The following is a 55,531-nucleotide window of genomic DNA, read 5'->3' on the forward strand; positions in this document are numbered from 1 at the left end:
CCGAATTTATGAAGCACGCGGGTCCTATAATCGGGATGCCATTTTCCCTGGAAGGAGCCGCCTTCTTTGTGGAGGCAATTGCCCTGGGGTTCTATCTTTATGGCTGGGATAAACTCCCGGAGAAATTTCATTGGTTTACCGGAATAATAATCGGACTTTCGGGGGTGGCCTCCGGAATCCTGGTGGTTTCGGCCAACGGCTGGATGAATGCGCCTTCGGGTTTTGACTATATCAATGGAGAGTTTACCAATATTGATCCCGTACAGGCTTTTCTAAATCCTGCCTGGTTCACTCAGGCCCTTCACATGACGCTCGCAGCTTTTGTGGCTACCAGCTTTGCGGTGGCCGGAGTACATGCTTACCAGATATACAAGGGGAGAAGGATTGAACTGCACAAAAAGGCTTTTAAGATCGCTATTGTATTTGGGGCTGTGGCGGCCATCCTACAACCAATTAGCGGCGACCTTTCTGCAAAGGACATTGCCAAACGTCAACCTGTGAAACTGGCCGCTATGGAGGCGCATTATGAAACCCAAAAGGGAGCACCTTTGTTCATTGGCGGAATTGTAAACGAGAAAGAGAAGGAGGTGAATTATAAAATAGAAATTCCGGGGGCACTTTCTTTTCTGGCCTTTGGAGATTTTGATGCAGAAGTAAAAGGATTGAATGCTTTTCCACAGGATGAACTCCCTCCTGTAGCCATAGTACATTACGCTTTCCAGATCATGGTAGGACTGGGAACCCTGCTGATGCTTTCCGGCTTGTTCTATTTTTTAAGCACCCGAAAAAAGCATTGGCAAAGCAAAAAGAAATACTGGCTGTTTTTCACCTTTTTGGCACCTCTGGGTTTTATAGCCCTCGAAGCAGGCTGGGTGGTCACTGAAGTAGGACGACAGCCATGGATCATTCATAAGATCATGAGAACCAAAGACGCCGTAACTCCCATGCCGGGAATGGAATTTAGTTTCTATATGTATGTGCTGGTGTATGTCACCCTGGCCATCACTGTTACCTGGCTAATGCGAAGACAGATAAAAGTATTGAATGCTTCAAAATATTAGATATGCTTTACATAGTTCTTTTCTTCACATTTTTTTCCTTCTTTTTGTATGTACTGCTGGGAGGAGCTGATTTTGGTGCAGGGATCATAGAACTTTTTGCTTCTCCAAAAGATAAAGAGACCGCTCGGAATATTTCTTACAGAGTGCTGGGGCCGGTATGGGAAGTCAACCATATATGGCTCATAATTTTGATCGTGATCCTCTGGGTAGCCTTTCCCGGTTATTTCAACGTGATCATGATCTATTTGCACCTGCCTTTTGTACTAATCCTCCTGGGGATCACCCTGCGCGGGGTGGCTTTTATATTTCGGCATTATGATGCGGTGGTGGATAGATCGCAGGTGCTGTATAACTGGATGTTTCGCATCTCCAGCTTTATCACCCCCATTTTCCTCGGAATGTCTTTTGGTGCATTAATAGGAGGAGAGATAATAATTACTGAGGATTATGCCGGGTACAGCTTTTTTGAAATTTTTATAGATCCGTGGCTCAATTACTTCACACTATTGGTAGGCCTTTTCTATGCAACATTATGTGCCTTTATGGCTTCAACTTTACTCATAGGAGAAACTCAAGGCGAAGCTCGGAAAATGTTCAGCAGAAAGTCTGCAAATTACACGCTGTTACTGGTGATCATTGGATTAATTCTCGTCGCTTACGGTTACTTTACGGAAGTTGAATTCATCCTTGACTTCATTACCAACCCTGTATCAATTGGCGCCATTGTATTGTCTGCCATCCTTTTGATCCCGCTGTGGAAGAGTATTCGTAAACAGAACCGAATATGGAGCCGCTGGCTCGCCGGAATACAGGTTGTCCTTGTGTTGTTTGCAGCTATTTATGCTCACTTTCCATATATCATCATTACTTCGGAAAAAGAACTAAGCCTGCTTGAAGGCGTGGCACCAGATGAGGTGATCTCCAACCTCGCGATCATGCTTATTATTGGTGGTGCTGTTATCCTGCCGGGGCTTTTCCATTTGATGAGATCTTTCAACATGATCAAGATCCTTGAAAAGGAAAAAGAGGAGATGAAGCCATAGCAGAAAATCATTGGAAATTAGTACCTTAGAAATTGGTATTAAAATTCAGTAAATGAACAGACGGTCTTTTGGTAAAAATCCTTCCGGGGAACGGCTTGAAAAGATAAAAAGATCGCCCAATTACAGAAACGGTGCATTTCAAAATGTAGAGCCAACTTCGGTCAATCCAAAAGATGTTTCGATGTTCAGGATACTGAAAAAGATGATGTCCCGGCCAGATTCGGTGAAACCCTCCAATGAAGTGCCGCATGTAAGGACTAACCTGGAACAACTTTCTTCCAAATCGCCTGTAATTGTATGGTTTGGCCATTCCTCATATTTTATACATGTTGACAGATTTAATATTCTGGTTGATCCCGTTTTTAGCGGAAATGCTTCCCCCTTTCGTTTCTTCGGAAAAGCCTTTGATGGTGCCGATTCTTATGAAGCTGAAGATTTTCCGAAGATAGATCTGCTGGTGTTAACACATGATCATTATGATCATTTGGATTGGCCGAGCATACGGGAACTGGATCAAAAAGTTGAAAAAATCGTAACTTCTCTTGGAGTAGGTTCGCACCTGGAATATTGGGGTGTGGATCCTGAAAAGATCACTGAACTTGATTGGTGGGAAGGCACCAAATTATCTGAAGAAATAGAAATTAAAGCCACTCCTTCCCGACATTTTTCCGGTAGGGGATTAAAAAGGGTAAAAACCTTATGGTCTTCTTTTGTTATGGAAGTAAAAGGTTTTAAGCTCTTTATGGGTGGTGATTCCGGTTATGACGGTAGTTTTAAAAAGATCGGAGAGAAATTTGGTCCCTTCGACCTCGCGTTCCTTGAATGCGGACAGTACGGGATCTATTGGCCACAGATACATATGTTTCCCGAACAAACCTTGATGGCCGCAAATGATCTCGATGCAGCAGTGCTTTTTCCCGTGCACTGGGGAAAGTTTGTGTTATCTACCCATCCATGGAATGAGTCGATATCAAGGTTGGCTGAAGCAGCAAACCGGGAAAAGAGAAAATTTGTAGCACCAAAAATCGGGGAGCCGTTCTATCTGGGAAAAGAATTTGAACAGGAAACCTGGTGGAATTTTATATGAGTATTATGGAAACTAAAAAAGAACATTGGGACAAGGTATATGAGACCAAGCCCTGCACAGAAGTCAGTTGGTATGAACCTATGCCGGAAACTTCCCTGGCTTGTATTGCCGAGTGTAATTTGGAGAAAGATGCGGCGATCATTGATATAGGTGGTGGAGACAGTTTCCTTGCCGAATTCCTGGTGGCAAGGGAATTTACTGATGTCACTGTAGTGGATATTTCAGAAAAAGCAATTGAGCGTGCAAAGGAAAGACTGGGCGAAAACGCTGAAAAGATCAACTGGATCGTCGCCGATGCAGTGACCTTTAATCCTGAGAAGAAGTATGACCTCTGGCACGATAGGGCCGCTTTCCATTTTTTGACAAAGGAGGAAGATGTGACTCAATATATGGAAACCGTGAAACGAGCTTTGAAACATGGAGGATTTGTCATTTTAGGGACTTTTTCAGAAAAAGGACCCACTCGCTGCAGCGGACTCGAAATAAAACAGTATTCGATAGGGCAGATGCAAAAATTATTTTCTGATGGCTTCATAACCATGAACTGCAAAAATGTAGATCACAAGACACCTTCGGGAGCAACGCAAAATTTCACTTTTTGCACCTTTAAGAAAGAATAAGATTAAAAGCTCATCCACACTCACCATTCAAAAAAGAAAGAAATGAAGAACTTTTGGGACGAACGTTACAGCAGCGATGAATACATCTATGGGGAATTTCCCAATGACTATCTGCAATCAAGACTGTCACAGTTTTATCCGGGAGAGATCCTTTTTGCTGCGGAAGGAGAAGGTAGAAATGCAGTTTATGCCGCGAAGGATGCCTGGAAAGTAGCTGCCTTCGACATAAGCGGTGAAGCCAAAAAGAAGGCAGAAAGACTTGCAAAGAAGAACAAAGTACACATTGATTATAAAGTGGGAAACCTTCCCGAGCTGGGTTATGAAAATGAGGAATTTGATGCGGTGGGCCTTATATATGCTCATTTTCCAATAGAGGTAAGGGCCGAATACCATCGGCTTCTCATCTCTTATTTGCGACCCCATGGTCTGGTCTTTTTTGAAGGCTTCAGTAAAAAGCATAAGGTTTACCAGGAAAAGAATCCAAATGTGGGAGGCCCAAAAGATGAAGAGCTTCTATACTCGATGGAGGAGATCAAGCGGGACTTTGGAGGTCTTCATTTCATTGAACTTTACGAGGCAGAAGTAGACCTGCGTGAGGGGGAACATCATAATGGACTTGGAGCAGTAATTCGTTTTGTTGCACAGAAAAAATAAAAAGAAAGCCTGCAAGGTTATTCTGCAGGCTATCTTAGATTGTAAGGGCAACAGTTCTTTTATTGCAGCTTCTTGAGGAATTGTTTAAAATCTTTCGTGTCAAAATCTCCCATCCCGAGATGAGTGAGAGCCAGGTTCCCATCAGAGTCGATCACATAAGTGGTAGGAATACTGTTGGAGGAGTACATTTGAGGAATAGGCCCCGCCACCTGGTAGATCTCAAAGTCAAATCCTTTATTCTTTCTGAAATTTTTAGCTTTTTCAAAGTCCTGATCTAAAGAAAGCATGATGAACTCCACATTGTCATCTTTTACTTCCCGGTAAAGATTGTTAATGCCCGGCATCTCCGCAATACAGGGAGGACACCAGGTAGCCCAGAAATTCAGGAAAATGACCTTCCCCTCAAACTGCTTCATATTTACTCTCTCCTCTCTGGAATTTATCAGGTTGAGGTCCAGTACCGCAGCTTTTGAAGGCATAGCGGCAGCTATTTCTGCTTTTTCTTCAGTGTCAGGGTTCATGAGTCCGGTAGCCAGGATACCTCTTTGCAAAAAACCGAATACCTCGGCGTGAAGTCCGGTGGCAAAAAGGCCCATAAAAACAGCTCCTATAATTCCGTATTCGATTAAATTCTTCTTCAGTTTCTTATTCATAGTAAAAGTTTTAGATTGAGGTTTAAAGTTCAATACTCAGGTATCCTTTCTTTTGAAGTTCAAAATTGTGAAGGATACCATTTTCTACCACCCTCAAGGTTTCAGGAAGACCTGATCTTTTTACATTAAATTTCTTCAGAGAAAATCCACAGGCATTAATGATGACACCTGCTTTTTCAGCTTTTTGAAGAAAGCCGTTCATCATCTCCTTATTGGTGAGGTCCTGTACAGCCTTACCACATACTACAACCTGGAATTCCCCGAATTTTTCCCCGTCTTGTGCAGCAAGTTCTTCTGCTGCTAAAAGAATTGGTTTTAATTGAGGCACGCTACGGGTTAGAACCACGTAATTTATATGATCTGCATGTTCTTCGTGGTCAGTCTGTGCCTGTAAAAGATTGGTAAAAAGGCTGAGGATAACTGCGAAACTTGCTAAAAGAATATTTTTCATTTGTTATTGTTTTTTGGATTGTTAAAATCATTGATAATAAAAAAGGTCAGGCCACCCAGGATCGCGATATTCTTAAAAAGCGGACCTAAGGTGGTGATCTGTCCTACCTGTACAGTCAAGGTAATGGGGATCAATACTGCCGCAAGAATTATGGCGGCCCATTTGGTTTTGAAGCCTATAAGTAGTCCGAGTCCTGCAATAAACATTACAACACCCGAGGCGAGTACCAGGATCTCTGGTTCTCCAAAGAAATAAGCGATCCCTTTGAACCTGGCCTGTTCAATACGCTGCACGGTTTGCTCCACTTTTACTATGTGGCTGAAACTGGCAACTAAAAAGATCCCGCTTAACATCATTCGGAATACCTGTATTGAACGACGGTTCACTAAAATTTTAGTGGTCATTAAAATAAAATAAGAGGATTAATGAATTTGGCCTTCCGCAGAACACAAGCGTAACTGCAGAGATCGGCCCTGATTAATTTATATACGGAAGTCTATCAGACTTTGGGAGGCGGATAGAATTTTTCCCTGGGGGTAGAAAAAATTCCGGGAGTCTGATAATTGTATTTGCGGAAGTTATCTTCTTGCAATACCCAAACCCATTCTGCGATCTTATGATCAAAAACTGTATGGCACAGATAGTCAAATTCAAAAATCTGATGAGCAGAGGCAGTTGCAATTTTTTCTGCCGTATTACTTATCACAGACTTTTTATGACACAATTTATTCACCAGGGTCACTTCTGATGAATTCTGGAATACACTAAATAATCGGGCATCTATAGTTATCATTTTTCCGAGGAAAATGACAACAAGAAGAATTGCTATGTGGCTTTTAATTTGCACGAAGAGAACAAATATAATTAGGAGCATTTAAAGCTTGTGTTACAAATGTTACATAGACGGTGTTTAAATATGGAATTCTTTAGTGTAAACGGGATTTTCTATATTTAGGTCAAATAAATACCTGGGGATTTTACAGCTTTTTGAGTGTAACTCTTGTTACTGCGGTAAGTGTATGAAAAATGTATTTTTGTGCTCGAAAATTTTAAGGATTGAGTAAGTATTTAGAAATAATCAAGAATTCTTTTTCGGGGTATTTTAATTATCTTGTTGAAGAGATAACAAATCCCGGCTGGACCAATTATTTCTATTTGCTGGTAGGTTTGTCCCTTCTGGTTTGGTTGCTTGAAATAATTATTCCGTGGCGAAAAGATCAAAAGATCTTTAGAAAAGGATTCTGGTTGGACAGCTTTTATATTCTGTTCAATTTTTTCCTTTTTTCGCTCATTGGATATAATGCGCTTTCGAATGTTGGAGTAGAGTTATTTTCTGATTTCCTGGCCATGTTCGGAATGAATAATATTGTTGCCATTGAGGTCAGTCATTTCCCGGTTTGGGTGCAATTGCTCATCATGTTTGTGGTGGCCGATTTCATTCAGTGGAATGTGCACCGGCAGTTGCATAAACGCAGTTGGTTGTGGGAATTCCATAAGGTGCATCATTCGGTAAAAGAGATGGGCTTTGCCGCCCAGTTTAGGTTCCATTTTATGGAAACCATTATTTATAAATCTATACAGTATATTCCGCTGGCCATGATAGGCTTTGGAATAGAAGAGTTTTTTGTGGTGCATATGCTGAGTGTTTTGATCGGCCATATAAATCACGCCAATGTGGGCTGGAGCTACGGAAAGCTTGGATATATTTTTAATAATCCGAAAATGCATATCTGGCATCACTCCAGAGCTCTTCCGGAAGAATTTCCATACGGAATGAATTTCGGAATAAGTTTAAGCCTGTGGGATTACCTTTTTGGAACTGCCTGTATTCCGCAGAAGAGAGGAGATATAGAACTGGGGTTTGAAGGTGATGAGCAGTTCCCCGAAGATTTTAAAGGTCACCTCTGGGTGCCTTTTCAGAAGAACAAAGAATTGATCAAACAGAGAATAAAAAATTAATAGTATGAAAATAAAACAATTCAATGATAAGCCGCTGGCACATTATTCTTACGCGATACTGAGTGAAGGCAAAATGGCTGTGGTAGATCCCGGCCGAAATCCTTTGCAATATTACCGGTACGCTGAAGAGCATAATGCAAAGATCGTAGCTGTTTTTGAGACGCACCCGCATGCCGATTTTGTGAGCAGTCACTGCCAGATCCATGAACAAACAGGAGCGACCATTTATGTGAGCAAATTACTGGGCGCCGATTATGAGCACCAGTCATTTGATGACGGAGACAGTGTTGAGATGGGTGCAGTTACTTTTAAGGCGATCAATACTCCGGGACATTCTCCGGACAGTATCACAGTGGTGGCAGAAGACGGTAAGAAAACAGCACTTTTCACAGGTGACACTTTGTTTATTGGTGATGTGGGCCGACCAGACCTTCGGGAAAAGGTGGGCAACATGAAAGCTAAAAGAGTTGAGCTTGCAAAAGAAATGTACCACACCATACAGAATAAGTTCAACGGCTTGCCTGATGATGCCATCGTATACCCGGCTCACGGAGCGGGATCTCTCTGCGGAAAGAATATGAGCACCGATTCTTCCAGTACCCTCGGAAATGAACGGAAATACAACTGGGCATTCCGGGAACAAACGGAGGAGAAATTTGTGGAGACTATACTGAAAGATCAGCCTTTCATTCCGCATTATTTCGGTTTTAATGTGGATGTCAACAAAGAAGGAGCAGAAAATGTGCAGAAGACCAAAGCAGCTGTAAAACTGCATTTAATGGTGGGAAGTGTTGAAAATGGAACTACTGTTATTGATTCCAGAGATGGAGATAAATACAAAAAAGGCCATCTTCCCAACTCTATCAATATTATGGCCAGGGGAGAGGATGACAAATATGAGACCTGGCTTGGAGCTATTGTAAAACCCAATGAACCTTTCTTTCTGGTTGTAGACAGTATTACAGATGTTAGAGAGTTATTGGAAAGAACAGCAAAAATAGGCTACGAAAAACAGCTGAAAGGAGTACTCACTCTTTCTGATACAGTTTCACGTAAATCAGATAAGTTCGACCTGAAAGATTTCAAGAAACACCGTGAGAATTACACGATCGTGGATATTAGAAACGATAGTGAAGTGGTGGAAGGAAAAGTGTTTGAGGATGCCGTTACCATTCCGCTGAACGAACTGCGTGAAAAGGCAGGAGAAATACCGGCTGAGAAACCAATAGTTGTGCATTGCGCAGCCGGTTACCGTTCGGCAGCCGGAAGCAGTATATTAGAAAACAAGTTTCCTGAAACTCCTATTTATGATATGAGTGACGATATTAAGAAGTTTAGATAGATCCAATGAAATTCAACACCCACATTCCGTTACGTACCCGGTACTATTTTTTACGGGAGCTGGTGCAGTACAGAACCTGCCTTCGAGCGGGGAACTATGTTCATGCATGGTTTCACCTGGAGCGGGCCCATGTGCTGGGACAGGCTTATCCGCTGGAACATACCTATGCACACCTTTTAATGTTGAAATTCGGATTTATTATTCGTGATTTCAAGGAGGTGTTGGGACAGATACCCAGGTTACTTGTTGGAGGGGTAAAATCATTTGTGGGCAAGATCCCGGTGGGAAATACCGGAGGTGCTAACGTGCCTCCCCTGAGGCCGATGCCCATTCCACCCGATCTTCAGGAGATCTTGAGGAGAGGATGAACAAAAAAGGTTGCCATTGAGGCAACCTTTTTTGTTTTAGATAATCTTCAGAAAAACCACTCAATAATTTTTTATATTTACAAAAAAGCGGTAAAAAACTCCATATATGGATCAAAAATATAAAGTTATCGTAAATGGAGATATGGAATTCTCCTTTTCAAGAGAACAAATATCTGCACTTGATACACAAAAAAAATCTTCCGATTCTTTTCATATTCTAAAGGACCACGTATCATATTCCGCCGGATTTCGAAAAAAGGATTTTTTAAATAAAACTTATACTGTCAAGATCAACTCCAACACCTATGAGGTGAAAATATCCAATGAACTGGACCTGTTGATCGAAGAGATGGGGCTTAGCCTGGCTGCAGCCAACGTCATCAAGGATATTAAAGCTCCAATGCCCGGGTTGATCCTGGATGTGAATGTTGAAGCCGGAAGTGAGGTGAAGGAGGGAGATTACCTTTTAGTCCTGGAAGCTATGAAAATGGAAAACACCTTAACGGCTCCACGGGATGGGGTAGTTAAATCGATCAGCGTAAAAAAGGGCGACACCGTAGATAAGAACGAGTTATTGATAGAAATGGAATAGAACCAAAAAGAGGTTCATTATTGCCATTTTTGAAGATACACTTTCCAAAAAATTATTAGATGAAAAAGATATTGGTTGCTAACCGGGGTGAGATTGCACTGCGGGTCATGAAAACTGCACAGAAAATGGGTATTAAAACGGTAGCTGTCTATTCTACTGTTGACCGTAATGCTCCGCACGTGAAATTTGCCGATGAAGCAGTTTTGATCGGGGAGGCACCTTCCAATCAGTCTTACCTGAAAGGGGATAAGATCATTGAGGTCGCCAAAGAGCTGGGAGTTGACGGGATTCATCCCGGCTACGGATTCCTGAGCGAAAACGCCGATTTCGCCGAAAAAGTGGAAAAGAACGGCCTCACCTGGATAGGCCCGGGTTCAAAAGCTATCAGGATCATGGGAAGTAAACTGGCGGCCAAGGATGCAGTGAAGGATTATGATATTCCCATGGTGCCGGGGATAGATGAGGCCATTACCGATCCTGAAAAAGCAAAGAAGATAGCAGCTGAAATAGGTTTCCCAATCCTCATCAAAGCCTCTGCCGGAGGTGGCGGAAAAGGAATGCGAATAGTCGAAAAAGAAAAGGAACTGGAGGACCAGATGAAGCGTGCGATCAGCGAAGCTGAATCTGCGTTTGGAGACGGTTCTGTTTTCATTGAAAAATATATAGGTTCCCCAAGGCACATAGAGATACAGGTGCTTTCAGACAAACATGGCAATTATTTACATCTTTTTGAGAGGGAGTGCAGCATTCAGCGGCGCCACCAAAAGGTAGTGGAAGAAGCACCCTCAGCCATACTTACTGAGGAGCTGAGAAAAAAGATGGGAGAAGCCGCGGTAAAAGTGGCGAAAGCCTGTGATTATGTGGGTGCCGGGACGGTAGAATTCCTGATGGATGAGCACCGGAATTTCTATTTTTTGGAAATGAATACCCGCCTGCAGGTAGAGCACCCGGTGACCGAACTGATTACCGGAATCGACCTCGTGGAACAACAAATAAGAATCGCCGAAGGAGAGAAACTGCAATTTTCACAGGATGATCTCAAGATCACCGGACATGCGGTGGAGCTGAGGGTGTATGCCGAAGATCCGCTGGCCGATTTTATGCCGAGTGTTGGAACTTTAGAAAGATATCGTGGCCCATCAGGGCCGGGCATCCGGTTGGATGACGGCTTTGAGGAAGGAATGGAAGTGCCCATCTATTACGATCCTATGTTAGCTAAACTTGTGACATACGGAAAGACACGGGAAGAAGCAATTCAGTTAATGATCAATGCTATTGATGATTATGAGGTGAAGGGTGTAAGCACAACCCTTCCCTTCGGAAAATTTGTTTTTGAACATGAAGCCTTCCGCAGCGGAAACTTTGACACCCATTTTGTAAAGAAGTACTATTCCGTAGAAAAACTGCAGGATCAGACCCGTCGCGAAGCAGAACTTGCTGCACTTGTGGCCCTGAAGCAGTACCTGCAGGATCAGCAACAACTTAGATTGCCCAACCAATAAATTAACTTCAGAAGAATAAACATGAGCCAAAATAAAGAGAAGTTACAGGAAAAAATATCTGAAGCCCTCAAAGGAGGTGGTGAAAAACGAATCGCAAAACAGCACGAAAAGAAAAAGCTGACCGCCCGGGAGCGGGTAGATTACCTTTTGGATGAGGGATCTTTTGAAGAGATAGGGATCCTTGTTACCCACCGTACTACTGACTTCGGAATGGCAGATCAACAGTATTTTGGAGACGGCGTCGTCACCGGCTACGGGACCATCAATGACCGACTCGTTTACGTATTTGCCCAGGATTTTACCGTTTTTGGAGGCTCACTTTCTGAAACCCATGCCGAAAAGATCTGTAAAGTAATGGATCACGCCATGAAAGTAGGAGCACCTATAATTGGATTGAATGACTCCGGGGGAGCGAGAATACAGGAAGGGGTTCGTTCTTTGGGAGGATATGCTGATATCTTTTACCGGAATGTGCAGGCTTCAGGGGTAATTCCGCAGATCTCGGCAATTATGGGACCATGTGCCGGGGGAGCAGTTTATTCTCCTGCCATGACCGATTTTACGCTGATGGTGCAGGACACCAGTTATATGTTTGTTACCGGTCCAAACGTGGTGAAGACGGTAACCAATGAGGAAGTTACTTCAGAAGAGTTGGGAGGAGCCAGCACGCACTCGACTAAATCTGGGGTTACCCATCTTACCGCAGCCAATGACCTTGCCTGCCTTGAAGAGATCAAGACATTGCTCAGTTATTTGCCTCAGAACAACAAGGAAACTGCGAACAAACGAGATTATAGTTTGGGAGATGAAATGCGCGATGAGCTCGAAGATATCGTACCGGCAAGTTCCAGTAAACCTTATGACATGCATGAGGTGATCACAGGAATTATCGATGAAGACAGCTTTTTTGAGATCCATAAAGACTATGCTGATAATATTATTGTAGGTTTTGCCAGGCTTGGTGGCAGGAGCATTGGAATTGTCGCAAACCAGCCTATGAGCCTTGCAGGGGTTCTGGATGTGGATTCTTCAAAAAAGGCCGCCCGTTTTACCCGTTTTTGCGACTGCTTCAATATTCCGTTGCTGGTATTGGTGGATGTGCCGGGATTCCTTCCGGGGACCGATCAGGAATGGAACGGGATCATCCTTAACGGAGCTAAATTGTTATACGCACTGAGTGAAGCTACAGTCCCACGGGTGACAGTGATCACGCGGAAAGCCTATGGAGGAGCTTATGACGTAATGAACTCGAAACACATTGGAGCTGATCTCAACTTCGCCTGGCCAACAGCTGAAATTGCTGTAATGGGAGCAAAGGGAGCCAGTGAGATCATTTTTCGGAAAGAGATCCAGGCGGCAGAAGATCCAGAGGTAAAACTTTCTGAAAAGGAAGCAGAGTATGCCGAGAAGTTTGCCAATCCGTTCAAAGCTGCCCAGCGCGGATTCATTGATGAGGTCATTCAGCCGCGGGAGACCCGCAGAAAACTTTTAAAAGCCTTCAGTATGCTGGAGAATAAACAAGTGCTTCGAATTGACAGAAAGCATGGTAATATTCCGCTGTAGTTCAGCTTCTAACTAATTCTATTCTCTTAAACGATAGTATCATCTGAATTCTTGATCATACTAAACAGGATCTTTTGGTCCTGTTAAGGTATCTTTGCAGAAAAATAATTGCTATGGAAATTCTTCTGCAGCCGTGGCCCTGGTATGTTTCGGGTCCGTTGATCGCGCTGGTAATGTTCCTGCTTCTCATGATGGGAAAACGCTTCGGAATGTCTTCTAACCTGGAGACCATGTGCGCCATTTGCGGGGCCGGAAAAAAAAGTGATTACTTTAATTTTGATTGGAGGGCCAACAGATGGAATCTCCTCGTGATCCTGGGTGCTGCCTTTGGCGGATTCATAGGAGCGCATTTCTTGTCGGAAAGTGAGGCGGTGGCTATTTCTTCTGAAACTGTTGAAAGCCTCGAAAATTTAGGCTTTGAAAGTGCGGGAGAAGCATACCTTCCTGAAAGACTGTTTAGTCTTGGTGCTCTGACAGAGCCCGGATCCCTTTTTCTTCTCTTAATGGGTGGTTTACTAATAGGATTTGGAGCACGATATGCCGGGGGATGTACTTCTGGTCATGCTATCTCCGGATTGAGCAATCTTCAGTTACCTTCCCTCATCGCGGTGGTTGGGTTTTTTATTGGTGGGCTGGTGATGGTGCACCTTATATTTCCTTTAATATTTTAATATGAGAGTACTCGGATATTTACTGATTGGAACTTTCTTCGGGATCGTGATGTACAAATCTGAAGCGGCATCCTGGTTCAGGATCTATGAAATGTTTCAATTCGATTCTTTTCACATGTATGGAATCATAGGTTCTGCTTTATTGGCTGGAATAGTCGGAGTGCAGTTCATCAAAAGAAAGAAGGTAAGATCCTTTTTTGGAGATCCCATAAAAATAGCCTCAAAAGAAAGAGGCTTTAAAAAGTACTTTTTCGGAGGAATTATTTTCGGCCTTGGCTGGGCTTTGGCGGGGGCATGTCCCGGGCCTATCTACACGCTGATAGGCGCGGGATATGTTTCGATTTGGGTGGTATTATTGGGAGCTGTGCTGGGGGCATTTCTTTATGGATTGCTTCGGAAGAAGCTTCCGCATTAAGAATGAGCACAAAGGCCGGATTTTACAGGAGTTTCCACAGAGAGTTCATAAATTTTCCCTTTTCTCCAGTCATCTCCCATTAAGAGTTGATTTTCCAGTTTTTCCTTTAGGAGGGAATTTACTTCTTCACAAGATGATGCAACAGAAAGGCACTGGATGGTATCTTCTTCAGAAATGGAAAAGAAAATAGTAATGGTAGCTCCTTCTTTTAAGTCATAATCTCCGGTTTCTAATAATTTTTCAATTTCAGAAGAAATGGAGTTCATGTCTTCAAATTTTTCGATTGGGCGGGCATACATTGCAATACTCATAGAAATTGCAAAGACTATTGACAACAGTTTTAAACGTTTCATAGCATTAAAATTTAAGTTAATACTCCTTGATTGTGATTGATGAATTAAAAGAAGCTGTTTAATTAACCTCTTTATATAATAGACTGTTTGATTAGCAATATGTTACAGTCTTTAGAAACATTTAACTGAAGAAATATTCTTCCGAAGAAAACAGGCTCTAAAAATGCCCTTTTTGGCAGGTATTCTAGTGAGGATCTGAGTTGGCCGAGGAAGAAAGATAAAAGGAAGGAAGGGAAATGTGATATTTTACAACTACCAACCTAATAACGATCACGGTCAGGGTGGTGACCACGTAAATAATATTGGTACTTACTTCCAGTTCATGTAGCAGTACAAAAGCTAACCCACCAATGATACATGCGGTTGCATAGATCTCCTTTCTAAAGATCACCGGGATCTCATTACAAAGTATATCCCTGATAACTCCGCCGAAAGTTCCGGTCATGGCTCCCAATGCAATAGAGATAATTGGATTAAGATTATTTTGGACACCCATTTCCACCCCGGTAATTGTAAATACCCCCAGGCCGATGGTGTCAAACAGAAAAAGGGATCGTTTTAAATGATCGAGCTTGTATCTAAAGATGATGGCAAAGATTGTTACCACTCCTATTAAGTAGATGTAAATTATGTTCTCCATCCAGGTTACGGGAGTACTTCCAATCAATACATCACGCATGGTTCCCCCGCCAATTGCAGTGACGAAAGCTATTATGAAGATCCCAAACAGGTCCAGCCGGCGATTCATCGCAGAGAGGGCTCCGGAAATTGCGAAGGCAATAGTTCCCAGCAGGTCCAAAATGTTGAACAGGGAGAGTTCGATCATTTTTCAAAGGTAGAAGTAAAAGTGAACCTGCAAAAATATCAGCTGAAGATTAAAAGCTATTCCTTACACCGGCATAGTAAATGAATATTCTAAAATTGTAAGTTTTTAATTTAAGTTACTACTTTTACAATACGAAAACGATATAAAAATGAGCGATAAAACTGAACGAGTTAAGTGTCTTATAATAGGCTCCGGACCAGCCGGATATACAGCAGCAATCTATGCTGCCCGTGCCGATATGAAACCAGTAATGTACACCGGTCTTGAACCCGGTGGACAATTGACCACCACTACCGAAGTTGATAACTTCCCGGGCTATCCCGAAGGAGTGGACGGTCCTGCCATGATGATCGATCTTCAAAAGCAAGCCGAGAGATTTGGAACGCAGGTAAGAATAGGAATGGTAACCGAAGTGGAATTCAGTAAGGAAGTAGGAGGAATTCATAAAGCCTGTGTAGATAACTCTACCTGGATCGAAGCTGAAACTGTGATCATATCTACAGGGGCTACTGCAAAATACCTGGGTCTTCCAAGTGAGCAGCGTCTTAGGGGCGGTGGAGTTTCGGCCTGTGCTGTTTGCGACGGATTCTTCTATAAAGGTCAGGACGTGGCAATAGTAGGTGGAGGTGATACCGCTGCTGAAGAGGCTACCTACCTGGCAAATATTTGTACAAAGGTGACCATGCTGGTGCGCAGGGATGAACTGCGTGCATCAAAAGCCATGCAACACCGGGTAATGAACACCAAGAATATTGACCTTCGATTTAATACTGAAGTAGATGAGGTACTGGGAGAGCAGGTAGTTGAGGGCTTAAGGATGGTGAATAATCAAACCGGAGAAAAAGAAGAGATCGAGATCACCGGACTTTTCATCGCGATTGGTCATAAGCCAAACACAGAGATCTTTAAAGGGCAGATAGATATGGACAGCACCGGGTATATTGTAACCCAGGGCAAGTCAACTAAGACCAACATTCCCGGAGTATTCGCTTCAGGAGATGTCCAGGATAAAGAATACAGGCAGGCGATAACTGCAGCCGGAACCGGTTGTATGGCAGCGTTGGATGCTGAACGTTACCTGGCGGCAGTTGAAACTAAAGAAGAAGTTACAGCCAAATAAGTAGTCTGATCTACTAAAAGAACAAAAAAGGCTGTCATAGACAGCCTTTTTTTATCACTTGGTTTAAACCGTGAGATTTTTATTTAGATGCTTCTTCCTGATAATCCGCAATATCTTCAAAATGAACGTGGATAAGAGAAGTTCGTTCAAGATTGATCTTACATGGTGATGCCTTGGCAGTAAAAACAGAGCCGTCTTTGCGCTTGAATTTTGTAAGTACATCCAAATTGTCTGCCTCTTTCATTTCTTTCAGCACATCTAAAGAATGCTCTAATTCACACGTGGTATGAAGGTCAAAGATCTGTAAGCTCAGCATTTCTTCCCGGGAGTAACCAAATTCTTCAAGTACCTTTTCATTAACATCAAGAATATTGAAGTACATATCATGAATAATGGCAGGGCGGAATGATTTGTGGAAAATTTTTTGGTAAAGTTCTTTGGATTGGACCAACTGCTGATGTTCATCACCAGTATTGAATAGACTCATTATATCCTTTTTTTTTATAAAACTTCGTCAAAGATATAGGATTGATGAAACTTTAAGGTAATACATTGTTAAGAAAATCACCGTGCTGATTATAGGGTATTAAAAAAGGCTGTTTTCAACAGCCTTTTTCTTACTCGGGTTTTTTGGTCTTGCAAGGTGTTGCAGGTTTTTCTGCCACCTCCTCAACCTTCACTTTTACCTGATCTTCCTTTTGAGGTTCTGCCTGGTGTTGACTAAGCATAAAGGAGAAAAGGGTAGCTACTAAAACTTCATAAAGCACACTCATAATATTCTCTTTTTAAAAGGTCGATGTGTCAACCTCTTGTTCTCTTTGTCTTTTTCCATCTTCGACCCTGATCCCTTTTTTGTTGATCTTGACGTTGATCTCGTCCCCATTAACATCCAGGCGGGCGTTGAATTCATCGTCTTCTGAAGTGTCCCAATCATCATCAGAGCTGTCCTCCCATGGATCTTCTTCCTCTGCAGGGCAATCCAAACATTGGGTTCCATCTTGCGTGATCAACAGGTACTGCTCTTCGTCACCATTCTCAAGGATATCATTGTACCAATCAGAATTTCTGTGGAAGCTATAAGTATTGTCAGCTGCATAGAGCACTGAACCTACCGGAAGGAATAAAGTGACCTGTACTTCCTGGTCGCGGTATTTATTCACCGGATCTGTGGTAAGCTGACCTCCCAGGTGTAGTTCATTTCCTGAAAAACTAGTTGTATAATTGATCTTTTCAGCCCTTGCACGCGCTTCTTCATAGTTCTTACCTTCCGCAGTCTTAAGGATCTCCATTCTTCCTACAGAATCTGCTGTAGATTTTACGATCAACCGAATATCCTGAGACCACAATACCTTTCGGTCATTATCGTCATAGGAGTAGTTAAAACTCCCGCTGCGGTATGGGGTTGAATTAAGGCTTGGGTTTCCTTTCATGCTTACATAAAGGGTATCATTCGACCTTACCGGAAGAGTTTCAGTAATTACTACTTCCCCGTCAAAAGCTCTTTCTGTAGCCTGTTTTATTCCGAAGAAAATAAGACCCAAAACAGAGATTATCCAAAGTCCCAGCAGAACCAGTTTTGCGGTACGTCCGATAGATTTCAACTTTTTCACCAGGATCTTTAATCCCAGAATAAAAAGGAAGAAGAACGGGATCCCCACGGCAAAAAATGCCAGCAGTGATATGATCCAGATATTATCTGATCCCGGGCCTACCAGGTCTACATAGTCTGTCCACGGAGCTTCAATAATTCCGAAGGTTCCAATAGAGAAGAGTCCTATAAATAAAGCGATCAGGGTACTTCCGGCGATTAGAAGCAAGAGTACTCCTATGAACTTTACGAACAGGCTCAATAAGAACATTACCCCGTCACCAACTGCAGTGGCCGCTGAACTGGCTCCGGACTTTGCTTTATAGCCATACTTCTGGTAATCTATGTCTTTTACCTTTCCTGAAACATCATCAAATCCCTCGCGTATCTTGCGCTCGATATTGCTGATGGTAACCGGCTCCCCCCGCATGGCAAGTTTATCGGCAGTTGTTTTGGCTTCGGGTACAAAGATCCACAGAGCGATATAGATAAGAATGAAAGCTCCGGTTGAAAAGATCGTCAACAGGATCCAGGCGAGACGCAACCATACAGCGCTTATGCCCAGGTAATGACCCAAACCGGAAGATACACCTCCAACATAAGAATTCTCAGTGTCGCGAAACAGCTTTTTACCTGTTGAACCGGTATATGCAGGTTCATCTTCAAAGATCTCCTCATCGAGCATGTAATCTTCGGGCTGTCCCATTACGGCGATCACCTCTTCAACTTCACGAACGCTGATCACCTGGCGCTCATTCTTGATTTTTTCTCCAAATAATTCAGCAATACGGGCCTCAATATCATGAATGATCTCATCGCGGCCGTTTGTATTGGTCAAAGATCGTTTTATTGCTTCCAGATAATGTTGCAACTTGGCATAAGCATCTTCATCAATATGAAAGAATATGCCGGCAAGGTTTATATTTACTGTCTTATTCATGATTTTTAGATTTTTGGGTGGTTACAATAGTTACTGCTGTTTGCAGTTCATCCCAGGTGTGGGTCAACTCTTTTAGAAATATTTTGCCGGTCTCGGTGAGTCCGTAATATTTTCTTGGTGGCCCACTGGTGGATTCTTCCCAGCGATAGTTGAGCAGTCCTGCATTTTTTAATCGGGTAAGCAGAGGATAAATAGTTCCTTCCACTACCAGCAACTTCGCGCCCTTGAGGGTATCAAGAATTTCGGCTACATACGCGTCATTGTCCTTCAATACCGAAAGAATGCAGTACTCGAGAACCCCTTTTCGCATTTGAGCCTTTGTGTTTTCAATCTTCATAGCGTTTGGTTTTGAGTGTTGTTAAACTGTTCATTTTTTGATTGATTTGATCCGGATGATGAGGCCGGAGTGAGAAAATTGATGGTTAATGGATATTTATATAATTCGCCTTCTCCTGCTTTTATGGTAGCAGAAATAACAGCGTAGATGTCAAGTGCAACAAGGGCAAGGATAAAGAAGCCCATTACTAAGGCATAAATGATCATAGGCATAGCCTCTCGCGGACTTCCTACCTGCATGAAATGATCATTAAAGTAGAAGGGTTCATCTATGCTAAGATTTAGTCCTATCAGAATAACTCCGGCAACTCCCAGTACTAGGAGGAAGACGAAATAAAGAAAAAGACTGATCTGAAAATTCAATGCCTGTTTCCCGTGCTCATTCACGAAAGGATCATTTTTCTTAGCCGTCCAGAATATAAGAGGAAGTATAAAATTCCCGAACGGTAGAAAGACACATGAAAAAGTAGACAGGTGAATAAAAGCTGCTACTGTTTTGTCTGGATTTGTTACTTCTGTGGTCATTTTTTGATTGTTTTGATGATTTAGTTGTTGCTGATAAAAAGGTGTGTTAGCTATTTTTTATCAGGCTTGAATACCGTTTGTTTATTAGCTGATGAAACATAATAAAGGAATTCAATTCCATTTTCTAATACAAATATATATCTTAAAGATGGTATTATGCAAAGCAAAGTACTATATTTTTTTATTTTAAGATAAAATTTAACATTTCTGAGTCTTACTTATTTTGAATACTTTTAATGAAAATCAACAGCTACATGAAACTTACCACCGGTAAACTCAATTCTTTTTTAATGTTCAAGTTGCCCAGTGCCTGGCTTTGTGGGGTAAGGGTTAAAGCCATAGATGGAACCCATTGCGTAACAGGGGTAAAGCATTCATGGATCAACCAGAACCCTTTTAATTCCCTTTATTTTGCCGTACAGGCAATGGCAGCAGAACTTAGTACCGGTGCTTTAGTGATGGCGGGAATTCAGGAAAGTGGAGCAAAGATTTCTATGTTGGTGGCCCAGAACCGAGCCCGATTCACCAAAAAAGCTACAGGAAAGATCACTTTTACCTGTAAGGACGGGAACCTGATCAATGATAAAATTAAAGCCGCTGTAGAATCTGGAGAAGGACAGACTTTCTGGATGACATCCACCGGGGTAAATGAGCAGGGGCAAGAGGTGGCTACTTTTGAATTTGAATGGACCATTAAACTAAAAGCTCAAAAGAATAAATAGGATAACTTAAAGCATACAACAATGAACGCACACGAAATTGACTACGAGATCTTTGGAGAAGAAATGCAATATGTGGAACTGGAACTGGATCCACAGGAAGCGGTGATTGCCGAAGCCGGTAATTTTATGATGATGGATAACGGCATTAAGATGGACACCATCTTTGGGGACGGAAGTAAACAAACTGAAGGATTCCTGGGTAAGGTCCTGGGAGCCGGGAAACGGCTTCTTACGGGGGAAAGCCTTTTTATGACCATTTTTTCAAATGAAGGAAGTGGCAAGAAAAAGATCAGTTTTGCTTCTCCTTACCCTGGAAAGGTAATAGCGTTGGATCTTTCCGAGTACCGTGGAAAATTCATCTGTCAGAAAGATGCATTCTTATGTGCCGCAAAAGGAGTGTCAATTGGAGTTGAATTCAGCCGTAAGCTGGGTCGTGGTTTTTTTGGGGGAGAAGGTTTTATAATGCAGAAACTGGAAGGTGACGGAATGGCATTTGTACATTCGGGAGGAACAACAGCTAAAAAAGTATTGGCTCCGGGGGAAAAACTGAAGGTAGATACAGGCTGCATTATCGGGTTTACACAGGATGTTGATTACAATATTGAATTTATAGGAGGTATTAAAAACAGCCTTTTTGGAGGAGAAGGTCTGTTCTACGCAACCCTTACCGGTCCAGGTACGGTTTTTATCCAGTCGCTGCCATTTAGCAGACTCGCCAGCAGGGTATTTGCAGCAGCTCCGCAGGGTGGAGGTAAGGACAAAGGCGAAGGAAGTATCTTAGGAGGTTTGGGTGATATGTTGAGTGGGGATAACAGATTTTAACACTGTTAAATCTGCTTCTTCTTCTGGATTGAATCAAGTTTTTTCATTATTTTTAAACAGTTTAATCCAAACATGAAAGCCTATAGAAAAAGTTCTACCCATTCTAACCAAGGTTACTAATAAATCAATAATGAACTATGGCGAGAGCAATGTTTGAGTACACCAAAACCGTGCTTGATAAAGTAAGTTTTGATGTCACGCTGTTCTGCAAAGAAGTAAAAAAGGCCCTTCAACGATTACTACCCTACGAGATCGAAGAATTAAAGCTGTACATTTTTACTTTGATCAGGCAGAACCCTCAACTTAACCAATGTTTAATTTATCTTAATCCTTAAAATAGAAAAGGCGGCTTGAAAAAGCCGCCTTTTTTTAGTTTCTGTTTTGAGGTAGGGGACTAATTATTTTCACATTCTGAAAAGCAATAGCTCCTTTTATTACTCCGGAAATTGTGGAACGCAGAGCTTCAATGATCTGCATTTTTAGTTCACTTTTGTTGTAGATAAGGCTTACCTCCCGTGCCGGAGATGGTTCATTAAACATTTTGAGGTTCCTTTGCTCCGTGTCTTTGATGTCTAAAGTGTGCAAATAAGGTAAAAGTGTCATTCCCAAACCTTCATTTGCCAGTTTGATCATGGTTTCAAAACTTCCGCTTTCCAGCTGAAAGCGTTCATCTTCTGAATTTCTTGTTGCTTTACAAAGGTTTAATATTCCATCTTTGAAACAATGACCGTCTTCCAACAGTAAAATATCGGAAAGATCAAGATCGTCTGCTTCCAACTTACCTTTTGAAGATAGTCGGTGGCCCTGGGGGATGTATCCTACAAAGGGTTCATAATATAAGACCTGCTCTTTAATATTTGGTATTTCAAGAGGAGTGGCTGCAATTGCGGCATCCAGGTGCCCGTCCTGTAACTTTTCAATGATCGCTTCAGTATGAAGCTCTTCAATCTTCAGTTTTACCTTTGGATATTTCTTGATAAACGTATTGAGGAACATTGGTAGTAAAGTGGGCATGATTGTGGGGATCACCCCAAGGCGGAAAAGTCCCCCAACAAAGCCTTTTTGCTGGTCTACTATATCTTTGATCCTGTCACTTTCATTTACGATATTTCTTGCCTGCTGAACGATCTTTTTTCCTGTTTCTGTAAGCTCTATAGGCTTTTTACTCCTGTCAAAGATCAATACGTCCAGTTCGTCTTCCAGTTTCTGGATCTGCATACTCAAAGTAGGTTGAGTAACAAAGACTTTTTGAGCAGCTTTGGTAAAGTTTTGATGCTCTGCAACTGCTAAAACGTAGTGCAATTGGGTAATGGTCATAACTGAGGGAATTTATTTAAGGCAAAAGTATTTATTTTTTCTATAGTAATAACAAAAAAAAGCCTGCTTATCTATTAAGCAGGCTTTTACTTGTGACAGAAAACTATCTCTATCTATTAATGATACTGTTCAAAGTCTCACTTGGACGCATAGCGCGGGATACTTTTTCCTCTTCAGGATGGTAGTAACCTCCAATGTCTACAGGAGATCCCTGGGCATCCAATAGCTCTTCAAGGATCTTGTCTTCATTATCCTTTAGATCTTTTGCCACTTTTGAGAAATGTGATTTTAGTTCTTCATCCTCATTTTGCTCAGCAAGGGCTTCGGCCCAATATAGTGCAAGATAATAATGACTTCCGCGGTTATCCAACTCATTCACCTTACGCGAAGGAGATTTATTTGTTTCAAGGAATTCCTCTGTTGCTTTGTCTAAAGCATCTGCCAGGACAAGGGCTTTTTTGTTTCCGTATTTTTCACCCAGGTGTTCCAGGGAAACTGCCAGTGCTAAAAATTCCCCGAGGGAATCCCAGCGTAAATGTCCTTCTTCCACGAACTGCTGCACGTGTTTTGGGGCCGAACCACCGGCTCCGGTTTCAAACAATCCACCTCCGTTCATAAGTGGAACAATAGATAACATTTTCGCACTGGTACCAAGTTCCAGAATAGGGAAGAGGTCTGTCAGGTAATCTCTCAATACGTTTCCGGTTACAGAAATGGTATCTTCTCCTTTTTTCAAACGTTCCAGGGTAAATTGGGTCGCTTCTTCTGGAGACATGATCCTGATATCAAGTCCTTCAGTATCTTCATCTTTTAGATACTCATTTACTTTCTTAATGAGTTCTGAATCGTGGGCGCGGTTTTTATCTAACCAGAAAATTGCTGGGGATCCGGTTGCTTTGGCCCGTTTTACTGCGAGTTTAACCCAATCTCTGATTGGAGCATCTTTAACCTGGCACATTCTCCAGATATCTCCTTTTTCAACCTTGTGCTCGATCAATACGTCCCCTTCAGAAGTAATTACCTGCACTACTCCGTCTTCCTGAATTTCAAAGGTCTTGTCGTGAGAACCATATTCTTCAGCTTTTTGTGCCATTAATCCCACGTTAGGAACCGTTCCCATTGTAGTTGGATCAAAAGCACCATGCTTCTTGCAAAATTCTATAGTCTTTTCATAAACTCCTGCATAACTGCTGTCCGGAATAATAGCCTTGGCATCCTGAGGTTTGCCTTCTGCATTCCACATTTTTCCTGAAGTTCTAATCATTGCAGGCATAGAAGCGTCAATGATCACATCACTTGGCACGTGAAGGTTTGTAATTCCTTTATCGGAATTCACCATTGCGATATCCGGCCCATCAGCAAGATCAGCTTTAATTGCTGTCTCGATCTCTTCTCTTTTGTCTGCCGGAAGGGATTTGATGGCGCTCAACACATCTCCCAATCCGCTATTGGCATCTGCGCCGGCTTTCTCAAGTTCTTCGGAATATTTTTCAAATACATCACTAAAAAAGGCTTTTACAGCATGACCGAAGATAATAGGGTCTGATACCTTCATCATGGTTGCCTTAAGGTGTACAGAGAAAAGAACACCTTTATCTTTAGCATCTTTCACCTGTTCTTCAAGGAATTCTACCAGTGCTTTTTTACTCATGAAAGTACCGTCGATGATCTCGCCTTTAAGCAGGTGAAAACTCTCTTTAAGTACTGTTGTGTCTCCGGCAGTATTTCTCAGCTGGATCTTTACATCAGTATCCTTCGCCAGGGTCACCGATTTTTCATTGGAATAGAAGTCATTTTTTCCCATGGTTGCTACATGGGTTTTAGAATCAGAGTTCCATTTTCCCATGGAATGCGGATGCTTTCTTGCATAATTCTTGACCGCTTTTGGAGCACGTCTGTCTGAGTTTCCTTCCCGAAGCACAGGGTTTACAGCACTTCCTTTTACTTTATCATATTTTGACTTGATCTCTTTTTCTTCGGCTGTCTTAGGTTCATCAGGATAATTTGGAAGGGAATAACCTTTTTTCTGAAGTTCTTCTATTGCGGCTTTTAACTGAGGAATGGAAGCACTAATGTTGGGAAGCTTAATAATATTGGCTTCCGGGGTCTTTGCGAGGTCACCAAGTTCGGCCAGGTCATCAGAGACTTTTTGGTTAGCAGTAAGTTTTTCAGGGAATTGGGCCAGTATACGGCCTGCAAGAGAAATATCCCGGGTTTCAAGTTCCACATTGGCGGGATTAGTAAATGACTGTACGATGGGCAGGAGGGAATAAGTGGCCAGGGCCGGAGCTTCATCGGTTTTGGTATAGATAATCTTGGTGTTTCGTGTCATATAGTGGATTTTAATTTTTTTGAAAGTTCGTGCAATTTACCATTTTTAAAGCTTTTATCATAACAGGGCTGTGGCAGGTTGGAGTCGGGGTAAGGGAATACAAAAAAAGCCATTTCACTATAAGAATAATGAAATGGCTTCTGATGAAATAACTTTTTCTTGCTGGACTTTTACATCCTTACTAAGACTTTTCATCATCTTAAAGCAAGTTGCTACTTCATCGGGAACAATTTACATGTCCCAAAAGAGTGTTTGTAAATTGTTCCAAAGGGTTTTTACCGAATTAAACCAACTATGTTCTTTTAAGAACATATTGTTGTTCAAAATGATAAAACCATATGTAAAGAACTTTGCTCTACATGAATTTAAAGAAAGATTCCTTGCGACATCTTTTACCTTTAAAATTCATACTTCAATATACGAACTTAATAGCACGTATGCAAATGGAATTCAGGTAATTAGAGTGAAATTTTTCCTAAAATTTTGAAATAAAAAAAGCCTCAAAACTGAGGCTTTTTATTAAAGAATATCTGGGAATCAGATTATCTTCTTCTTTCTTTGATACGGGCTTTTTTACCTGTAAGTTCTCTAAAGTAGTAAATTCTAGCTCTACGTACTTTACCACGCTTGTTGACTTCAATTTTTTGAAGAGCAGGAAGGTTCAATGGGAAGATACGTTCAACTCCAACTGTACCACTCATTTTACGGATTGTAAAAGTTTGAGAAGCACCTGTCCCTCTTTTTTGGATTACAACACCACGAAAGAACTGAGTACGGGTTTTAGCACCCTCTGTAATTTCATAATACACAGTGATGGTATCCCCGGCTGCAAATTCAGGGAATTCCTTTTTTGTAACAAACTCGTCCTGTACAAATTTAACTAACGATTCCATGTTTGATATGGTTTAAAAATAAAGTCTAAAGCAACATTCACGGTTTTCGCCAGAGGTTGATCTAGAAACGAGTGCAAAATTATAAATTTTTTTTGATCTGTGTACTCTAAAATGAGGTTTTTATTCATCCTCATTCTCAAGCAGATCGGGGCGCAATCTTTTGGTGCGCTCGTATGCTTTTTCTTCCCGCCATTCTTCGATCTTCGGAAAATTGCCGGAAGTGAGAATTTCAGGTACTTTCCAGCCTTTGTATTCGGCTGGGCGCGTGTAAATAGGCGGAGCTAACAAATTGTCCTGAAAGGAATCGGTGAGGGCAGAGGTCTCATTTCCCAAAACTCCGGGTAACAACCTGATCACTGCGTCACAGAGCACAGCTGCGCCAAGCTCCCCTCCCGAAAGCACATAGTCTCCCACAGAGATCTCCCTGGTAACAAAATGTTCCCGCACCCGTTGATCAACCCCTTTGTAATGCCCGCAAAGAATGATCAGATTCTTTTTAAGGGATAGTTCATTGGCAGTTCCCTGCTTAAGCGTCATTCCATCGGGGGTCATGTAGATCACTTCGTCATAATCCCTTTCGGCCTTAAGTGCAGAGATGCATTTATCTATAGGTTCGATCATCATCACCATTCCGGCGCCACCGCCAAACTGGTAATCATCCACCTGTTTGTAATTATCAGTTACGTAATCCCTAAGGTTGTGAAGATGGATCTCAACCAGTCCTTTTTCGATGGCCCGTTTTAAAATAGAGGCCTCGAACGGACTTTTAAGAATATCCGGAACTACTGTAATAATGTCAATTCGCATGGTGGAGAAATATAAGTATTAGGAGTGGCAAAAGTACCACTCCTTTAACTATAGTCCAATTATTAGCTTTCGAAAAGGTCTATTTAGCGAGCTTAAGCTGCTTGTTCTTTTCGTCCTGTAAAAGTCTGCCCAACCTTTGTTCTTTTTCCAAAGATTTGGCGCGGTAAGCCTCAAATTCTTTTTCCAACTCTTCGAGATTCTTTCTGGCTTCCTGGGTATGGATGTCGCTCTTTTTAAAACGGTAAACAAACAATGCAAGGGCAAGCACCAACACTCCAACGATTCCCCACATGATGGATTGATAAGATGCTTTGCTGAAAGGCATACCTAAAAAGGTAATTGAATCCTTTTCTGAAGTTACCTCGTTTAGCTTTGCTTCAAAGATGTCAAGATCAGCTTTTAATTTTCCGATCTTTTCTTTTTGAGCCTGAGCTGCTTCTTTTCCGCTTGCGATCTCTGCCTTTAGTTCGGCAATTCTTTTTGAGGTAAGATCCTGGAGTTTTGATAACTCATCTGAATCTACCACTTTATACCCCTTAAAATTGTTGGAGTTGGTGATAAGTTCAGAAAACTTTTCGTCAATGGTAGTTTCCGCAGAAACCTGCGCAAAAGCCATAGAGGTCATAAATAGAATGAGGAGCGTAGAGAATAAAGTTTTTTTCATAGTTTTTCTTTTTTTTTCACTTCCAAAACGGGTACCGGCAGATGTTATTGTAAAGCTTTTTCATTTTTTTTTCAGCACCTAACTTGCTGTTTTTCTGCACCCGAACTTTTAGCGAGTGCAAAACTACTAATAAAAAACCCACCTCGTGAGGTGGGTTTGAAATAATTTTTTTGATCTACTAATAGTAGGTGTATCTCCTTACTTTTGCAAGGTATTTTGCCAGTCTGATCACCTGATGGCTGTATCCATATTCATTGTCGTACCATACATAAAGGACGACGTTTTTCCCATCTTCGGTTACAATAGTGGCATTACTGTCATAAATGGAAGGTTGGGCCGAACCAACAATGTCTGAAGACACCAGTTCATTATCCAGGGAATATTTGATCTGTTCAACAAGATCTCCTTCTAAAGCATATTTTTTGATGATCTCGTTGATACCTTCTTTAGAAGTTGGGTTTTCCAATTCCAGGTTAAGAATGGCCAGAGAACCATTAGGAACCGGAACCCTGATCGCGTTGGAAGTAAGTTTGCCTTCAAAAATTGGAAGTGCTTTAGAAACTGCTTTTCCTGCACCGGTTTCAGTGATCACCATATTGAGGGCAGCTGCACGGCCTCGTCGATATTTCTTGTGCATATTATCAACCAGATTCTGGTCATTGGTATAGGCATGGATGGTTTCCAGGTGCCCGTGAACTACTCCCAAAGAATCCTGAACCGCTTTTAGGACAGGAGTAATGGCGTTGGTAGTACAGGAAGCAGCAGAAAAAATGGAAAGTTCATCCGGATTGTATTCCAGGTGGTTCACCCCGTGTACAATATTTGGAATCCCTTTTCCGGGGGCGGTGAGCAACACTTTGCTTGCACCTTTGGAAGTGAGGTGTCTTTTTAATGCTTCCTCATCTCTAAATGCTCCGGTGTTGTCAATGATGAGTGCATCTTTAATCCCATATTCAGTATAATCTATTTCTTCCGGATTATCGGCAGAGATCATATGAACAGTAGTACCATTGATCACCAGGCACTGCTTTTCAATATTTATTGCTACGGTTCCTGAAAAATCTCCGTGAACAGAGTCATTCTTCAACAGGGAAGCTCTTTTTTCAAGCACCGTCTGGTCTATTTTACCACGTGTCACCACGGCTCTAAGTCTCAATTGACTTCCTTTCCCCGTTCTGGTCATAAGCTCTCTCGCTAACAGACGACCAATCCTTCCGAAGCCATAAAGAACAACATCCTTTGGAGTAACTTCATCACACTGCTTAGCTTCTTTCAGTTTGTCAGATACAAATGCGGTGGCATTGGCATATTTTTGATCTTCCAGGTGATACTCATAGGTGAGTTTTCCAATATCCAGCTTAGCCGGAGGGAAATCCAACGTTTTAATAGCCTCTGCGATCTCTACGGAATCAAAAATTGAAATTGGTTTTTGAACAAATTCCCCTGCGTATTCGTGCAGATCAAGAATGTCACTCACGTTGCGATCAATAAGCTGGTTTCTAAACAGTACCAGTTCTATGGATTTATCATACCAAAGGTCACTGATAGTTTTGATAAACTGCACCGCCGCACGACGCCTGTCTGCCTGAAAGGCTAATTCTTTTTCGTAAACTTCGTTTGAGTTCATTTTTACAAAGTGTGTTGTTTGTTATAAATCGCTGCAAAAATATATATTTCAAACGTTTTCGTAAAAGTATTTGAACAAAAAAAACCTGCCCTTGAAAAAGGGCAGGAATGAGCTTTAAAAATAGCTTTTTTCAGGAGTTTACCTCCATACATATTTTTGCTTTTCTCCATTGGGGTTCACGAATGTGACGCTGATTGGGTCAGAAGCATCTCTTCTGGAGAGGATACGCTGAACATCGTTTATATTTCGCACGGGAACATTGTCTATTTCGGTAATTATTGTTCCGTACAATTGTTCAGACTGCATTTGAGGAGTCAATCCGCGGGTGATCTTCACTCCGTTCTCAACCTTACTTTTCTTCAGTTCTTCAGCTGTGGCGTTGGAAACTTCCAGGCCTATTTCTTTGATCTGGTAAACTTCATATTTAGTTAGGCGTACGTTAAGGGTCTTTTCATTTCCATTTCTAAGTACCTTTACTTTGACTACATCATCGGGACGCTTAGACCCTATGTACCCTGAAAGATCTGAAAACTTCCTTATCTCCACATTATCTATCTGGTTGATGATATCTCCGGATTTAATACCGGCTTTTTCGGCGCCACTACCTGCTTCTACCTCGCTCACATAAACTCCTTCTGAAACATCTACTTCCATTTCTGCAGGTAATTTACCCGCCTGTAAACCTCTAATACCAAGAATTCCCTGTTGCACATCCCCAAATTCGAGAATGTCCTCCACGATCTTACGGGCATTGTTGGAGGGCACTGCAAAGGCATAACCAACATAGCTTCCGGTTTGAGAAGTAATGGCAGTATTGATACCTATGAGTTCTCCATGTATATTCACAAGAGCACCACCGCTATTCCCGGGATTGATAGCCGCATCTGTCTGAATAAAGGAAGAGACATTGGCGTCCATACCAAGGTCACGTGATTTGGCACTGATAATTCCGGCCGTAACAGTAGAGGTAAGGTTAAAAGGGTTACCTACAGCGAGTACCCATTCCCCGATCTGAGCATTATTAGAATTTCCGAAAGGCAGGTAATCGAGATCTTCTGCATCAATTTTCAATAAAGCAATATCGGTCTTGGGATCAGACCCGATGACTTTTGCCATGTAATTTTGATTGTTGTTCAGGGTCACCTGTAACTTATTGGCATTCTGAATTACGTGGTTATTGGTTACGATATATCCGTCCGGCGAAATGATCACTCCGGAACCTGTCCCTTGCAAAGCCATACCGGTTCTGGAGGAAAAAGGATTCCTGGTAACTGCCATGTTCTTCACGTGCACTACGGCATGGACAGATTTATTGGCGGCCTCGGTAAAATCGGCCATAGAAGATTCCGCCATTCTTTTATTAAAGTTGACAGGAGTGTATTCGGGAATCCCGCTGGTGTCTTCCACTATGATAAGTTCTTCATCAAAAAAGATCAAATAACTTCCCAAAGAAAGAAAACCACCAAGCATAGAAACCATGACTAAACTGACTATTTTTTTCATTTTTCTAATGAGTGAGTTTATGGTTAAACATTTGATTCTATTGTTGTCGTATATATTCTGTTCCTATTTACAACATCTTAACGGCTCATCATTTCTGGCTTTTATTGTATCTTTGGTCCCTTAAAATTTAGCTGATGGAGCTTTCATTTTACAAATATCAGGGAACCGGAAATGACTTTGTAATGGTAGATAACCGTTCACAGGTATTATCCAAAAACAATACCAATCTCATCAAGCAGCTATGTGACCGAAAATTTGGCATAGGTGCTGACGGACTTATTCTTCTGGAAAATTCTGAGGTGCCAACTGATGATTTTAAAATGGTCTATTTTAACGCAGATGGCAGGGAAAGTAGTATGTGCGGTAACGGTGGAAGATGTATTGTTGCTTTTGCCCATTTTCTTGACATTATAAATGAAAAAGCTGTCTTTACAGCTATAGACGGAGTGCATGAAGCAGTACTGCAAAATGAATTAGTTGGTCTCAAAATGTCAGATGTTGAAAGAATAGAAGAGAAACCTGAAGCGGTATTTCTCAATACCGGGTCTCCTCATCACGTTATTTTTACAAAAGATGTAGATGGAACAGATGTGGAGAAGGAGGGAGCAGCTATTAGAAATTCGGAGAACTATAAAAGCATTAACGGGACCAACGTCAATTTTGTAGAATATCTGGATGAAGCTACTTTTAAAGTGCGCACCTTTGAAAGAGGAGTGGAGGCAGAAACCCTTTCCTGTGGTACGGGAGTAACTGCTGTAGCCCTGGCTGCCTATGCTACCGGTAAGGCTTCAGAAAAAACGATTCACCTTCAAACACCGGGGGGGCAATTGGCTGTTTCCTTTGAGCCTGGGGAGAACGGATTCCAAAATATCTGGCTTACAGGACCTGCAAAAATGGTATTTAAAGGCAGTATTTCATGTTAACACTAAAGGGAGAGAAAGTATATCTGCGAGCGCTTGAGCCAGATGACCTTGATTTTCTATACTCTGTCGAGAATGATGAGGAATTCTGGGAAGTAAGCTGCAACAGTACGCCTTATTCCCGTTTTGTTTTAGGACAGTATCTTGAGAACGCTCATAAAGACCTTTATGAGGTAAAACAATTACGGCTGGTGATCTGTGAAGCAGGTGACGATTCCCCTGCAGGATTTATTGACCTTTTTGATTTTGATCCCAAACATCGGCGCGCGGCCTTGGGAATAATTGTGATCAATAAAAACAGCAGGAAAAAAGGTTTTGGTTTTGAAGCCCTACAGTTGATGTGTAAATATTCCTTTACTCATTTGGGCCTCCATCAGGTATATGCCCACGTAGGAGCTGATAACACCTCAAGTAAATTACTTTTTGAAAAAGCGGGTTTTGTTTGTACCGGACAAAAAAAAGATTGGATCCGCGTGAATGGAACTTATAAAGATGAGCTCATCTATCAATTGATCGACAAAAATGTACATTAAAAAAATATTAGTTGCCATTGCCCTTTTGGGAATAGTTGGATTGGCGATCTTCTCATATTATATATACGACGTGATCTTTCTTCCGAATACTACATTTTCAGAAGAAAAAGCGGAAGTATTAATTCCGACAGATGCCACCTATCCTGAAGTGAGGCAGTTGTTGGAGCCTTTGCTGGACGACTTAAAGGAGTTCGACCTGGTAGCGGGTAAGAAAGGGTATACCACCAATGTCAAGGCGGGCCGGTATATTCTGAAAAAAGGGATGAGCAATAATGAGATCATCAACACCTTAAGAAGTCGAAACGTTCCGGTGTGGGTAACCTTCAATAACCAGGAACGCTTAGAAGATCTGGCCGGCAGGATCGCCGTTCAAATCGAGGCAGACAGTACACAGCTTCTGGAAACTATGAAAGATTCGACATTTTTGGTTGCTAATGATCTTAACGAAAGGACAGCTTTGGAAATGTATATTCCCAATAAATATGAATTCTTCTGGAATACTTCCGCGGAAGAATTCAGGGACCGCATGCAGCGGGAGAGTACACGCTTTTGGAACGAGACCCGCCTTAAAAAAGCTGAAGAAATAGGCCTTACTCCTTCCGAAGTTATGGTGCTGGCATCTATAGTACAGAAGGAAACAGCAAAAGTAGATGAAAGAAAACGTGTTGCCGGCGTCTACATGAACCGTCTTAAAAGAGGAATGAAACTCGATGCCGATCCTACAGTAATTTATGCTCTTAAGGATCGCTTGCAGAACTTTGACACCATCATTAAAAGAGTGCTATATAAGGACCTCACCTTGGATTCTCCTTATAATACCTATTTGTATAAAGATCTACCTCCCGGGCCAATTACTATGCCCGATATCTCTTCAATTGACGCAGTACTCAACTATGAGGACCACGACTATCTTTACTTTGTAGCTGATGTCCAGAATTTCGGATATCACAAATTCGCCAAAACGCTTTCCCAGCACAATGCAAATAAAAGGGAATATGTGAAGTGGATAAATAAACAAAAGATCAACAGGTAATTTTCTTCTTCTTTATTAAGTTTTTGTTATAAAGTCAATTAGGTATACGAATTGGCTGTTTGGCACGTTCTATGCGTATTATACGTCAGTAGTATTAAAAAGGCATTAAGAATCATTTAACAGGCTGATGGTCAGATTTTTAAAAAATGTCTTACATTTGTCGGCCGATTTGAGAGAAATGTTAAAGTGATTCTCAAACATAAACAACCAAAGGATGAAGAAGAAAATTGCAAAATTTTCAGTATTACCGGTTTTAGGAGCTTCCGTTTTCTTTTATAGCTTTTCAGCTAAAAGAGCAACAGAAATGCGTGAAGCCCTGGCAGCTGAATTTTCAACTACAGGACAGGAATTGTTATTCACAGTTCCAGAGGCTCCCCCAACAACATTTGTAGATCCGGACACCAGATTCTATCCTGAATTGGGAAAATCTTATGTGGCTTTTAAAGAAGCACTGGGATTCAAAGAATCAGGCGGAGACTACAGCGTAGTCAATGAATTCGGTTACCTCGGAAAATATCAGTTCGGAAAAGGTACGCTTAAGATGATTGGGATAAGGGATGTAAATACCTTCCTTAATACCCCCGATCTTCAGGAAGCTGCTTTTTATGCGAACGCCTCAAGAAACAAGTGGATCCTTCGCAGGGATATTGACCGTTTCCAGGACAAGGTGATCAATGGGATCAAAATAACTGAATCTGGAATACTGGCTGCTGCACACCTGGCAGGAGCGGGTAACGTAAAGAAATTTTTGAGAAGTGGCGGAGCCAATAGCTTTAGCGATGGCTTTGGAACTTCAATTAAGCATTACTTTAAGAAGTTCGAAGGATATGATACTTCGTTCATTGTCCCGGAGCGGACAGCGAAGGTTAAAAGTCCTTCTGCAATATAAATATAGTGGGCCTCTTGTGAAGGTCCACTTTTGTTTTAGCCCATTCTGAAATGGGTTTTGTGACAATGTATTCTGTGGCCAACGTAATATCACAGGCAATACATACCCGGGTTGCCGGATGCAGGTTCTGTACGAGATCTTCCAACATCTTATTGTTCCGGTAGGGAGTTTCAATGAACAATTGCGCCTGACCCTTTTCCAGAGACAGTCTTTCCAGATTCCTGATCTCGCTTTTACGGGCAGCCTTGTCAATGGGCAGGTATCCGTTAAAGGCAAAGCTTTGACCATTCATTCCCGAGCTCATCATCGCCAATAAAATTGAGGATGGACCTACCATGGGAACGACTTTAATATTTTCCTGGTGGGCAATACGTACAACATCAGCTCCCGGATCAGCTACCCCGGGACATCCCGCTTCGCTGAGTAAACCCACATCTTCTCCATTTTTACAGGGTGTCAAAAAAGTGGGAATTTCAGCAGGATCTGTATGTTTGTTCAGAACGAATAATTTGAGGGAAGGCTGTGATTTGGTCGGGACTAATTTTTTTATAGCCTTGCGGGCCGTCTTTTCATTTTCTACAATGAAAGTATCAATACGCTCAATTTGTTTTTGGACAGATGCCGGTAAAACATCCAGAGGATCATTGTCCCCCAAAGTGGTAGGCAAGAGGTAGAGTTTTCCGGAATTTGCAAAAGAGTTGTTCAAACTATAGTTTTTTGGCAATTACCTCACAAGCTTCGTCTAGCATCTGGAAAACCTTGTGGAAACCATCTTTTCCGCCGTGGTAAGGATCGGGCACTTCTACATTCTCACCGGGAAAAACTTCATTGAGTATTAAAGAAACTTTCTGTTTATCCTCTTCATTGCGCGCCAAATCGATTACATCATAGTAGTTGGACATATCCATAACGTAGATCCTATCAAACCTGTCAAAATCCTCTACGCTGAATTGCCTTCCTTCCTGAGATGTAATGTCCAGGTTATTTTCCCGTGCTATGGAAACAGAACGTTCGTCGGGCGAATGGCCAATATGATAATCACTGGTCGCAGCCGAGTCAACATAAACTTTGTTTGGATCTACTTTTGATTTAAGGATGCCTTCGGCCAGGGGAGACCTGCAGATATTTCCCAGACACACCATCAAAACCCTGGTTTTCATAAAAGTATTTTATAGAGTAAGCTTCTTGTTGATGTCTTCAACAAATTTATTGAATTGTTTATCTGTAGAAGCAAGATTGTCTACCGTTTTACAAGCATGCAATACAGTGGCGTGGTCCCTTTTTCCGATTTGAGAGCCAATGCTGGCCAAAGAAGCCTTGGTGAATTTTTTAGCAAAGAACATAGCCAATTGTCTGGCCTGAACGATATGTCTTTTTCGCGTTTTTGACTGAAGTGTCTCCACATCCATCTGGAAATATTCACTAACAATCTTTTGGATGTAGTCAATTGAGACTTCCCGCTTGGTGTTTTTTACGTAATTATCTACGATCTTTTTGGCAAGCTCAAGAGTGATATCCTTCTTATTAAAGGAGGAGTGGGCGATCAATGAGATTATAGCACCTTCCAGTTCACGGATGTTCGTTTTGATATTGTTGGCAAGGAATTCCACGATCTCCTCCGGCATGTCAACTCCATCACGGTACAATTTGTTCTTAATGATCGAGATGCGGGTTTCCGTATCTGGATGTTGAAGTTCGGCAGAAAGTCCCCATTTGAATCTGGACAACAGGCGTTGTTCAATATCCTGCATATCAACAGGTGCCTTGTCACTGGTTAAGATAACTTGCTTCCGGTTCTGGTGCAGGTGATTGAAAATATGGAAGAAAACGTCCTGAGTACCTGCTTTGCCAGAAAGCAACTGAATGTCATCCACTATCAGCACATCGATGATCTGGTAAAAATGAATAAAATCATTGCGATTATTCTTCTTTACAGATTCTATATACTGTTGGGTGAATTTTTCTGCGGAAATATACAGAACCGTCTTTTCTGGATACTTGTCTTTTATTTCGATCCCGATAGAATGCGCCAGATGTGTTTTTCCCAATCCAACCCCTCCAAAAATGAGCAGCGGGTTGAAAGAAGTTTCTCCCGGTTTATTGGCAACTGCTAATCCCGCGGAACGGGCCAGCCTGTTAGAATCTCCTTCAAGGAAATTCTCAAAGTTGTAACTGGGGTTAAGTTGGGATTCGATCTTTACGTTTCTGATCCCGGGTATTATAAACGGATTTTTAAGCTCCGGATTTTTGTTCTTGATTGGTACGTCAACTTCCTGTGAGGCCATGTTAGATCTATTGGTACTGGGGATCTTTTCGGTAAAAGGTTGCTTGTTGCCGTAGGTGTTTTCCATCCTAATCACATAGACCAGTTTTGCCTGTTCTCCAAGGACTCTGTTTAACGAAACCTTAAGAAGTTTTACATAATGCTCCTCCAACCATTCGTAGAAAAATTTAGAGGGAACCTGAATACTAAGTGCCTTATCAGAAAGTTTAACTGCCTTTATAGGTTCAAACCAGGTTTTATATGCCTGGGGGGTAATGTTATCTTTAATGAAAGCTAGACAGCTGTTCCAAACTGATTGCGCAGTTTCTGACATTCCTGATTCTAAATTTTTAATGCGGTTGTTGGTTGTAATTTCCATAAGAAAAAGAGAAAACCTTCTTTCTCTTGGGGGTTAATTGGTGCAACAAATATGTGAACAAAATATGTAAAAAAAAAACGATCTACCTCTTGAATTTTAACAAAAATTTTAGCATACTTGGTTGCTGTGTTGAAAGTACAAAACCGATTTAAATAATCCCACAAAAAATTCATGAAAAGCCATAATTCCTATGTTAAAGTTCGATATGCGGAGACTGATCAAATGGGCGTGGTCTATCATGGCAACTATGCGCAATACCTCGAGATTGCCCGTATAGACTGGCTTGAGGCACTGGGGATCTCCTACAGAAAAATGGAAGAGGAGGGGGTGATGTTACCGGTTTATGAACTTAACCTTCGTTTTAAACGATCGGCAAAGTTCGATGATCAACTTCGGATCGAGACCACCCTAAAGGAAAAACCGGGAGTCAGGATCTCATTTACCTATCAGATCTTTAACCAGGAGGAGGAATTACTTACCGAAGCTGAGACTACCCTTATATTTATGGACATGGAAAAGAATAAACCCATGAAATGTCCGCAGTATATCCTGGAAAAACTCGGTTATTGATCCTCGAGTTCGGTAATTTCTACTTTATAGGTAGCGTCAAATTTTTCGTAAATTCTTTCGGCTTCTTTTTTTCGGACAGAAATAATGATCCTGCAATCAAGTTCAAGGATCTGGTCAATTACCGTTAAGTTATTTTCCTTGATCACCCGCATGACCTTATTCATTTCGGGGTAATCAAATTTTATCTGGTACCTCACATCTATGGTGCGGGTTACAATGTAGGAAGCTTCAAGGGCCATTTGAGCTGCCGTTTTGTAGGCATTAATAAGTCCGCCGACTCCAAGTTTCACCCCGCCAAAATATCTTACCACCACGATCAGGATGTTCGTAACATCAAAAGACTGGATCTGACCATAAATAGGCATTCCGGCAGAATTGGAAGGTTCGCCGTCATCATTCGCACGGTAATGCGGTTCCTCTTTTCCCAGTTGCCAGGCGTAACACCAATGCCTGGCCGAGTGATGTTTTTTCCTGAGATCTTCCAGGTGTTCCTTGATTTCATCTTCGGAAGTGACCGGAAAAGCATATGCAAAGAACTTGCTGTTCCTGTCTTTGAAAAGCACTTCTTCTGAAGCTTTTGTAATGGTTTTATAGGTATCTTTTAATTCATCCATTCTTCTGAAGTTGCGATCAAAATAATACTTACTACTGCCAGTCCAATACCTATCCAGTTCTTTTTCAGCATGCGTTCTCTAAACAAAAGAATTCCGAGGAAAGTAGAGATCATCACAATAGCGACATTGTTTAGAGGGAAAATTGTAGAACTTTCCACTCCGCCGCTTCTAAGAGCGAGAACCAGAAAATAGATCGAGCCGAAGTTGGGGATTCCCAGAGCGATACCGCCGAGAAGATTTTTAAACTGCAACCGTAGCTTTCCCTGTACCCCTTGAAAAATGAGAATTCCTGTTCCTATTATTCCGGCAATTCCGAAAATGGTCGAAGAGAAAACAGCCACATCGGTTTCGGCTACGTAAGTAGTTTCAAGATATTTTAAGGTAGTGTCAATGATCCCGCTTCCGAAGAATACCAGCAGCGGAAAAATAAGATTCCGTTTTCTGATCTTGATACCTTCTCTTTTTTTGATCGAAGTGAGATAGACGGCCACCAGCGCACATACAATTCCGGTCACTTTAATGAACCCGGTACTCTCGTTATACAAAAAGATCCCGAACAAGACCGGAATGGCCACCGACATTTTTGTGGCTACAGATACGACGGAGAGTCCGCTGCGTTGGGTGGTAATGGCTGCGAGGTAGAAGACGGCGATGAACATGAATCCTAAAATAACTGTTCCGGGGAACCAGGATTCGGTTGGTATTCTTTGAAAGTCGAACAGCTGATCGTCGACGAGCAGACCGGCGGAAAATGCGAAAAAATAATTGAAAATGATCGCCTGCAGCGTATTGATGCCGAAGCGGTTGTAGAGCTTGAAGATCACGAAGATCACGCTCGAAGAAAGGACGCTGAGGAGTAAAAAGATCAAAATAACTCCTTTTTGACCGAGAAGAGATCTGTCACATCTTGTGTGGCAGGATCAATATTCCAGGTGTGAATGTTCAATTCGGCTGCGGCCCTGGTATTTTCGGGTGTGTCGTCTATAAAAAGTGTTTCTTCGGGATTAAGCCGGTGCTTCTTTAAAACAAATTCAAAAATGGAATGTTCCGGTTTCCGAAGGTTGATCTCCTGGGAAAGATAGAAGGCATCAAAACAATTCCTGAAGTCTTCAAAAAAAGGAATATTGTCCTTTACCCAATCAATATGTATGTCGTTGGTGTTGCTGAGCAGAATGAGAAAATACTTCCCTTCTTTTTTCAGTTGCTGTAAAAATTTAAGCCGGTGTTCAGGAAAATGCAGCAAAATGGCATTCCAAGAATCCTTGAAATTCTCGGAAGTGAGCTGAGGATAAGTCTGGCACCAGGAGTCGATAAATTCTTCAGAACTGATAAGGCCTTTCTCGTATTTCTGATTTTTGAGATGCATCTCTTCGGAAAGATCAGAGATTTCCATACGCTCCAGTTCGCGCCTCGTCGCTGCCTTGTCCAGGTCGAGAAAAACATCTCCAAAGTCAAAAATGAGGGTTTTAATCATGTTTATAGATCTTTAATAGGTCTGAAGCAATTTTTTCTTCTGCCATGAGCTTACCTGAAAAATGAGGTGCAGGAATCCCTTTTTTGAAACTGATGTTTCCGGTAAAAATACGGGCCTCATCCCAGAGTTGATCGTCGATGAATGTCTGTAGGGTTTGATTCCCCCCTTCAATGATCACAGATTGTATTTCGTGCCGGTAAAGTACTTCCATTATTTGCTGCGGAAGCTTGGAACTAAAATCAAGCTTCTCAAAAATGACATTTTTGGCACCTCTTTCTTTCGACTCTTTTTCTGTAAGCACCAGCGTTTTTATACTGTTATCAAAAAGGTGAGAATTCTCCGGAATTCTTAATTGCCGGTCCAGCACCACGCGCACTGGATCTGCTCCTGTCCATAAACGGGTGTTCAGCTTAGGATTGTCAGCTATAGCAGTATTGGTTCCGACTAATATAGCCTGTTCTTCTGAACGCCATTTATGCACCCGTTGTTTGGAATATTCATTGGTGATCCACACGGGCCGGCGTTTACCGTCAGGAGTTTCTCCGGGACTCAAAAAACCGTCTGCACTTTGTGCCCATTTCAGGATCACATAAGGGCGTTGTTTGGTGTGATAGGTGAAAAACCTTCTGTTTAGTTCCTGGCTTTCCTTTTCCAAAACACCCACAATCACTTCACAACCGGCATCCATTAATTTTTTGATTCCTTTTCCGGCAACTTCCGAAAAGGGATCTACAGTTCCAATAACTACTTTTTTGATGCCGCTATCAATAATTAAGTTGCTGCACGGTGGTGTCTTTCCGTAGTGGCTGCAGGGCTCCAGACTCACGTAAATCGTTGCCTTTTTTAGAAGGTCTTGATCTCTTACTGAGTTAACGGCATTTACTTCTGCATGCGGTTCTCCTGCTTTTTGGTGCCAGCCCTCTCCAATTATACGATCTTTATGAACGATTACACATCCCACCATAGGGTTGGGGTAGGTGCGCCCAAGGCCGTTTTGAGCCAGCTGAATACAGCGATTTATGTATTTTTCGTGTATCTTCACGCCACAAAAATAGTATTTAATAGACAGAATGAGCAGCTATGTGATACGGGAAATTGAACCCGAAGATAACCCACAGGTAAAAAAGGTTATCCAGAGTGTGCTGGTGGAGATGGGAGTGCCTAAAGTAGGTACTGCCTACGAGGATAAATCTCTGGATGATATGTACGCCACTTATGACCATCCCCGAATGACTTATTTTGTGGTTGAGGAAGATGAAAAAATAATCGGTAGTGCCGGAATAGCGCCTCTGCAGGGAGGTGATCCTTCAGTTTGTGAGCTTCAAAAAATGTATTTTTTACCTGAGGCCCGTGGCAGGGGAGTGGGTGCTGAAATGATGCAGAAGTGCCTTAATTACGCCAAAATTGAAGGCTATAAACAATGCTATCTGGAGACTCTTCCTTACATGGTAAATGCCCGCAAATTGTACGCCCGCACCGGTTTCGAGGAACTTGATGGACCTATGGGTGACACAGGCCATTACAATTGTACCATGTGGATGATCAAAGATCTGTAAACAGCTTTATTCATGTTGCTGAAAGATTTTAAACAGAAATTTATTGCTGAACTCAAGGGAGATTATCCGAAGGAGGAGGTAAATTCTTTTTTCAACATACTTACCGAAGCTTTTTTAGGACTTTCCCGATTGGATCTTGCCTTGCAACCTGCCAGGGATCTTTCGGAAGCAGAATTGAAAAAATTTGAAGATTCCTTATCGCGTTTGCAACAACATGAACCCGTGCAATACATCACCGGGAAAAAAGAGTTCTTCGGACTTCAATTTAGGGTGAATCCCCATGTTTTGATTCCGAGGCCTGAGACTGAAGAACTGGTTCAACGGATCCTGGATGATCTTCATGAAAAGAAGGATCAGGAGCTTCGCATACTTGATGTTGGTACGGGCAGCGGGTGTATCGCCATCTCCCTTGCTAAGAATCTTCCGCAGGCAAAAGTAACCGCTATGGATATTTCTGAAGGAGCATTACAAACCGCGCAGGAGAATGCAGAGCTTAATTCTGTTAAGGTAAAATTTCTGAAGAAGGATGTTTTGCAGCTGAAGGAACTGGAGGATCAATATGATATTATAGTTTCTAATCCGCCTTACGTAAGGGAACTGGAGAAAAAGGAAATGCAACGGAATGTGCTGGAATTTGAACCAAAAACGGCTCTTTATGTGGATGATGATTCGCCACTCATCTTTTATCAAAAAATAAGTGAGCTGGCTGCCAGAAACTTACTTCCGGGTGGAGCAGTTTATTTTGAGATCAATCAATATCTTGCCACTGAAACGGAAAGAATTTTAGCCGAAAAAGATTTTCGTACCCGCTTAAAAAAAGATATTTTCGGTGTTTACCGAATGCTAAAAGGAGAGAAATGAAGATCGAATATTTGAAATTATATAGCTCAAACCTTGAGAAGCAAAAAGAATTCTATGGGGATTTGCTGGGGTTAGCAATTAAAAGCAAATCTGAGAAATCTTTTCAGGTTCAAATTGGGTATTCGGTTCTCGAGTTTGAAGAAAAGGAGCGGGCTACTAATTACCACATCGCATTTCATATTCCTGCACGGCAGGAGGAGCAGGCATTAGAATGGCTGCTTCAGCGAACGATGATCCTTAAAGATGGAGATGACAGTATTGTGGATTTTCCCGGATGGAAAGCTAAGTCGGTATATTTCTATGATGCAGATAAAAACATTGTGGAATTTATTTCGCGAAGACACTATTTTCAGGAGGAGAGCAATCTTTTTTCAGAAAAAAGTATAGTCGGCATTAGTGAAATAGGCCTGGCTACAGATGATGTGGAAGAAAAGTTCAGATTTTTGAACTCTAACTGCGGACTGCAAAAATTCACCGGAGATTACGAACGTTTTTGCGCCACCGGGGATGACGAAGGCCTGTTTATCGTGATCAATAAAAATATGAAAGACTGGATACCCACCGGAGATAAAGCTTTTGCTTCTCCTTTTAAAATAATGTTTTCAGTAGAACAGGCCTCTTACCAGGTCGGGTTCCAAAATGACAGATTAGAACTTCTATGAAGCCTGAAGAAAAAATAAGATCCCTGCGGGAAGAACTGCACCACCACAACCATCTATACTACGTGTTGGACAAACCGGAAATTACTGATTATGAGTTTGACCAGAAATTAAAGGAACTTGAAAAACTTGAAAAAGAACATCCGGAGTTTTATGATGAAAACTCCCCAACATTACGAGTGGGTGGCGCAGTCACAAAGAACTTCGCGACTATGGTTCACGAACACAGAATGTATTCTCTTGATAATTCCTATTCCAAAGAAGACCTGGAGAACTGGGAGAAAAGGATCAGGAAGCAAGTGGACGGCGAGGTAAATTATACCTGTGAGTTGAAGTATGACGGGGCCTCCATAAGTCTTACCTACGAAAAAGGGGAATTTAAGCAGGCTGTTACCCGCGGCGACGGATTCAAGGGAGACGACGTGACCAATAATGTGCGCACCATACGATCTGTACCCCTAAAACTGCAGGGCGATTATCCTGAAAAATTTGAAATTGGAGGAGAGATCGTTCTTCCCTATGAGGGATTTGCACATCTTAACGCAGCCAGAGTTGAAGCAGGGGAGGAGCCTTATGCAAATCCGCGGAATACTGCTTCGGGAAGCCTTAAGCTTCAGGATAGTGCCGAAGTAGCGAGAAGACCCCTTGATTGCCTTTTATACGGACTTAAAGGAAGCAAAATCGGAATAAAAACCCAGTATGAAAGTCTCGAAAAAGCCCGCTCCTGGGGATTCAAAGTTCCTGAAGAGGCTATTTTGGCCAAAGACCTGGATGAGGTTCTTAAGTATATTAATTACTGGGATGTTCACAGGCACGACCTCCCATATGAGACCGATGGGGTAGTTGTAAAGGTGAATGATCTGCATCAACAGGATGAACTTGGATATACATCTAAGTCACCGCGCTGGGCTATGGCCTATAAGTTCCAGGCCGAGCAGGTATCAACAAAGTTGAACAAGATCACTTACCAGGTAGGAAGAACCGGTGCAATCACTCCGGTAGCTAATCTGGAGCCTGTTCAATTAGGGGGAACAACTGTAAAAAGAGCTTCGTTGCACAATGCTGATCAGATAGAAAAGCTGGATATCAGGGAAGGGGATACGGTGTACGTTGAAAAAGGAGGAGAGATCATTCCGAAGATCGTCGGGGTGGATTTCACCAAGCGGGATCCAAAATCTGAACCTACAAAATATATTACTCATTGCCCGGAGTGTAATACAGAGTTGGTACGTAACGAAGGGGAAGCCCAGCATTACTGTCCAAACACGAACGGCTGTCCGCCACAGGTGATTGGGCGCATTCAGCATTTTATTTCCAGAAAGGCCATGGATATAGAAGGTTTAGGTGGCGAAACTGTGGCCTTACTGGTGAATGAAGGACTGATAGGAAATTATGCAGACCTTTATGAGCTAAAGAAGGAGCAGATCCTGCCACTGGAACGAATGGCCGAAAAATCTGCCGACAATCTCATTACCGGAATAGAAAACTCCAAGGAAATTCCTTTTGAAAGAGTTTTGTTTGCCTTGGGAATCCGGTATGTTGGAGAAACCGTTGCCAAAAAACTTGCCAAGGAATTTAAAAGTATTGATGCCCTGGAGAAAGCTTCAAAAGAAGAGCTTGAACGGGTAGATGAAATTGGGGAACGAATTGCCGAAAGTGTGGTAGAATTCTTTGCATCTAAGGAGAATGTCGAAAATGTTGAGCGTCTAAAGGAGTACGGACTACAGTTATCTATTTCTGCGGAAAAACTCGCCAACCAAACCAATAAACTGGAAGGGCAAACTTTTGTGGTCTCGGGAGTGTTCACTATGTCACGAAACGACCTGAAGAAGATGATCGAAGATAACGGCGGAAAAGTTTCCGGATCTATTTCTTCAAAAACAAGTTACGTGGTGGCAGGCGAAAATATGGGACCCAGTAAACATGCTAAAGCAGAAAGCCTTGGAATCCCGATCATAAGTGAAGATGAGTTCCTGAAAATGCTAAAATAAACAGCATTTATAGATGCTGCAGTTTCCTCAAAAGGCCTATGCTTCCAGAGTTAAAATGTAGGTTACAAAAGACAGGATAAGAATACTGATCATCAACATGCTTTTTTCCTGAATGGACAGGCGCGCGTAAGCCCTTGCAATACGCTTTTTCATGGGAATGTGGTTGTTTGGGGTAAATATCAGAGAGCTATGATCAGTAGGGATGTCTAACTTCTCTTCCGGATTTGGAAATAGAAAGGCAATATCTTTTCCTTTTAATTGCTTTCCTTTTTCAGATAATTTCAATTTATCTCCCGCTAAAGATATAAGGTCGTGCTTCAAAAGCTCGTTCAGTTTAGCAGGAAGGTCTTTTTCCTCTAAAATCTTGGTCTCATCACCTTCTTCAATACGGTCCAGGAGATACTTTATATCTTTCATAATGCGGGTCGAATCATTTCAATGAGTGAAATAACCGGCACAAATATCTGATCTTAAAGCTTAAGGTTAAATGATTTATGTCATGAAATAAGGAAAGGATATACTTGATCTTTCCGTCAGGGAATTTTCGCGCATAATTATTCAAATTCTTCTTAATTAAAAGTTAATTTCTAGCAAATTAAATTATATTTACGAGCGAAATGTGTCGTTGAGCGATGAAACCCTACTTTTTGTCGAATATGGATTTTAGTGAAGAATTTATTAAGGTTTTACATCTGGTCTCTGCGGAAACCAGTGCAGATCAGGCTTTTACTCCTAAGTCAGAAGTTGAAGGGAAAAGACTTGAAGTTGTCCGGGTCGTCAGTATTGAAGACTTCGAAAAACGGTTGAAAAAGGAACGTCCGGATGTGGTTCTTCTTGACCACACTTCTCAGTTTAAATTAACTTCAGAAGTTATTGAGGTTCTCCAAAATAAGGAGTGGGAAATCCCCCTTATTTTACTCATAGATACGGCATCTGAAAATGAAGCTTTGGAGCTACTTTCCAAAGGAGTGGATGAGTATGTTTTTCTGGACAGGCCTGCCCGATTGCCCGTATGCATTAGGAAGATCATCAAGAAATACTATTTTAAGAGGGAAAGGGAGCAACTGGAGCATAAACTGGAACAGAATGACCGGAAATTCAGGAGCCTTATAGAAAATGGGGCAGATGGGATTGTCATTTTAAATCCTGACGGCTGTAACTCCTATATATCACCCTCTGTAAAAAAGATCCTGGGATATTCCGAAGAAGAAGCAAAAGAACTGAACTTCTATTCCCTTGTCCATCCTAAGGAGCAACAGATCGTCGAGGAAGCTTTCCGCGCCTGTTTTGAGATGAGCGGATTGCCGTTGACGGGACTTCCAATTCGGGTGAAAAGTATATGGGAAAATTATCATTGGTTGGAAATAACTTTCACCAATCTTCTTGACGATCCTGCTATCAACGGTGTGGTTGTGAATTTCAGGGATATCTCAAGATATAAGAAGGCTGAACTAGCCATTCGTGAAAATGAAGAAAAGTATCGATCCTTTTTCCTTCACAGCATGGAGGGCATCCTCTTAACAGTTACCGATGGCCAAATTCTGGCAGCAAATCCTGCAGCCTGCAGAATGTTTGATATGACCGAAAGTGAGATCTGCCGTGCCGGAAGATTTGGTATTGTTGACCCGGATGATGAGCGTGTTGCAAGAGCTGTAAAGGAACGACAGGACAAAGGGCATGTCAAGGCAGAGATCACCTTTATGCGAAAGGATGGAAGCAAATTTCCCGGTGAGGTAACATCTTCGGTCTTCATTAATGCTTCGGGTGAGAAAAGAACCTCAATGATCATTCGCGATCTTTCCGAAAAGAAAAAGGCAGAGGATGAAAAGGAGGCGGTACTACAGGAGTTGCGTGAAAAGAGTTCCAAGTTACTTACCGCACAACGCATTGCCAGGTTAGGTTACTGGGAACAACATCTCGAATTTGGAAAACTTTTTTGGACAGAGGAAGTTTACAGAATTTGGGGTAGAAACCAAAGCAACTTTACTCCAACTTTGGAGGAGGTTGTAAAGACCGTCCATCCAGATGATTTGAAGAAATTTGTCTCTTCGAATTCTGCAGCCATGGCCGGACTTAGAAATCTGGATCTGGAACACCGCATCATATTACCTGATGGAACTATAAAATGGGTACATGAAAGAGGGGCTCTTTCAATTACTGAAGCCGGGATTAGAGTGTTTGAAGGTACTGTTCAGGATATTACCGAAGACAAACTGAACCGACAAAAGTTGATCACCAGTGAAGCCAGGATCCGCGGAATTTTAAAATCCCAAACAAATTATCTTATCCGGGTGGATCTGGATGGGAAGTACTCTTATTGCAATGATAAATTCTGTCAGGATTTTGACTGGATCTTTGAAGACCGGGAATTAATTGGTAAAGAAGCCATTCTTTCTGTAAAGGAAGCATCACGCCCCCGCATCAAAGAAATATTTTTAAAGTGCATCTCTCAACCCAATTCAGTCTTCCAGGTAGAGATCGAAAAAATGGAAAGTGAAGGAGGTGAAAAATATACCTATTGGGATTTTGTATGCCTTACAGATGGCGAAGGAAATCCAATAGAGATCCAGGGAGTAGGTATAGATATTACAGACAGGGTGGAAGTTGAGCAATCTCTTGTTGAAAGTAATAAGCGTTATGAACTGGTGACAAAAGCAACTTCAGACGCTATTTATGACTGGGACATCGCCTCTGGCACGATACTTTGGAGTGACAGTTACAATTCCCTGTTTGGCTACCCGGTAAATGAAACTCCACTCACGATTGATTGCTGGGTGTCTAATGTTCATCCCGAAGATGCCCCAGTGGTAGACGATCTTCATAGAGTACTTAAAAGTGAGGCTGTTTCGTGGGAAGCAGAGTATAGGTACTTAAAAGCAGATGGGAATTACTCTCATGTGCTGGAAAAGGGAACTATTATCAGGAATGATGAAGGTGAAGCCGTAAGAATGGTGGGAGCGGTTCAGGACATTACCGACAGGAAAGAAGCAATGCAAAAACTGGTGCGTAGTGAAGCCCGCCATAGAGGCATTCTGCAGTCTCAGACAAGTTATGTAATTCGGGTGGACCTGGAGGGGAATTATTCATACTGCAATGAGAAATTTTATCAGGATTTTGGATGGATGTATGACGATCATAAAGTGATTGGTAAGAATTCTCTCGATTCCATAAAAGAATACCACCATGAACGTTTGATGGAAGCAACCGAAAAATGCCTTTCCAACCCCGGAAAGGCCTTTCAGGTAGAGCTGGACAAACCCGGAAAAGATGATACTGTAAAATGTACTTTATGGGATATGGTCTTCCTTGTGGATAGTTCCGGAGAGAATGGAGAGATCCAGTGCGTGGGTATTGATATTTCAGATAGGGTGAAGGCTGAAAAAGAGAACCGTTTTCAGGCTAATTTATTGGATAAGATCGGGCAGGCTGCAATTGCAACCGATGCCAACGGAAAGATCACCTACTGGAACAATGCCGCTACAGAAATATATGGCTGGAGCAGGGAAGAAGTGCTGGGAAAAAATATTCTAAGAGTAACCCCGGCCCGAGATACCCGTCAAAAAGGGGAAAATATTATGCAGGTTCTGAAGCAAGGGAAGATCTGGTCTGGTGAATTCATGGTGCAAAGAAAAGACGGGACAGAGTTTCCGGCCCTGGTGACCAATTCCCCCTTTTACGATGAGACCGGAAAATTGCAAGGAATCATAGGGATATCTTCAGATATAACAGACCGAAAAAATGCCGATAATAAGCTGCTGGAACTGAATAAAAACCTTAGGAACTACACTTCAGAACTGGTTGCGGCCAACAAAGGGCTGGAACAATTTTCTTACATTGTCTCGCATAATTTGAGAGCGCCGGTGGCAAACATTTTGGGCCTTGGTGAATTAATTACTACCGAAGATTATCCTGAGGAATTGAAGAAGAAGTTGCTGCAGGAAGTTTTTTCCAATATAGAAAGACTGGATTCTGTAATTACCGACCTGAACGACATTCTTCAGGTAAAGGTTGATATGAGCGAGAAGAAGGAGGATATTGATCTTAAGGAACTCATAAAGACCATAAGTTCTGGTATAGACCAGGTAATAAAAAAGGAGAAGGTTGAGATCATTACTGATTTCTCTGAAGTTCCTGAATTTAATACTACCAAATCTTACCTTCATAGTATCTTTTCCAATCTTATATTTAACAGTATAAAATACAGAAGGCCTGGTGTTAATCCTGTAATTAACATCAAAAGCCGAAAAGAGAATAGTAAGATCTTTATTGAATTCACAGATAATGGAATGGGGATAGATCTGGGTAAAAAAGGAAAACAGATCTTCGGCCTTTATAAAAGATTCCACAATCATGTGGAAGGCAAGGGAATGGGATTATTCATGGTGAAAACCCAGGTGGAGATCATGGGTGGCAAGATTAATGTGTATAGTGAAGTGAATGAGGGAACACGCTTTGTTCTGGAATTTAAAAAAGAAAAGACAATTGTTACCAGAGAAGATGAAGAAAAAACGGCAGTATCTGTTGGTTGATGATGACACCACCAGCAATTTAATTTGTGAACTGAATATCAAAAAAATTGATCCGGAGGCGGAAATTCGATCCTTCAACGTTCCCGAGGAGGCACTTTCCTGTGTAAAAGACGTTTGTGTTCCAAATAAAGAGGCACTTTGTATCCTCTTTCTCGATATCAATATGCCGTCAATGACAGGCTGGGAATTTCTGGATGAGTTTAAGAGATTTTGCCCCGAAATACGCAGCAAATTTGTCGTTTATATTCTTACTTCGTCCATTGAAGATTTCACCACCGAAAAAAAGAAGTATTCCTGTGTAAGAGATTTTCTCACCAAACCCCTTATGCGCGGAAAGCTGGAAAAGGTCATTGAAGATGTCTCGGAGCTAATGCCTGAGAAGACCGAAGTTTAGAATCTTAGACCAGAATAGTCGTTCCTTCGCTACCGGAATTTCCATTGTTATCAAAGAAGAAGTCTATTCTTCCCAATCGTAGTCCGGCCCAGCCAACCTGATTGATCAGCATATTTTTGCCTTCCCTGTTTTTGGTGACGGTGGGTTTGTCCAGAAAAGTGTGGGTGTGACCACCAATTATCAGGTCAATATTTTCAGTAAGGGAGGCCAGTTTCATATCGCTGATCTTATCATCCTGGTAGCTGTAACCTAAATGTGAAAGGCAAATAATTAGATCGCAGTTCTCCTCTTTCTTGAGTTTGGCTGAAATTTCCCTGGAGATCTCTACAGGGTCCAGGTATTTTGTTTCCCTGTAATTCTTTTTTCCTACCAGACCTTCCAGTTCGATTCCGATCCCAAAAACACCAATGCGTATACCGTCCTTAATAAATACTTTGAAGGGTTTGGTATGGCCGTTCATCATGGTGTTGCTGAAATCATAGTTCGCGATTACAAACGGAAAGTTAGCATGCGGAAGCTGCGCATACAAACCGTCAATGCCATTGTCAAAATCATGATTTCCCATAGTGGCCGCATCATAACCCAGCTTACTCATCAATTTAAATTCAAGTTCCCCTCCATAAAAGTTGAAATAAGGAGTGCCCTGAAAAATATCGCCGGCATCTAATAGCAGAGTGTTAGGATTTTCCTGCCTTATTCTTTTGATCAACTCATACCTTCTGGCTATTCCTCCCTGATTTGGGAATTCAGCATGGTCCGGTCCAAAAGGTTCGATGTGACTGTGCACATCATTGGTGTGCAGAATGGTTATTTTCTTCTGCTTTTTTTCTTCGGAAAAAGACATTAATCCAAAGCTTCCAAGTCCGGCAACGGCTGTTGCCGCCGCAGTATTCTTTAAAAAGTTCCTTCTGTTCATTTGATTCTTATAAATCTTTCATCTTCCACCGGTGCGATCGTATCGTGCCGACTGAAGTAATCCAGGAGTATATTTCTGATCTTATAGTCAATGTAGGTGCTATCCAGGGCTTCAGAAAAGAAGACCATATTATCCCCACCATGGAAAAGGTAATCATTGGTAGCTACATAGTAAATGCCATCATCCTTTATGGGTGTGCCCTGTACCAGTGCTTTTTTAATGCTGTTGTCTTCCCCAATGACTAGTTCGATGCCTGACACAGGATGAGCTGTACCCGAATCTATTAGGAATCTGATCATTTTTCGCAGGCTTTGTCCCGTCATTTCTGCAACTATCACTTCATTTTCAAAAGGCATTAACTGGTAAGCCGAGCGGGTGGTAACGTCTCCCTGATTGATAGACGATCTGATTCCCCCATGGTTAAGGAGTACTATATCTATGGAATGGCCGGTCCTTTTTTGAAAGATCGGATTTGAAAGCTCCATCACAGCATCTGCCATCATATTACCAAGTGCGGTATTCAGTTCCCCATCTGTTTTTTTTAGATCACTGACAGAGTACGATAGTACTGCGTTCATTTCTTCGTCTATATGTTGCTTGTAAGGCTCAATAAAAGCAGAAATCGAATCATTTGCCGGAATGGAATCTGTAATGGAGATCTCTTTTCCCTCTATTCGATCCAGTGTGGTAATTGAGGTTTCCTTGCAGGAACTGAAGAAAAGAAATAGAGGAAAAAGCAGTAAAGAATATTTCATTTTTAGAAGGGATTCAGAAGTGCAAAAATAAAGGTTTATTAGTATTAGATCACCAAACCTCTGGAAAAATGGTGAAGTTGAATTTTCCTACTTTTTTGATTTTAAGAGAAATGATAAAAAAAATTGTTTTAATTTCCCGTCAAATTTGAGGTGTTCTTTTTTAAATATTCTTTATCCTGATAACATAAACCTTTGAAAACAAGTCAAAAAGTATTTATCCTTTTTTTACTTTTAGGCGGACTCTTTATTGCAGGCTCCCTCTTTGATTTACGACTTGTCACCTTAATTTCTAATTATCTCATCATCCCGGTGCTTATACTGTATTACCGGTATAAATCCAAAAAATGGTTCATTGCCATGGTAATTGCTCTTTTGCTGTTTTACGTTAGGGATACGTTGCTGCTCTATGGATTTCCTAATTATCCGAATCTTATAATGATCAGTTTTGGGTGTGCTTTGTCGATTGTCTACATGTTTGCCATTGTTGGTTTTCAACGATCAAAAATACATTTTGTGGAGTTGATCTCTGTCCTGATAATGTATGGATTTCTGGGATTTCTGTTTTTCTCGATTGGGGAGTTGGTTCCGCAGGTAATGCCTTCCTATAAAGGTCCTACATATTTGTACCTTTTCCTGCTTACCTTCCTGCTGGCAATAACTTTTACCAGTTATCTTCTTAAATCGCACTACGCTTCACTATGGCTAATGTTAGCCTCGGCCTCGCTGCTGGTTTCAGAACTTTCTTTGTTCTTTAAAATGTATATAGTTTCTGATTTTAGTGTCAATGTCTTCTACCCACTTTTTCACGTAATTGCGTATTACGCCCTGGTGGAACACGCAATCAACAGAAGGAGATCACAGCGAATACCATTTTTTTGATTTCGTACTGGAAACCTACAATTTTTTAGAGGTTTAAATTTTTGTAATCAAATCTTTATATATTGCACATTATTTTTCGGAAGAAAATGAAACAAAAGTATTTTTTCGCTTTTTTGGTGGTCCTCGCTATGCTGGTAAATATTACCGGTATTTTTTTTGAGGATTTTTGGCTGAAAAAATCCGGAGAAGTTGTTTTCCTCCTTCCGCTACTGGGTTATTATTATGATCGCCTTCCTCTAAAAAACTTCAATTTCAAGGCTTTTTTACTTTGTGCATTTCTGGCCGGGGTGCTGTCGTTCTTTGACCAGACCTGGTATATGACTCAAATAGTTCTCGGGCTATGGCTCGGCGGCTATATATTTTTGGTAAGGGAAGCTATTCGCCACACAGAATATGAACGCGGCAGTAAGTTCACTACCTTATATTTCTTCATGGTGGTCGCTGTGTACCTATACCTACTCTCACTTCATATTCTTGAAATTGAAAGAAGGCTGGGAGATAACTTTGAATTAGCACTGTATATTATCTACTACCTTAATATCATGATCTTTGCCATCACGGCACTGGTATATTATCTCAATTCGTTCTCTAAAAAAGCCGTTTTTTTCATTTGCCTGACCCTTGCATTCATCTTTTCTGATGTGCTTCGGGATATGGAGGTATTTTATTTTAGGGACCTAAGTGTAGAAATAGTAGGAACCCTTATAAAGTTTGCTGCCCTAAAACTGGTTTTTCTATTCTTTGTGACTCCCGAGAAGAAACTGCGCCTCCTGCACCTCGTGTAAAAACTCTTTACTTTCCCCGTAATTTGTATTTCTATATTACCTAATTTTGCCCCGTGAAACTATTGGATCTAAAGATCGCTGCCGCTCAAAGGAAGAGAATTCCAGGAGTTGTAAATCCTGATCTCTCTACGGGAAAGGGCACACGTAAACTTGGAATTATTCTGGATTCAGAAGACTCCGAATTAAGGGACTGCTTCCTGAATTTGAAAGCGGAGATGGGAATTGGAGACCTGGATTTTCACATAGTTACCTGTAAGGACAAAACAGCCAAAAATGACATTTTTCATGGTCCTGTCTTTACAAAGAAGGATATTAGTTGGAGTGGTAAAATCAAAAACGGAGAGGTCGATCTGTTTCTGGAGAACCAGTACCACCTGGTGATCTGTTTTGCAGAAGATGATAATAAACTTGCTCTATTGCTCGTTTCCCTTTGTGCTGCAGCTTTAAAAGTGGGGAGAGCCTCGATGGAGGAAGGGGTGGAAGATAGTGTTTTTGATCTCAGTATTTCTGCATCTTCTGCTGAGCCCCAAATTTTTATTGAAGAATTGAAGAAGTACCTTAAAATCATAAAAAAACAAGTAGGATGAATAAATTCGTTGGAACAGGTGTAGCGCTGGTGACCCCTTTTAAAGATGATCTTTCAGTAGATGTTGAAGGTCTGAAAAAACTGGTGAATTTCCAGGTGGATAATGGTATCGATTATATGGTGGTGCTGGGAACAACAGGAGAAAGCGTGACCCTTACCTCCGAAGAGAAAAAGCAGGTGATCGATGTGGTGGTTGCTGAGAACAATGGCAGATTGCCTCTTGTTTTGGGTGTAGGTGGAAATAACACTGCAAAAGTAACTGACGAACTTAAAAATACAGACCTGTCAGCTTTTGATGCTGTGCTTTCGGTATCTCCTTATTACAATAAACCGTCACAGGAAGGAATTTATCAGCATTATAAAGCGGTTGCAGAAGCTTCTCCAAAACCGGTCATACTATACAATGTTCCGGGTAGAACAGGATCAAACGTGCTGCCTACTACCGTTAAACGGCTGGCTGAGGATTTTGAAAATATCATTGGAATAAAAGAGGCTGCCGGAGATATGGTGCAGGCCATGAAACTTATTAGCCTGGTGCCAAAAGATTTCCTTGTCATTTCGGGAGATGATATGATCACTTTGCCAATGGTACTGGCAGGTGGACATGGAGTGATCTCTGTTATTGCGCAAGGTTTCCCTGCGGAATTTTCAAAAATGGTAAACCTAGGTTTGGAACGAAAAGTTGATGAAGCGTATGAGTTGCATTACAAAGTAGCTCCCTCGATAGATCTTATTTTTGCCGAAGGGAATCCGGTGGGAATAAAGGCACTTTTGGAAAAGAAAGACATTTGCAGGAATAGCCTGAGGTTACCTCTGGTGAAGTCCACCCAGGGACTCACAGATCAGATCAACTTGTTTGTGGATAATTTCTAGGAGCTTTTTAAAGTCTTAGCCCCTGAAACCTATAGAAATTGGGTGAATTCCAACTGAAACTAAAGTTTTTATAATAAGGCAGAAAAGAGTATTTTTGCCAGATGTTAAAATTAAGAATGAAGAAAATATTCCTTTTACTGAGCGTATTTATAGTTGCAACTTCCTGCAGCGAGTATCAAAAAGTACTTAAAAGCAAAGATACCGGGTTGAAATATACCACTGCAGAGAAATTATATGACGAGGCAAAAGCAGGAGAAGGTAATACCAACAGGAAGTTTAAAAAAGCATTGAGGATCTTTGAACAAATAGTTCCTGATCTTCGCGGAAAGCCACAGGGACAAAAGGTAATGTTCATGTATGCTGACACTTATTACGAATTAGAAGATTATTTTATTGCCGGCTATCAGTTCGAGCGTTTTGTGGAAAGTTATCCGCAGAGTGAAAAACTGGAGGAAGCAGCATTTAAGAGTGCCAAGAGTTATTATTTCCTGTCGCCTCCTTATGCCCTCGACCAGACAGAGACGCAAAAAGGTATTGAGAAACTTCAGGGCTTTATCAACCGTTTTCCTGAGAGTGAAAAGCTGGACGAAGCGAATGATCTGGTTACCGAACTGAGAGTAAAACTTGAGAAGAAAGCTTACGAAATTGCAAAACAATATCACCATACCAGGAATTATAAAGCTGCAATAACAGCCTTCAATAATTTCATTTCTGAGTACCCGGGTTCACCTTTTAGGGAACTGGCCTTTTATTACAGGTTTGATTCGGCTTACCAGTATGGGATTAATAGTTATGCGTATGCGATGCCTGAGCGTTTGAAGGCAGCAAGAAAATTTTACGAAGATTACAAGCGATATTATCCTGAAGGAAAATTTATTTCTGAAACCGAAGCTGCGCTTTCAGATATTGAGCAAAAAGAAAAGAGTTTATAACTAAGAGAGATTAATAATGATTGATTTAAAGAAGACTGACGCGCCTGTTAACACCACAACTTTAGACAAGAATCTTGTGGATGCGCCAACGAATAACATTTACGAGGCGATCTCTATTATTTCAAAAAGAGCAACACAGATCAACTCTGAGATCAAAAAGGAATTGTTGGAGAAGCTTGATGAATTCGCTACTTACAACGATAGCCTTGATGAGATCTTTGAGAACAAAGAACAGATCGAGGTTTCAAAATTCTACGAAAAACTGCCTAAGCCTCACGCTTTAGCTGTTCAGGAGTGGTTGGAAGAAAAGATCTACTACCGCAACACCAAAAGCGAGGAATAAAATATGTCTGTATTAAGCGGCAAGAAAATTCTACTCGGCGTTACCGCTGGTATTGCCGCTTATAAAACAGCTTTTTTGGTCCGGCTATTCATAAAGGCCGGGGCAGAGGTAAAGGTCATCATGACACCTGCTGCCAGAGAATTTGTTACTCCCCTAACGCTTTCCACACTTTCCAAAAATCAAGTGATCTTTTCCTTTACCCAGGAAGAAGATAAGGGAGGAATGTGGAATAATCACGTGGATCTGGGTCTTTGGGCTGATTTCATGCTGATAGCCCCCGTTACAGCGAATACCCTTTCAAAAATGGCCACCGGCAATAGTGATAACTTTTTGCTGGCCACCTACCTTTCTGCTAAATGTCCGGTATATTTTGCGCCGGCTATGGATCTTGATATGTTCAGGCATCCTTCCACTAAAAACAGCATTGAGACCTTAACTTCC

At 41.6% G+C, this 55,531-nt stretch carries 63 protein-coding genes (2 of these 63 running past the window's edge); 35 read left to right on the forward strand and 28 right to left on the reverse strand.

From position 1 onward, the window contains the following. The 5 genes in view from ACNORC_RS08130 to ACNORC_RS08150 are tightly spaced (at most 52 nt apart) and all read left to right on the forward strand, a layout consistent with a single transcriptional unit that may run on beyond the window. A protein-coding gene (locus tag ACNORC_RS08130) for a cytochrome ubiquinol oxidase subunit I (protein ID WP_418335125.1) crosses the window boundary here: on the forward strand, positions 1–1,061 show its 3' portion. The gene continues 241 nt to the left of window position 1, outside the view; the window shows 1,061 of its 1,302 coding nt (coding positions 242–1,302); the start codon falls outside the window, past its left edge; the stop codon is at positions 1,059–1,061. A gap of 2 nt (positions 1,062–1,063) precedes the next feature. Continuing rightward, positions 1,064–2,104: a cytochrome d ubiquinol oxidase subunit II gene (locus tag ACNORC_RS08135; protein WP_418335126.1), complete on the forward strand. Its 1,041-nt coding sequence runs from the start codon at positions 1,064–1,066 to the stop codon at positions 2,102–2,104. 52 nt (positions 2,105–2,156) lie between these two features. After that, positions 2,157–3,191 (forward strand): MBL fold metallo-hydrolase, encoded by a 1,035-nt coding sequence (locus tag ACNORC_RS08140; protein ID WP_418335127.1) that lies wholly within the window; start codon positions 2,157–2,159, stop codon positions 3,189–3,191. A 5-nt stretch (positions 3,192–3,196) separates the two neighbouring features. After that, positions 3,197–3,811, forward strand: a complete 615-nt coding sequence (locus ACNORC_RS08145; RefSeq protein WP_418335128.1) for a class I SAM-dependent methyltransferase — start codon at positions 3,197–3,199, stop codon at positions 3,809–3,811. A gap of 42 nt (positions 3,812–3,853) precedes the next feature. After that, on the forward strand, positions 3,854–4,465 hold the full coding sequence (locus ACNORC_RS08150; protein ID WP_418335129.1) for a class I SAM-dependent methyltransferase: 612 nt from the start codon (positions 3,854–3,856) through the stop codon (positions 4,463–4,465). A gap of 59 nt (positions 4,466–4,524) precedes the next feature. On the opposite strand, the gene ACNORC_RS08155 is transcribed toward ACNORC_RS08150, so the two are convergent. The 4 genes from ACNORC_RS08155 to ACNORC_RS08170 form a co-directional block, all read right to left on the reverse strand. Continuing rightward, positions 4,525–5,118 carry a TlpA family protein disulfide reductase gene (locus tag ACNORC_RS08155; RefSeq protein ID WP_418335130.1) on the reverse strand — a complete coding sequence of 198 codons (594 nt, stop codon included), beginning with the start codon at positions 5,116–5,118 and terminating at the stop codon, positions 4,525–4,527. A 22-nt stretch (positions 5,119–5,140) separates the two neighbouring features. Next, entirely contained in the window at positions 5,141–5,569 is a 429-nt protein-coding gene (locus ACNORC_RS08160; protein WP_418335131.1) for a sulfur reduction protein DsrE, read from the reverse strand. After that, entirely contained in the window at positions 5,566–5,973 is a 408-nt protein-coding gene (locus tag ACNORC_RS08165; protein WP_418335132.1) for a DoxX family protein, read from the reverse strand. Before ACNORC_RS08165 ends, ACNORC_RS08160 begins: the two co-directional genes overlap by 4 nt. Before the next feature lie 95 nt (positions 5,974–6,068). Next, positions 6,069–6,362, reverse strand: coding sequence for a hypothetical protein (locus ACNORC_RS08170; RefSeq protein ID WP_418335133.1), 294 nt, complete (start codon positions 6,360–6,362; stop codon positions 6,069–6,071). Positions 6,363–6,625: 263 nt separating this feature from the next. Between ACNORC_RS08170 and ACNORC_RS08175 the strand changes: the two genes are divergently transcribed. The 8 genes from ACNORC_RS08175 (at position 6,626) to ACNORC_RS08210 (ending at position 13,981) form a co-directional block, all read left to right on the forward strand. Beyond that, positions 6,626–7,528 carry a sterol desaturase family protein gene (locus ACNORC_RS08175; protein ID WP_418335134.1) on the forward strand — a complete coding sequence of 301 codons (903 nt, stop codon included), beginning with the start codon at positions 6,626–6,628 and terminating at the stop codon, positions 7,526–7,528. A gap of 4 nt (positions 7,529–7,532) precedes the next feature. Beyond that, a complete protein-coding gene (locus ACNORC_RS08180) occupies positions 7,533–8,870 on the forward strand; it encodes an MBL fold metallo-hydrolase (protein ID WP_418335135.1) in 1,338 nt (445 codons plus the stop codon). 5 nt (positions 8,871–8,875) lie between these two features. Then, positions 8,876–9,238 carry a DUF3703 domain-containing protein gene (locus ACNORC_RS08185; protein ID WP_418335136.1) on the forward strand — a complete coding sequence of 121 codons (363 nt, stop codon included), beginning with the start codon at positions 8,876–8,878 and terminating at the stop codon, positions 9,236–9,238. A gap of 106 nt (positions 9,239–9,344) precedes the next feature. Then, positions 9,345–9,830 (forward strand): acyl-CoA carboxylase biotin carboxyl carrier protein subunit, encoded by a 486-nt coding sequence (locus ACNORC_RS08190; RefSeq protein WP_418335137.1) that lies wholly within the window; start codon positions 9,345–9,347, stop codon positions 9,828–9,830. Between the two features lie 59 nt (positions 9,831–9,889). Then, positions 9,890–11,332: an acetyl-CoA carboxylase biotin carboxylase subunit gene (gene accC / locus ACNORC_RS08195; RefSeq protein WP_418335138.1), complete on the forward strand. Its 1,443-nt coding sequence runs from the start codon at positions 9,890–9,892 to the stop codon at positions 11,330–11,332. A gap of 21 nt (positions 11,333–11,353) precedes the next feature. Beyond that, on the forward strand, positions 11,354–12,895 hold the full coding sequence (locus ACNORC_RS08200) for an acyl-CoA carboxylase subunit beta (RefSeq protein ID WP_418335139.1): 1,542 nt from the start codon (positions 11,354–11,356) through the stop codon (positions 12,893–12,895). Positions 12,896–13,008: 113 nt separating this feature from the next. Continuing rightward, the gene (locus ACNORC_RS08205) at positions 13,009–13,566 is read left to right on the forward strand and encodes a YeeE/YedE family protein (RefSeq protein ID WP_418335140.1); all 558 of its coding nucleotides are present in this window, start codon (positions 13,009–13,011) and stop codon (positions 13,564–13,566) included. 1 nt (position 13,567) lies between these two features. Next, positions 13,568–13,981: a DUF6691 family protein gene (locus tag ACNORC_RS08210; RefSeq protein ID WP_418335141.1), complete on the forward strand. Its 414-nt coding sequence runs from the start codon at positions 13,568–13,570 to the stop codon at positions 13,979–13,981. On the opposite strand, the gene ACNORC_RS08215 is transcribed toward ACNORC_RS08210, so the two are convergent. Both ACNORC_RS08215 and ACNORC_RS08220 read right to left on the reverse strand, forming a co-directional pair. Further along, positions 13,978–14,334: a hypothetical protein gene (locus ACNORC_RS08215; protein ID WP_418335142.1), complete on the reverse strand. Its 357-nt coding sequence runs from the start codon at positions 14,332–14,334 to the stop codon at positions 13,978–13,980. The genes ACNORC_RS08210 and ACNORC_RS08215 overlap by 4 nt on opposite strands. A gap of 184 nt (positions 14,335–14,518) precedes the next feature. Then, on the reverse strand, positions 14,519–15,160 hold the full coding sequence (locus ACNORC_RS08220; protein ID WP_418335143.1) for a trimeric intracellular cation channel family protein: 642 nt from the start codon (positions 15,158–15,160) through the stop codon (positions 14,519–14,521). 148 nt (positions 15,161–15,308) lie between these two features. Here ACNORC_RS08220 and trxB point away from each other — a divergent pair, with 148 nt between their 5' ends. Next, positions 15,309–16,280 carry a thioredoxin-disulfide reductase gene (gene trxB, locus ACNORC_RS08225; protein ID WP_418335144.1) on the forward strand — a complete coding sequence of 324 codons (972 nt, stop codon included), beginning with the start codon at positions 15,309–15,311 and terminating at the stop codon, positions 16,278–16,280. Between the two features lie 79 nt (positions 16,281–16,359). Here trxB and ACNORC_RS08230 read toward each other — a convergent pair whose 3' ends face one another. The 5 genes from ACNORC_RS08230 to ACNORC_RS08250 all read right to left on the reverse strand — a co-directional run bounded on the left by ACNORC_RS08230 (position 16,360) and on the right by ACNORC_RS08250 (position 19,669). Next, complete coding sequence (locus ACNORC_RS08230; RefSeq protein ID WP_418335145.1) at positions 16,360–16,767, reverse strand: PAS domain S-box protein; 408 nt, start codon at positions 16,765–16,767, stop codon at positions 16,360–16,362. A gap of 130 nt (positions 16,768–16,897) precedes the next feature. Continuing rightward, on the reverse strand, positions 16,898–17,053 hold the full coding sequence (locus tag ACNORC_RS08235) for a hypothetical protein (RefSeq protein WP_418335146.1): 156 nt from the start codon (positions 17,051–17,053) through the stop codon (positions 16,898–16,900). A gap of 12 nt (positions 17,054–17,065) precedes the next feature. Next, the gene (locus tag ACNORC_RS08240) at positions 17,066–18,808 is read right to left on the reverse strand and encodes a PspC domain-containing protein (protein ID WP_418335147.1); all 1,743 of its coding nucleotides are present in this window, start codon (positions 18,806–18,808) and stop codon (positions 17,066–17,068) included. Next, the gene (locus tag ACNORC_RS08245; protein WP_418335148.1) at positions 18,801–19,145 is read right to left on the reverse strand and encodes a PadR family transcriptional regulator; all 345 of its coding nucleotides are present in this window, start codon (positions 19,143–19,145) and stop codon (positions 18,801–18,803) included. Before ACNORC_RS08245 ends, ACNORC_RS08240 begins: the two co-directional genes overlap by 8 nt. Then, positions 19,142–19,669: a DUF4870 domain-containing protein gene (locus tag ACNORC_RS08250; protein WP_418335149.1), complete on the reverse strand. Its 528-nt coding sequence runs from the start codon at positions 19,667–19,669 to the stop codon at positions 19,142–19,144. The genes ACNORC_RS08245 and ACNORC_RS08250 overlap by 4 nt, the downstream gene beginning before the upstream one ends. Before the next feature lie 254 nt (positions 19,670–19,923). On the opposite strand from ACNORC_RS08250, the gene ACNORC_RS08255 reads away from it, so the two are divergent. The 3 genes from ACNORC_RS08255 to ACNORC_RS08265 all read left to right on the forward strand — a co-directional run bounded on the left by ACNORC_RS08255 (position 19,924) and on the right by ACNORC_RS08265 (position 21,548). Then, positions 19,924–20,391 carry a DUF4442 domain-containing protein gene (locus ACNORC_RS08255; protein WP_418335388.1) on the forward strand — a complete coding sequence of 156 codons (468 nt, stop codon included), beginning with the start codon at positions 19,924–19,926 and terminating at the stop codon, positions 20,389–20,391. 21 nt (positions 20,392–20,412) lie between these two features. Then, positions 20,413–21,213, forward strand: a complete 801-nt coding sequence (locus ACNORC_RS08260; RefSeq protein WP_418335150.1) for a TIGR00266 family protein — start codon at positions 20,413–20,415, stop codon at positions 21,211–21,213. A 137-nt stretch (positions 21,214–21,350) separates the two neighbouring features. Next, positions 21,351–21,548, forward strand: coding sequence for a hypothetical protein (locus ACNORC_RS08265; RefSeq protein ID WP_418335151.1), 198 nt, complete (start codon positions 21,351–21,353; stop codon positions 21,546–21,548). A gap of 34 nt (positions 21,549–21,582) precedes the next feature. Here ACNORC_RS08265 and ACNORC_RS08270 read toward each other — a convergent pair whose 3' ends face one another. The 7 genes from ACNORC_RS08270 to ACNORC_RS08300 all read right to left on the reverse strand — a co-directional run bounded on the left by ACNORC_RS08270 (position 21,583) and on the right by ACNORC_RS08300 (position 30,356). Next, positions 21,583–22,530, reverse strand: coding sequence for a LysR family transcriptional regulator (locus ACNORC_RS08270; protein ID WP_418335152.1), 948 nt, complete (start codon positions 22,528–22,530; stop codon positions 21,583–21,585). Between the two features lie 109 nt (positions 22,531–22,639). After that, positions 22,640–24,862 carry an NADP-dependent isocitrate dehydrogenase gene (locus ACNORC_RS08275; RefSeq protein ID WP_418335153.1) on the reverse strand — a complete coding sequence of 741 codons (2,223 nt, stop codon included), beginning with the start codon at positions 24,860–24,862 and terminating at the stop codon, positions 22,640–22,642. Between the two features lie 542 nt (positions 24,863–25,404). Continuing rightward, positions 25,405–25,755, reverse strand: a complete 351-nt coding sequence (gene rplS / locus ACNORC_RS08280; RefSeq protein ID WP_418335154.1) for a 50S ribosomal protein L19 — start codon at positions 25,753–25,755, stop codon at positions 25,405–25,407. 120 nt (positions 25,756–25,875) lie between these two features. Then, positions 25,876–26,562, reverse strand: a complete 687-nt coding sequence (trmD, locus tag ACNORC_RS08285) for a tRNA (guanosine(37)-N1)-methyltransferase TrmD (protein ID WP_418335155.1) — start codon at positions 26,560–26,562, stop codon at positions 25,876–25,878. A 79-nt stretch (positions 26,563–26,641) separates the two neighbouring features. Continuing rightward, positions 26,642–27,226 carry a hypothetical protein gene (locus ACNORC_RS08290; protein ID WP_418335156.1) on the reverse strand — a complete coding sequence of 195 codons (585 nt, stop codon included), beginning with the start codon at positions 27,224–27,226 and terminating at the stop codon, positions 26,642–26,644. Between the two features lie 178 nt (positions 27,227–27,404). After that, positions 27,405–28,853: a glyceraldehyde-3-phosphate dehydrogenase gene (locus ACNORC_RS08295; protein WP_418335157.1), complete on the reverse strand. Its 1,449-nt coding sequence runs from the start codon at positions 28,851–28,853 to the stop codon at positions 27,405–27,407. Between the two features lie 138 nt (positions 28,854–28,991). After that, a complete protein-coding gene (locus tag ACNORC_RS08300) occupies positions 28,992–30,356 on the reverse strand; it encodes a trypsin-like peptidase domain-containing protein (RefSeq protein WP_418335158.1) in 1,365 nt (454 codons plus the stop codon). A 134-nt stretch (positions 30,357–30,490) separates the two neighbouring features. On the opposite strand from ACNORC_RS08300, the gene dapF reads away from it, so the two are divergent. The 4 genes from dapF to ACNORC_RS08320 all read left to right on the forward strand — a co-directional run bounded on the left by dapF (position 30,491) and on the right by ACNORC_RS08320 (position 33,731). Further along, entirely contained in the window at positions 30,491–31,279 is a 789-nt protein-coding gene (gene dapF, locus ACNORC_RS08305; RefSeq protein WP_418335159.1) for a diaminopimelate epimerase, read from the forward strand. After that, positions 31,273–31,809, forward strand: a complete 537-nt coding sequence (locus ACNORC_RS08310) for a GNAT family N-acetyltransferase (RefSeq protein ID WP_418335160.1) — start codon at positions 31,273–31,275, stop codon at positions 31,807–31,809. Before dapF ends, ACNORC_RS08310 begins: the two co-directional genes overlap by 7 nt. Next, positions 31,799–32,842: an endolytic transglycosylase MltG gene (mltG, locus tag ACNORC_RS08315; protein ID WP_418335161.1), complete on the forward strand. Its 1,044-nt coding sequence runs from the start codon at positions 31,799–31,801 to the stop codon at positions 32,840–32,842. Before ACNORC_RS08310 ends, mltG begins: the two co-directional genes overlap by 11 nt. A 214-nt stretch (positions 32,843–33,056) precedes the next feature. After that, entirely contained in the window at positions 33,057–33,731 is a 675-nt protein-coding gene (locus ACNORC_RS08320) for a peptidoglycan-binding protein LysM (protein WP_418335162.1), read from the forward strand. Here the strand turns inward: ACNORC_RS08320 and ACNORC_RS08325 are convergent. The 3 genes from ACNORC_RS08325 to dnaA are packed head-to-tail and all read right to left on the reverse strand — an operon-like array spanning position 33,709 to position 36,328. After that, entirely contained in the window at positions 33,709–34,437 is a 729-nt protein-coding gene (locus ACNORC_RS08325; protein ID WP_418335163.1) for an SAM-dependent methyltransferase, read from the reverse strand. The two genes, ACNORC_RS08320 and ACNORC_RS08325, sit on opposite strands and share 23 nt — an antisense overlap. Before the next feature lies 1 nt (position 34,438). Next, entirely contained in the window at positions 34,439–34,891 is a 453-nt protein-coding gene (locus ACNORC_RS08330; RefSeq protein WP_418335164.1) for a low molecular weight protein-tyrosine-phosphatase, read from the reverse strand. Between the two features lie 9 nt (positions 34,892–34,900). Beyond that, on the reverse strand, positions 34,901–36,328 hold the full coding sequence (gene dnaA, locus ACNORC_RS08335) for a chromosomal replication initiator protein DnaA (RefSeq protein ID WP_418335165.1): 1,428 nt from the start codon (positions 36,326–36,328) through the stop codon (positions 34,901–34,903). Between the two features lie 216 nt (positions 36,329–36,544). On the opposite strand from dnaA, the gene ACNORC_RS08340 reads away from it, so the two are divergent. Then, complete coding sequence (locus tag ACNORC_RS08340) at positions 36,545–36,943, forward strand: acyl-CoA thioesterase (protein ID WP_418335166.1); 399 nt, start codon at positions 36,545–36,547, stop codon at positions 36,941–36,943. On the opposite strand, the gene ACNORC_RS08345 is transcribed toward ACNORC_RS08340, so the two are convergent. The 4 genes from ACNORC_RS08345 to ribD are packed head-to-tail and all read right to left on the reverse strand — an operon-like array spanning position 36,937 to position 40,073. After that, positions 36,937–37,557 (reverse strand): IMPACT family protein, encoded by a 621-nt coding sequence (locus ACNORC_RS08345; RefSeq protein WP_418335167.1) that lies wholly within the window; start codon positions 37,555–37,557, stop codon positions 36,937–36,939. The two genes, ACNORC_RS08340 and ACNORC_RS08345, sit on opposite strands and share 7 nt — an antisense overlap. Then, entirely contained in the window at positions 37,545–38,426 is an 882-nt protein-coding gene (locus ACNORC_RS08350; RefSeq protein WP_418335168.1) for an EamA family transporter, read from the reverse strand. Before ACNORC_RS08350 ends, ACNORC_RS08345 begins: the two co-directional genes overlap by 13 nt. Further along, positions 38,423–39,031 carry an HAD family hydrolase gene (locus ACNORC_RS08355; RefSeq protein ID WP_418335169.1) on the reverse strand — a complete coding sequence of 203 codons (609 nt, stop codon included), beginning with the start codon at positions 39,029–39,031 and terminating at the stop codon, positions 38,423–38,425. The genes ACNORC_RS08350 and ACNORC_RS08355 overlap by 4 nt, the downstream gene beginning before the upstream one ends. Then, positions 39,024–40,073, reverse strand: a complete 1,050-nt coding sequence (gene ribD, locus ACNORC_RS08360) for a bifunctional diaminohydroxyphosphoribosylaminopyrimidine deaminase/5-amino-6-(5-phosphoribosylamino)uracil reductase RibD (protein WP_418335170.1) — start codon at positions 40,071–40,073, stop codon at positions 39,024–39,026. The genes ACNORC_RS08355 and ribD overlap by 8 nt, the downstream gene beginning before the upstream one ends. Positions 40,074–40,101: 28 nt before the next feature. Between ribD and ACNORC_RS08365 the strand changes: the two genes are divergently transcribed. Genes ACNORC_RS08365 through ligA form a run of 4 tightly spaced genes read left to right on the forward strand, consistent with a single transcriptional unit; the run spans position 40,102 to position 44,098 of the window. After that, positions 40,102–40,587 (forward strand): GNAT family N-acetyltransferase, encoded by a 486-nt coding sequence (locus ACNORC_RS08365; RefSeq protein WP_418335171.1) that lies wholly within the window; start codon positions 40,102–40,104, stop codon positions 40,585–40,587. A gap of 12 nt (positions 40,588–40,599) precedes the next feature. After that, entirely contained in the window at positions 40,600–41,448 is an 849-nt protein-coding gene (prmC, locus tag ACNORC_RS08370; RefSeq protein WP_418335172.1) for a peptide chain release factor N(5)-glutamine methyltransferase, read from the forward strand. Continuing rightward, a complete protein-coding gene (locus tag ACNORC_RS08375) occupies positions 41,445–42,110 on the forward strand; it encodes a VOC family protein (RefSeq protein WP_418335173.1) in 666 nt (221 codons plus the stop codon). The genes prmC and ACNORC_RS08375 overlap by 4 nt, the downstream gene beginning before the upstream one ends. Next, complete coding sequence (gene ligA / locus ACNORC_RS08380) at positions 42,107–44,098, forward strand: NAD-dependent DNA ligase LigA (protein ID WP_418335174.1); 1,992 nt, start codon at positions 42,107–42,109, stop codon at positions 44,096–44,098. The genes ACNORC_RS08375 and ligA overlap by 4 nt, the downstream gene beginning before the upstream one ends. Before the next feature lie 36 nt (positions 44,099–44,134). On the opposite strand, the gene ACNORC_RS08385 is transcribed toward ligA, so the two are convergent. Then, positions 44,135–44,515, reverse strand: a complete 381-nt coding sequence (locus ACNORC_RS08385; protein ID WP_418335175.1) for a hypothetical protein — start codon at positions 44,513–44,515, stop codon at positions 44,135–44,137. Between the two features lie 215 nt (positions 44,516–44,730). On the opposite strand from ACNORC_RS08385, the gene ACNORC_RS08390 reads away from it, so the two are divergent. Both ACNORC_RS08390 and ACNORC_RS08395 read left to right on the forward strand, forming a co-directional pair. Next, positions 44,731–48,627, forward strand: coding sequence for a PAS domain S-box protein (locus ACNORC_RS08390; RefSeq protein WP_418335176.1), 3,897 nt, complete (start codon positions 44,731–44,733; stop codon positions 48,625–48,627). Then, a complete protein-coding gene (locus ACNORC_RS08395) occupies positions 48,596–49,021 on the forward strand; it encodes a response regulator (RefSeq protein WP_418335177.1) in 426 nt (141 codons plus the stop codon). Before ACNORC_RS08390 ends, ACNORC_RS08395 begins: the two co-directional genes overlap by 32 nt. A gap of 4 nt (positions 49,022–49,025) precedes the next feature. On the opposite strand, the gene ACNORC_RS08400 is transcribed toward ACNORC_RS08395, so the two are convergent. Together ACNORC_RS08400 and ACNORC_RS08405 are read right to left on the reverse strand one after the other, a co-directional pair. Beyond that, complete coding sequence (locus ACNORC_RS08400; RefSeq protein WP_418335178.1) at positions 49,026–49,937, reverse strand: metallophosphoesterase; 912 nt, start codon at positions 49,935–49,937, stop codon at positions 49,026–49,028. Beyond that, positions 49,934–50,692: a 5'-nucleotidase C-terminal domain-containing protein gene (locus ACNORC_RS08405; protein ID WP_418335179.1), complete on the reverse strand. Its 759-nt coding sequence runs from the start codon at positions 50,690–50,692 to the stop codon at positions 49,934–49,936. Before ACNORC_RS08405 ends, ACNORC_RS08400 begins: the two co-directional genes overlap by 4 nt. A gap of 192 nt (positions 50,693–50,884) precedes the next feature. Between ACNORC_RS08405 and ACNORC_RS08410 the strand changes: the two genes are divergently transcribed. From ACNORC_RS08410 to coaBC, 7 genes are all read left to right on the forward strand, one after another. Beyond that, on the forward strand, positions 50,885–51,571 hold the full coding sequence (locus ACNORC_RS08410) for a hypothetical protein (protein WP_418335180.1): 687 nt from the start codon (positions 50,885–50,887) through the stop codon (positions 51,569–51,571). An 86-nt stretch (positions 51,572–51,657) separates the two neighbouring features. Continuing rightward, positions 51,658–52,356: a hypothetical protein gene (locus ACNORC_RS08415; protein WP_418335181.1), complete on the forward strand. Its 699-nt coding sequence runs from the start codon at positions 51,658–51,660 to the stop codon at positions 52,354–52,356. 53 nt (positions 52,357–52,409) lie between these two features. Then, on the forward strand, positions 52,410–52,943 hold the full coding sequence (locus ACNORC_RS08420) for a DUF6913 domain-containing protein (RefSeq protein ID WP_418335182.1): 534 nt from the start codon (positions 52,410–52,412) through the stop codon (positions 52,941–52,943). After that, positions 52,940–53,815, forward strand: coding sequence for a 4-hydroxy-tetrahydrodipicolinate synthase (dapA, locus tag ACNORC_RS08425; RefSeq protein WP_418335183.1), 876 nt, complete (start codon positions 52,940–52,942; stop codon positions 53,813–53,815). The genes ACNORC_RS08420 and dapA overlap by 4 nt, the downstream gene beginning before the upstream one ends. 116 nt (positions 53,816–53,931) lie before the next feature. Beyond that, a complete protein-coding gene (locus ACNORC_RS08430) occupies positions 53,932–54,747 on the forward strand; it encodes an outer membrane protein assembly factor BamD (protein ID WP_418335184.1) in 816 nt (271 codons plus the stop codon). A gap of 16 nt (positions 54,748–54,763) precedes the next feature. After that, positions 54,764–55,090, forward strand: coding sequence for a DNA-directed RNA polymerase subunit omega (locus ACNORC_RS08435; RefSeq protein WP_418335185.1), 327 nt, complete (start codon positions 54,764–54,766; stop codon positions 55,088–55,090). 3 nt (positions 55,091–55,093) lie between these two features. Continuing rightward, positions 55,094–55,531 carry the 5' end (the start) of a bifunctional phosphopantothenoylcysteine decarboxylase/phosphopantothenate--cysteine ligase CoaBC gene (gene coaBC, locus ACNORC_RS08440; RefSeq protein WP_418335186.1) on the forward strand. The gene runs 774 nt beyond the window's last position, so 438 of the gene's 1,212 nt are visible here — the first part of the coding sequence; it begins with the start codon at positions 55,094–55,096; the stop codon falls past the right edge of the window.

It is taken from the genome of Salinimicrobium soli (genome assembly GCF_048323655.1).
In the GTDB taxonomy this organism is placed as follows: domain Bacteria; phylum Bacteroidota; class Bacteroidia; order Flavobacteriales; family Flavobacteriaceae; genus Salinimicrobium; species Salinimicrobium soli.

Excerpts from the sequence above, each read along its gene's own strand:
- ACNORC_RS08135 (WP_418335126.1), top strand. The coding sequence starts at position 1,064 with ATGCTTTACATAGTTCTTTTCTTCACATTTTTTTCCTTCTTTTTGTAT.
- ACNORC_RS08140 (WP_418335127.1), top strand. The coding sequence starts at position 2,157 with ATGAACAGACGGTCTTTTGGTAAAAATCCTTCCGGGGAACGGCTTGAA.
- ACNORC_RS08145 (WP_418335128.1), top strand. The coding sequence starts at position 3,197 with ATGGAAACTAAAAAAGAACATTGGGACAAGGTATATGAGACCAAGCCC.
- ACNORC_RS08150 (WP_418335129.1), top strand. The coding sequence starts at position 3,854 with ATGAAGAACTTTTGGGACGAACGTTACAGCAGCGATGAATACATCTAT.
- ACNORC_RS08155 (WP_418335130.1), bottom strand. The coding sequence starts at position 5,118 with ATGAATAAGAAACTGAAGAAGAATTTAATCGAATACGGAATTATAGGA.
- ACNORC_RS08160 (WP_418335131.1), bottom strand. The coding sequence starts at position 5,569 with ATGAAAAATATTCTTTTAGCAAGTTTCGCAGTTATCCTCAGCCTTTTT.
- ACNORC_RS08165 (WP_418335132.1), bottom strand. The coding sequence starts at position 5,973 with ATGACCACTAAAATTTTAGTGAACCGTCGTTCAATACAGGTATTCCGA.
- ACNORC_RS08170 (WP_418335133.1), bottom strand. The coding sequence starts at position 6,362 with ATGATAACTATAGATGCCCGATTATTTAGTGTATTCCAGAATTCATCA.
- ACNORC_RS08180 (WP_418335135.1), top strand. The coding sequence starts at position 7,533 with ATGAAAATAAAACAATTCAATGATAAGCCGCTGGCACATTATTCTTAC.
- ACNORC_RS08185 (WP_418335136.1), top strand. The coding sequence starts at position 8,876 with ATGAAATTCAACACCCACATTCCGTTACGTACCCGGTACTATTTTTTA.
- ACNORC_RS08190 (WP_418335137.1), top strand. The coding sequence starts at position 9,345 with ATGGATCAAAAATATAAAGTTATCGTAAATGGAGATATGGAATTCTCC.
- accC (WP_418335138.1), top strand. The coding sequence starts at position 9,890 with ATGAAAAAGATATTGGTTGCTAACCGGGGTGAGATTGCACTGCGGGTC.
- ACNORC_RS08200 (WP_418335139.1), top strand. The coding sequence starts at position 11,354 with ATGAGCCAAAATAAAGAGAAGTTACAGGAAAAAATATCTGAAGCCCTC.
- ACNORC_RS08205 (WP_418335140.1), top strand. The coding sequence starts at position 13,009 with ATGGAAATTCTTCTGCAGCCGTGGCCCTGGTATGTTTCGGGTCCGTTG.
- ACNORC_RS08210 (WP_418335141.1), top strand. The coding sequence starts at position 13,568 with ATGAGAGTACTCGGATATTTACTGATTGGAACTTTCTTCGGGATCGTG.
- ACNORC_RS08215 (WP_418335142.1), bottom strand. The coding sequence starts at position 14,334 with ATGAAACGTTTAAAACTGTTGTCAATAGTCTTTGCAATTTCTATGAGT.
- ACNORC_RS08220 (WP_418335143.1), bottom strand. The coding sequence starts at position 15,160 with ATGATCGAACTCTCCCTGTTCAACATTTTGGACCTGCTGGGAACTATT.
- trxB (WP_418335144.1), top strand. The coding sequence starts at position 15,309 with ATGAGCGATAAAACTGAACGAGTTAAGTGTCTTATAATAGGCTCCGGA.
- ACNORC_RS08230 (WP_418335145.1), bottom strand. The coding sequence starts at position 16,767 with ATGAGTCTATTCAATACTGGTGATGAACATCAGCAGTTGGTCCAATCC.
- ACNORC_RS08235 (WP_418335146.1), bottom strand. The coding sequence starts at position 17,053 with ATGAGTGTGCTTTATGAAGTTTTAGTAGCTACCCTTTTCTCCTTTATG.
- ACNORC_RS08240 (WP_418335147.1), bottom strand. The coding sequence starts at position 18,808 with ATGAATAAGACAGTAAATATAAACCTTGCCGGCATATTCTTTCATATT.
- ACNORC_RS08245 (WP_418335148.1), bottom strand. The coding sequence starts at position 19,145 with ATGAAGATTGAAAACACAAAGGCTCAAATGCGAAAAGGGGTTCTCGAG.
- ACNORC_RS08250 (WP_418335149.1), bottom strand. The coding sequence starts at position 19,669 with ATGACCACAGAAGTAACAAATCCAGACAAAACAGTAGCAGCTTTTATT.
- ACNORC_RS08255 (WP_418335388.1), top strand. The coding sequence starts at position 19,924 with ATGAAACTTACCACCGGTAAACTCAATTCTTTTTTAATGTTCAAGTTG.
- ACNORC_RS08260 (WP_418335150.1), top strand. The coding sequence starts at position 20,413 with ATGAACGCACACGAAATTGACTACGAGATCTTTGGAGAAGAAATGCAA.
- ACNORC_RS08265 (WP_418335151.1), top strand. The coding sequence starts at position 21,351 with ATGGCGAGAGCAATGTTTGAGTACACCAAAACCGTGCTTGATAAAGTA.
- ACNORC_RS08270 (WP_418335152.1), bottom strand. The coding sequence starts at position 22,530 with ATGACCATTACCCAATTGCACTACGTTTTAGCAGTTGCAGAGCATCAA.
- ACNORC_RS08275 (WP_418335153.1), bottom strand. The coding sequence starts at position 24,862 with ATGACACGAAACACCAAGATTATCTATACCAAAACCGATGAAGCTCCG.
- rplS (WP_418335154.1), bottom strand. The coding sequence starts at position 25,755 with ATGGAATCGTTAGTTAAATTTGTACAGGACGAGTTTGTTACAAAAAAG.
- trmD (WP_418335155.1), bottom strand. The coding sequence starts at position 26,562 with ATGCGAATTGACATTATTACAGTAGTTCCGGATATTCTTAAAAGTCCG.
- ACNORC_RS08290 (WP_418335156.1), bottom strand. The coding sequence starts at position 27,226 with ATGAAAAAAACTTTATTCTCTACGCTCCTCATTCTATTTATGACCTCT.
- ACNORC_RS08295 (WP_418335157.1), bottom strand. The coding sequence starts at position 28,853 with ATGAACTCAAACGAAGTTTACGAAAAAGAATTAGCCTTTCAGGCAGAC.
- ACNORC_RS08300 (WP_418335158.1), bottom strand. The coding sequence starts at position 30,356 with ATGAAAAAAATAGTCAGTTTAGTCATGGTTTCTATGCTTGGTGGTTTT.
- dapF (WP_418335159.1), top strand. The coding sequence starts at position 30,491 with ATGGAGCTTTCATTTTACAAATATCAGGGAACCGGAAATGACTTTGTA.
- ACNORC_RS08310 (WP_418335160.1), top strand. The coding sequence starts at position 31,273 with ATGTTAACACTAAAGGGAGAGAAAGTATATCTGCGAGCGCTTGAGCCA.
- mltG (WP_418335161.1), top strand. The coding sequence starts at position 31,799 with ATGTACATTAAAAAAATATTAGTTGCCATTGCCCTTTTGGGAATAGTT.
- ACNORC_RS08320 (WP_418335162.1), top strand. The coding sequence starts at position 33,057 with ATGAAGAAGAAAATTGCAAAATTTTCAGTATTACCGGTTTTAGGAGCT.
- ACNORC_RS08330 (WP_418335164.1), bottom strand. The coding sequence starts at position 34,891 with ATGAAAACCAGGGTTTTGATGGTGTGTCTGGGAAATATCTGCAGGTCT.
- dnaA (WP_418335165.1), bottom strand. The coding sequence starts at position 36,328 with ATGTCAGAAACTGCGCAATCAGTTTGGAACAGCTGTCTAGCTTTCATT.
- ACNORC_RS08340 (WP_418335166.1), top strand. The coding sequence starts at position 36,545 with ATGAAAAGCCATAATTCCTATGTTAAAGTTCGATATGCGGAGACTGAT.
- ACNORC_RS08345 (WP_418335167.1), bottom strand. The coding sequence starts at position 37,557 with ATGGATGAATTAAAAGATACCTATAAAACCATTACAAAAGCTTCAGAA.
- ACNORC_RS08355 (WP_418335169.1), bottom strand. The coding sequence starts at position 39,031 with ATGATTAAAACCCTCATTTTTGACTTTGGAGATGTTTTTCTCGACCTG.
- ACNORC_RS08365 (WP_418335171.1), top strand. The coding sequence starts at position 40,102 with ATGAGCAGCTATGTGATACGGGAAATTGAACCCGAAGATAACCCACAG.
- prmC (WP_418335172.1), top strand. The coding sequence starts at position 40,600 with ATGTTGCTGAAAGATTTTAAACAGAAATTTATTGCTGAACTCAAGGGA.
- ACNORC_RS08375 (WP_418335173.1), top strand. The coding sequence starts at position 41,445 with ATGAAGATCGAATATTTGAAATTATATAGCTCAAACCTTGAGAAGCAA.
- ligA (WP_418335174.1), top strand. The coding sequence starts at position 42,107 with ATGAAGCCTGAAGAAAAAATAAGATCCCTGCGGGAAGAACTGCACCAC.
- ACNORC_RS08385 (WP_418335175.1), bottom strand. The coding sequence starts at position 44,515 with ATGAAAGATATAAAGTATCTCCTGGACCGTATTGAAGAAGGTGATGAG.
- ACNORC_RS08390 (WP_418335176.1), top strand. The coding sequence starts at position 44,731 with ATGAAACCCTACTTTTTGTCGAATATGGATTTTAGTGAAGAATTTATT.
- ACNORC_RS08395 (WP_418335177.1), top strand. The coding sequence starts at position 48,596 with ATGAAGAAAAAACGGCAGTATCTGTTGGTTGATGATGACACCACCAGC.
- ACNORC_RS08400 (WP_418335178.1), bottom strand. The coding sequence starts at position 49,937 with ATGAACAGAAGGAACTTTTTAAAGAATACTGCGGCGGCAACAGCCGTT.
- ACNORC_RS08405 (WP_418335179.1), bottom strand. The coding sequence starts at position 50,692 with ATGAAATATTCTTTACTGCTTTTTCCTCTATTTCTTTTCTTCAGTTCC.
- ACNORC_RS08415 (WP_418335181.1), top strand. The coding sequence starts at position 51,658 with ATGAAACAAAAGTATTTTTTCGCTTTTTTGGTGGTCCTCGCTATGCTG.
- dapA (WP_418335183.1), top strand. The coding sequence starts at position 52,940 with ATGAATAAATTCGTTGGAACAGGTGTAGCGCTGGTGACCCCTTTTAAA.
- ACNORC_RS08430 (WP_418335184.1), top strand. The coding sequence starts at position 53,932 with ATGAAGAAAATATTCCTTTTACTGAGCGTATTTATAGTTGCAACTTCC.
- ACNORC_RS08435 (WP_418335185.1), top strand. The coding sequence starts at position 54,764 with ATGATTGATTTAAAGAAGACTGACGCGCCTGTTAACACCACAACTTTA.